52 protein-coding genes and 1 pseudogene (1 of these 53 running past the window's edge) are annotated in these 56,123 nt (G+C 70.8%); 34 read left to right on the top strand and 19 right to left on the bottom strand.

The genetic code is table 11. The annotated features are described in order from the left end of the window. Together folP and ACFYWI_RS31060 are read right to left on the bottom strand one after the other, a co-directional pair. Positions 1-408, bottom strand: partial view of a dihydropteroate synthase gene (gene folP, locus ACFYWI_RS31065; protein ID WP_389238913.1) — the beginning only. Its footprint begins 450 nt before the window's first position; the window shows 408 of its 858 coding nt (coding positions 1-408); the start codon lies at positions 406-408; its stop codon lies off the left edge, out of view. Positions 409-508: 100 nt separating this feature from the next. Further along, a complete protein-coding gene (locus tag ACFYWI_RS31060; protein WP_389238911.1) occupies positions 509-2,347 on the bottom strand; it encodes a phosphatidylglycerol lysyltransferase domain-containing protein in 1,839 nt (612 codons plus the stop codon). 146 nt (positions 2,348-2,493) lie between these two features. Here ACFYWI_RS31060 and ACFYWI_RS31055 point away from each other — a divergent pair, with 146 nt between their 5' ends. Continuing rightward, positions 2,494-3,606, top strand: a complete 1,113-nt coding sequence (locus ACFYWI_RS31055) for an alpha/beta hydrolase (protein WP_389238909.1) — start codon at positions 2,494-2,496, stop codon at positions 3,604-3,606. Here ACFYWI_RS31055 and ACFYWI_RS31050 read toward each other — a convergent pair. Then, positions 3,593-4,741: an ABC transporter ATP-binding protein gene (locus tag ACFYWI_RS31050; protein ID WP_389238907.1), complete on the bottom strand. Its 1,149-nt coding sequence runs from the start codon at positions 4,739-4,741 to the stop codon at positions 3,593-3,595. The genes ACFYWI_RS31055 and ACFYWI_RS31050 overlap by 14 nt on opposite strands. Before the next feature lie 143 nt (positions 4,742-4,884). Here ACFYWI_RS31050 and ACFYWI_RS31045 point away from each other — a divergent pair, with 143 nt between their 5' ends. From ACFYWI_RS31045 to ACFYWI_RS31030, 4 genes are all read left to right on the top strand, one after another. Continuing rightward, a complete protein-coding gene (locus ACFYWI_RS31045; protein ID WP_389238905.1) occupies positions 4,885-5,568 on the top strand; it encodes an ABC transporter permease in 684 nt (227 codons plus the stop codon). After that, positions 5,568-6,236, top strand: coding sequence for an ABC transporter permease (locus ACFYWI_RS31040; RefSeq protein ID WP_389238903.1), 669 nt, complete (start codon positions 5,568-5,570; stop codon positions 6,234-6,236). Before ACFYWI_RS31045 ends, ACFYWI_RS31040 begins: the two co-directional genes overlap by 1 nt. 28 nt (positions 6,237-6,264) lie before the next feature. Continuing rightward, positions 6,265-7,245 carry an ABC transporter substrate-binding protein gene (locus ACFYWI_RS31035; RefSeq protein WP_389238901.1) on the top strand — a complete coding sequence of 327 codons (981 nt, stop codon included), beginning with the start codon at positions 6,265-6,267 and terminating at the stop codon, positions 7,243-7,245. An 85-nt stretch (positions 7,246-7,330) separates the two neighbouring features. Beyond that, on the top strand, positions 7,331-8,320 hold the full coding sequence (locus tag ACFYWI_RS31030) for a hypothetical protein (RefSeq protein WP_389238897.1): 990 nt from the start codon (positions 7,331-7,333) through the stop codon (positions 8,318-8,320). Between the two features lie 57 nt (positions 8,321-8,377). Here the strand turns inward: ACFYWI_RS31030 and ACFYWI_RS31025 are convergent, their stop codons facing one another. Further along, the gene (locus tag ACFYWI_RS31025; RefSeq protein WP_389238895.1) at positions 8,378-9,520 is read right to left on the bottom strand and encodes an NADH-quinone oxidoreductase subunit D; all 1,143 of its coding nucleotides are present in this window, start codon (positions 9,518-9,520) and stop codon (positions 8,378-8,380) included. Positions 9,521-9,600: 80 nt separating this feature from the next. Further along, on the bottom strand, positions 9,601-10,626 hold the full coding sequence (locus ACFYWI_RS31020) for an SAM-dependent methyltransferase (RefSeq protein WP_389239027.1): 1,026 nt from the start codon (positions 10,624-10,626) through the stop codon (positions 9,601-9,603). Positions 10,627-10,724: 98 nt separating this feature from the next. On the opposite strand from ACFYWI_RS31020, the gene ACFYWI_RS31015 reads away from it, so the two are divergent. Genes ACFYWI_RS31015 through ACFYWI_RS31005 form a run of 3 tightly spaced genes read left to right on the top strand, consistent with a single transcriptional unit; the run spans position 10,725 to position 13,243 of the window. Then, a complete protein-coding gene (locus tag ACFYWI_RS31015; protein ID WP_389238893.1) occupies positions 10,725-11,924 on the top strand; it encodes a sensor histidine kinase in 1,200 nt (399 codons plus the stop codon). 33 nt (positions 11,925-11,957) lie between these two features. Beyond that, complete coding sequence (locus ACFYWI_RS31010; protein WP_389238891.1) at positions 11,958-12,632, top strand: response regulator; 675 nt, start codon at positions 11,958-11,960, stop codon at positions 12,630-12,632. Positions 12,633-12,637: 5 nt separating this feature from the next. Beyond that, the gene (locus ACFYWI_RS31005; protein ID WP_389238889.1) at positions 12,638-13,243 is read left to right on the top strand and encodes an AAA family ATPase; all 606 of its coding nucleotides are present in this window, start codon (positions 12,638-12,640) and stop codon (positions 13,241-13,243) included. 305 nt (positions 13,244-13,548) lie between these two features. On the opposite strand, the pseudogene ACFYWI_RS31000 reads toward ACFYWI_RS31005, so the two are convergent. After that, positions 13,549-14,681 (bottom strand): annotated as a pseudogene (locus ACFYWI_RS31000) (threonine aldolase family protein). 189 nt (positions 14,682-14,870) lie between these two features. On the opposite strand from ACFYWI_RS31000, the gene ACFYWI_RS30995 reads away from it, so the two are divergent. From ACFYWI_RS30995 to ACFYWI_RS30950, 10 genes are all read left to right on the top strand, one after another. Beyond that, positions 14,871-15,791 (top strand): Rossmann-like and DUF2520 domain-containing protein, encoded by a 921-nt coding sequence (locus tag ACFYWI_RS30995; protein ID WP_389238887.1) that lies wholly within the window; start codon positions 14,871-14,873, stop codon positions 15,789-15,791. Then, complete coding sequence (gene panC, locus ACFYWI_RS30990) at positions 15,788-16,816, top strand: pantoate--beta-alanine ligase (protein ID WP_389238885.1); 1,029 nt, start codon at positions 15,788-15,790, stop codon at positions 16,814-16,816. The genes ACFYWI_RS30995 and panC overlap by 4 nt, the downstream gene beginning before the upstream one ends. After that, positions 16,813-18,543, top strand: a complete 1,731-nt coding sequence (locus tag ACFYWI_RS30985) for an L-aspartate oxidase (protein WP_389238883.1) — start codon at positions 16,813-16,815, stop codon at positions 18,541-18,543. Before panC ends, ACFYWI_RS30985 begins: the two co-directional genes overlap by 4 nt. A 2-nt stretch (positions 18,544-18,545) precedes the next feature. Further along, positions 18,546-19,559, top strand: a complete 1,014-nt coding sequence (gene nadC / locus ACFYWI_RS30980; RefSeq protein WP_389238881.1) for a carboxylating nicotinate-nucleotide diphosphorylase — start codon at positions 18,546-18,548, stop codon at positions 19,557-19,559. Next, a complete protein-coding gene (locus ACFYWI_RS30975) occupies positions 19,559-20,356 on the top strand; it encodes a type III pantothenate kinase (protein WP_389238879.1) in 798 nt (265 codons plus the stop codon). Before nadC ends, ACFYWI_RS30975 begins: the two co-directional genes overlap by 1 nt. Positions 20,357-20,529: 173 nt before the next feature. Then, entirely contained in the window at positions 20,530-21,147 is a 618-nt protein-coding gene (locus tag ACFYWI_RS30970) for a hypothetical protein (RefSeq protein WP_389238877.1), read from the top strand. A 14-nt stretch (positions 21,148-21,161) separates the two neighbouring features. Continuing rightward, positions 21,162-21,335 carry a hypothetical protein gene (locus ACFYWI_RS30965; protein ID WP_389238875.1) on the top strand — a complete coding sequence of 58 codons (174 nt, stop codon included), beginning with the start codon at positions 21,162-21,164 and terminating at the stop codon, positions 21,333-21,335. 99 nt (positions 21,336-21,434) lie between these two features. Further along, positions 21,435-21,902: a BlaI/MecI/CopY family transcriptional regulator gene (locus tag ACFYWI_RS30960; RefSeq protein ID WP_389238873.1), complete on the top strand. Its 468-nt coding sequence runs from the start codon at positions 21,435-21,437 to the stop codon at positions 21,900-21,902. A gap of 9 nt (positions 21,903-21,911) precedes the next feature. Beyond that, positions 21,912-22,433: an amino-acid N-acetyltransferase gene (locus tag ACFYWI_RS30955; protein ID WP_389238871.1), complete on the top strand. Its 522-nt coding sequence runs from the start codon at positions 21,912-21,914 to the stop codon at positions 22,431-22,433. A gap of 144 nt (positions 22,434-22,577) precedes the next feature. Then, positions 22,578-22,913 carry an Lsr2 family protein gene (locus tag ACFYWI_RS30950; RefSeq protein ID WP_389238869.1) on the top strand — a complete coding sequence of 112 codons (336 nt, stop codon included), beginning with the start codon at positions 22,578-22,580 and terminating at the stop codon, positions 22,911-22,913. Here ACFYWI_RS30950 and ACFYWI_RS30945 read toward each other — a convergent pair. Next, positions 22,892-23,494, bottom strand: a complete 603-nt coding sequence (locus ACFYWI_RS30945) for an SCO3374 family protein (protein WP_389238867.1) — start codon at positions 23,492-23,494, stop codon at positions 22,892-22,894. The two genes, ACFYWI_RS30950 and ACFYWI_RS30945, sit on opposite strands and share 22 nt — an antisense overlap. Before the next feature lie 432 nt (positions 23,495-23,926). Here ACFYWI_RS30945 and ACFYWI_RS30940 point away from each other — a divergent pair, with 432 nt between their 5' ends. After that, positions 23,927-26,452, top strand: coding sequence for an ATP-dependent Clp protease ATP-binding subunit (locus tag ACFYWI_RS30940; protein WP_389238865.1), 2,526 nt, complete (start codon positions 23,927-23,929; stop codon positions 26,450-26,452). Between the two features lie 866 nt (positions 26,453-27,318). Continuing rightward, the gene (locus tag ACFYWI_RS30935) at positions 27,319-28,011 is read left to right on the top strand and encodes a M23 family metallopeptidase (RefSeq protein WP_389238863.1); all 693 of its coding nucleotides are present in this window, start codon (positions 27,319-27,321) and stop codon (positions 28,009-28,011) included. A 27-nt stretch (positions 28,012-28,038) separates the two neighbouring features. Here the strand turns inward: ACFYWI_RS30935 and ACFYWI_RS30930 are convergent, their stop codons facing one another. Next, entirely contained in the window at positions 28,039-28,611 is a 573-nt protein-coding gene (locus tag ACFYWI_RS30930; protein ID WP_389238861.1) for a TetR/AcrR family transcriptional regulator, read from the bottom strand. A 147-nt stretch (positions 28,612-28,758) separates the two neighbouring features. On the opposite strand from ACFYWI_RS30930, the gene ACFYWI_RS30925 reads away from it, so the two are divergent. Beyond that, complete coding sequence (locus ACFYWI_RS30925) at positions 28,759-30,324, top strand: MDR family MFS transporter (RefSeq protein ID WP_389238859.1); 1,566 nt, start codon at positions 28,759-28,761, stop codon at positions 30,322-30,324. A gap of 61 nt (positions 30,325-30,385) precedes the next feature. On the opposite strand, the gene cseC is transcribed toward ACFYWI_RS30925, so the two are convergent. The 5 genes from cseC to ACFYWI_RS30900 all read right to left on the bottom strand — a co-directional run bounded on the left by cseC (position 30,386) and on the right by ACFYWI_RS30900 (position 34,755). Further along, on the bottom strand, positions 30,386-31,705 hold the full coding sequence (cseC, locus tag ACFYWI_RS30920; RefSeq protein ID WP_389238857.1) for a two-component system sensor histidine kinase CseC: 1,320 nt from the start codon (positions 31,703-31,705) through the stop codon (positions 30,386-30,388). Between the two features lie 10 nt (positions 31,706-31,715). After that, complete coding sequence (gene cseB / locus ACFYWI_RS30915) at positions 31,716-32,420, bottom strand: two-component system response regulator CseB (protein WP_389238855.1); 705 nt, start codon at positions 32,418-32,420, stop codon at positions 31,716-31,718. Between the two features lie 10 nt (positions 32,421-32,430). Next, positions 32,431-33,105 (bottom strand): hypothetical protein, encoded by a 675-nt coding sequence (locus ACFYWI_RS30910; RefSeq protein WP_389238853.1) that lies wholly within the window; start codon positions 33,103-33,105, stop codon positions 32,431-32,433. Continuing rightward, positions 33,093-33,668, bottom strand: coding sequence for a SigE family RNA polymerase sigma factor (locus tag ACFYWI_RS30905; protein ID WP_389238851.1), 576 nt, complete (start codon positions 33,666-33,668; stop codon positions 33,093-33,095). Before ACFYWI_RS30905 ends, ACFYWI_RS30910 begins: the two co-directional genes overlap by 13 nt. A gap of 172 nt (positions 33,669-33,840) precedes the next feature. Beyond that, positions 33,841-34,755 (bottom strand): A/G-specific adenine glycosylase, encoded by a 915-nt coding sequence (locus ACFYWI_RS30900; protein ID WP_389238849.1) that lies wholly within the window; start codon positions 34,753-34,755, stop codon positions 33,841-33,843. A gap of 543 nt (positions 34,756-35,298) precedes the next feature. Between ACFYWI_RS30900 and ACFYWI_RS30895 the strand changes: the two genes are divergently transcribed. Continuing rightward, on the top strand, positions 35,299-36,108 hold the full coding sequence (locus ACFYWI_RS30895) for a hypothetical protein (protein ID WP_389238847.1): 810 nt from the start codon (positions 35,299-35,301) through the stop codon (positions 36,106-36,108). A 60-nt stretch (positions 36,109-36,168) separates the two neighbouring features. Here the strand turns inward: ACFYWI_RS30895 and disA are convergent, their stop codons facing one another. From disA to ACFYWI_RS30880, 3 genes are all read right to left on the bottom strand, one after another. Then, complete coding sequence (disA, locus tag ACFYWI_RS30890; RefSeq protein WP_389238845.1) at positions 36,169-37,293, bottom strand: DNA integrity scanning diadenylate cyclase DisA; 1,125 nt, start codon at positions 37,291-37,293, stop codon at positions 36,169-36,171. Positions 37,294-37,337: 44 nt separating this feature from the next. Continuing rightward, entirely contained in the window at positions 37,338-38,780 is a 1,443-nt protein-coding gene (radA, locus tag ACFYWI_RS30885; protein ID WP_389238843.1) for a DNA repair protein RadA, read from the bottom strand. A gap of 67 nt (positions 38,781-38,847) precedes the next feature. Continuing rightward, positions 38,848-39,429, bottom strand: coding sequence for a dihydrofolate reductase family protein (locus ACFYWI_RS30880; RefSeq protein WP_389238841.1), 582 nt, complete (start codon positions 39,427-39,429; stop codon positions 38,848-38,850). 163 nt (positions 39,430-39,592) lie between these two features. Here ACFYWI_RS30880 and ACFYWI_RS30875 point away from each other — a divergent pair, with 163 nt between their 5' ends. Next, complete coding sequence (locus tag ACFYWI_RS30875) at positions 39,593-41,290, top strand: hypothetical protein (RefSeq protein ID WP_389238839.1); 1,698 nt, start codon at positions 39,593-39,595, stop codon at positions 41,288-41,290. A 3-nt stretch (positions 41,291-41,293) separates the two neighbouring features. On the opposite strand, the gene ACFYWI_RS30870 is transcribed toward ACFYWI_RS30875, so the two are convergent. After that, positions 41,294-42,121, bottom strand: coding sequence for a hypothetical protein (locus tag ACFYWI_RS30870; protein WP_389238837.1), 828 nt, complete (start codon positions 42,119-42,121; stop codon positions 41,294-41,296). A gap of 40 nt (positions 42,122-42,161) precedes the next feature. On the opposite strand from ACFYWI_RS30870, the gene ACFYWI_RS30865 reads away from it, so the two are divergent. From ACFYWI_RS30865 to ACFYWI_RS30845, 5 genes are all read left to right on the top strand, one after another. After that, a complete protein-coding gene (locus ACFYWI_RS30865) occupies positions 42,162-43,094 on the top strand; it encodes a Ppx/GppA family phosphatase (RefSeq protein WP_389238835.1) in 933 nt (310 codons plus the stop codon). A 22-nt stretch (positions 43,095-43,116) separates the two neighbouring features. Further along, the gene (locus tag ACFYWI_RS30860) at positions 43,117-43,947 is read left to right on the top strand and encodes a sugar phosphate isomerase/epimerase family protein (protein ID WP_389238833.1); all 831 of its coding nucleotides are present in this window, start codon (positions 43,117-43,119) and stop codon (positions 43,945-43,947) included. A 13-nt stretch (positions 43,948-43,960) separates the two neighbouring features. Further along, on the top strand, positions 43,961-44,572 hold the full coding sequence (locus ACFYWI_RS30855; protein WP_389238831.1) for a TetR family transcriptional regulator: 612 nt from the start codon (positions 43,961-43,963) through the stop codon (positions 44,570-44,572). A 141-nt stretch (positions 44,573-44,713) separates the two neighbouring features. Beyond that, positions 44,714-46,564 (top strand): dihydroxy-acid dehydratase, encoded by a 1,851-nt coding sequence (gene ilvD / locus ACFYWI_RS30850; RefSeq protein ID WP_389238829.1) that lies wholly within the window; start codon positions 44,714-44,716, stop codon positions 46,562-46,564. Positions 46,565-46,791: 227 nt separating this feature from the next. After that, on the top strand, positions 46,792-47,244 hold the full coding sequence (locus tag ACFYWI_RS30845; RefSeq protein WP_389238827.1) for an acetyltransferase: 453 nt from the start codon (positions 46,792-46,794) through the stop codon (positions 47,242-47,244). A gap of 16 nt (positions 47,245-47,260) precedes the next feature. Here ACFYWI_RS30845 and ACFYWI_RS30840 read toward each other — a convergent pair whose 3' ends face one another. Then, positions 47,261-49,429, bottom strand: coding sequence for a serine/threonine-protein kinase (locus ACFYWI_RS30840; protein ID WP_389238825.1), 2,169 nt, complete (start codon positions 49,427-49,429; stop codon positions 47,261-47,263). A 129-nt stretch (positions 49,430-49,558) separates the two neighbouring features. Between ACFYWI_RS30840 and ACFYWI_RS30835 the strand changes: the two genes are divergently transcribed. The 6 genes from ACFYWI_RS30835 to proC all read left to right on the top strand — a co-directional run bounded on the left by ACFYWI_RS30835 (position 49,559) and on the right by proC (position 54,488). Further along, positions 49,559-49,891 carry a peptidase gene (locus ACFYWI_RS30835; protein WP_389238823.1) on the top strand — a complete coding sequence of 111 codons (333 nt, stop codon included), beginning with the start codon at positions 49,559-49,561 and terminating at the stop codon, positions 49,889-49,891. Between the two features lie 33 nt (positions 49,892-49,924). Next, a complete protein-coding gene (locus ACFYWI_RS30830; RefSeq protein ID WP_389238821.1) occupies positions 49,925-50,446 on the top strand; it encodes a hypothetical protein in 522 nt (173 codons plus the stop codon). 263 nt (positions 50,447-50,709) lie between these two features. Then, positions 50,710-51,612, top strand: coding sequence for an RNA polymerase sigma factor SigJ (gene sigJ, locus ACFYWI_RS30825; protein ID WP_389238819.1), 903 nt, complete (start codon positions 50,710-50,712; stop codon positions 51,610-51,612). Positions 51,613-51,913: 301 nt separating this feature from the next. After that, the gene (locus tag ACFYWI_RS30820; RefSeq protein ID WP_389238817.1) at positions 51,914-52,681 is read left to right on the top strand and encodes an ABC transporter ATP-binding protein; all 768 of its coding nucleotides are present in this window, start codon (positions 51,914-51,916) and stop codon (positions 52,679-52,681) included. Next, positions 52,678-53,469 (top strand): ABC transporter permease, encoded by a 792-nt coding sequence (locus ACFYWI_RS30815; RefSeq protein WP_389238815.1) that lies wholly within the window; start codon positions 52,678-52,680, stop codon positions 53,467-53,469. Before ACFYWI_RS30820 ends, ACFYWI_RS30815 begins: the two co-directional genes overlap by 4 nt. A gap of 209 nt (positions 53,470-53,678) precedes the next feature. Further along, positions 53,679-54,488, top strand: coding sequence for a pyrroline-5-carboxylate reductase (gene proC, locus ACFYWI_RS30810; RefSeq protein WP_389238813.1), 810 nt, complete (start codon positions 53,679-53,681; stop codon positions 54,486-54,488). Positions 54,489-54,587: 99 nt separating this feature from the next. On the opposite strand, the gene trpS is transcribed toward proC, so the two are convergent. After that, a complete protein-coding gene (gene trpS, locus ACFYWI_RS30805; RefSeq protein WP_389238811.1) occupies positions 54,588-55,583 on the bottom strand; it encodes a tryptophan--tRNA ligase in 996 nt (331 codons plus the stop codon). Positions 55,584-56,123: the final 540 nt, after the last annotated feature.

The following is a 56,123-nucleotide window of genomic DNA, read 5'->3' as shown; positions in this document are numbered from 1 at the left end:
GAGGGCGGCCACCGTGGGGACCATCCGTGGGTCGGCGAGACCGCCGCTGACGTCGTTGACGAGCACCGCACCGGCCGCGACGGCCTGCTCGGCGACGCCGGCGCGCATGGTGTCGACGGAGACGGTCACGCCCTCCGAGGCGAGACCCCGCACGACCGGGACGACCCGGCGCAGCTCCTCGTCCTCGTCGACGCGGGTGGCACCGGGCCTGGTCGACTCGCCGCCGACGTCGATCAGGTCGGCGCCCTGCACGACCAGGTCGAGGCCGCGCTTGACGGCGGCCGTGGTGTCGAACCAGTGGCCGCCGTCGGAGAAGGAGTCCGGTGTCACATTGACGACTCCCATGACCGCACAGCGGTCCCACTGGGGCAGGCCGTCCGCACTGCCACGTCCGCGCAACGTACTCATGTGCTCAGCCTAGGCCCGCATGGGCAGGGCCTGCGCCAGTCCCGCAGGTCCCGGCCCGGTCCGTGCGCGCGGCGCCCGCGCCGGTCCCGTACGGGCAGGCTCACGCGGCGCGGACCTCTCGCTGGTCCGTATGGCGGGCGAGGTGGGCGCAGGGGCGGGCCCGGCGGGCGGGGCGGCCGGCGAGGAGGCGGGGGAGCGCGATGTTCACGAAGCCCTCCGCCTGCATTGCGGCGAAGCCGATGCGCGGCAGGTCCCGGGTGCTGCGGAAGACGACGAATCGCGGTTCCCAGCGGGGCCGGAACTTGGCGTTGAACTTGTACAGCGATTCGATCTGGAACCACCGGGAGAGGAACACGAGCAGCCCGCGCCATATCCGCAGCACCGGGCCCGCTCCGATCTTCTCGCCGCGGGCCAGCGCCGAGCGGAACATCGCGAAGTTGAGGGAGACCCGCTCGACCTTCAGCGCGGGCGCCGCCTGCAGGGCGGCGACGATGAGCAGTTCGTTCATCCCGGGGTCGGCCGAGCGGTCGCGCCGCATCAGTTCCAGGGACATGCCGTCGGTGCCCCACGGTACGAAGTGGATGATCGCCTTCAGGTCGCCGTAGGCGGAGTCCGGCGCATCTCGGTCGGCCTTGTGCGCGGTGGCGATGACGGCGTCCCCGTCCGCCGGGTCGCCTATGCGTCCCAGCGCCATGGAGAACCCGCGCTCGGTGTCGGTGCCGCGCCAGGCGGCCGCGGCGCGCCGGATGTGCTCAAGTTCGGCCTCGGAGAGATCACGGGCGCGCCGTACGCGGGTCTCATAGCCATTGCGTTCGATCCGCTTCACCATCTGGCGTACGTTCCGCATCGTGCGCCCGGTCAGGGAGAAATCCGCGACGTCCACCACCGCCTCGTCCCCCAGTTCCAGCGCGTCCAGGCCGGTCTCCCGGGTCCAGACCTCGCCGCCGGTCTCGGAGCAGCCCATCACCGCCGGGGTCCAGGAGTGCGCCTTGGCCTCGTCCATGAAGCGTTCGATGGCGCCGGGCCAGGCCTCGACGTCGCCGATCGGGTCGCCGCTGGCGAGCATCACCCCGGAGACGACGCGGTAGCAGACGGCCGCCTTGCCGCTGGGCGAGAAGACAACGCCCTTGTCGCGGCGCAGTGCGAAGTGGCCGAGTGAGTCCCGGCCGCCGTGCACGGAGAGCAGGTCGCGCAGCCGGCGCTCGTCGTCCTCGGTGAGGCGGGCCGCCGGGTGTTCGGGCCGGAAGGCGAGGTAGATGGTGGTGACGGCGGTCAGCAGACCGAGTGCGCCGAGCGAGTAGCCGACGGTCCAGGAGACCCGGTCCGCGTAGTCGATGGGGCCCTCGAAGCCGAAGAGTCCGTAGATGACGTGCTCGAGGCGGTCGGTGAGGCTGGGGCTGCCGACGACTTCGCTCGGGTGCGCGCTGACGATCACCAGGCCGAGCCCGAGGGAACCCGCGCTCATGAGGACGAAGTTGGCAAGGGCCCGCCAGCGGCTGCGCGGGTCGGGCAGTGCGGCGAACTCGCCCCGGTGGCGCAGCAGCAGGGCCAGCAGCGTGAGCGAGATCAGTGCGCCGATGACGGAGTGCCGGTAGGCGAACTGGGCCGCTGCTCCGGCCGGCAGCAGGATGACCGCGGCCCGCCAGGCGCGGCGCTTGTGGCGCTTGATTCCATGGGCGAGGAGCAGCAGCAGGACGCCGGCGCCGAGCGACAGGGCCGCGGCGAACGGGCCCGTGGCGCCGGGCAGTACCTCGACGAGCGAGTGCATGCGGCTGTGCCGGAACCGGGGGAAGACCCCGGCGGCGATGTCGATCAGGCCGACGAAGGTGCAGGCGGTGCCCACCATCGCGGGCACCGTCTCCGGCCGGGGGCCACGCAGGGCGCGGCGTACCCAATCCGGAACCAATCCAGATTTGTCCCCATCTACCGTTGCAGACATCGCTTCCCGTGACTCCGCGAGAGATCTTGCGTCCAAGGGCCTCAGGTCACATGGCCCCGGACGATTTGCGCTCTCTAGGACGGGAGTTAGGGGAGGCGGGTTCACTCGCCCCGCGAAATTCTCCCCGCAGAAGGCACGTGCGACTCATGGGTCTGACCAGCAACAAAGTCCTGGCCTTGACTGTTCTGGCGGCGCTGACGCTGTTCATGGCCACCATCTGGCTGTGGCCGCGGCTGGCGCGCGGCGGTGTGCGTGCGGTGGCCGGACGGGTCGCTCTGCTGCTCGTCACCCAGCTCGTCGTGTTCGCCGCGGTCGGTCTCGCGGCCAACAAGTCCTTTCTCTTCTACGGTTCCTGGGCGGATCTCTTCGGTCAGGAGCAGGATCTCGGCGTGGTCGTGGACCATTCGGCCGGCCGGTCGCACATCACGGTCGTCGAGAAGCAGCAGCCTCGGGTGCCGGGAGGTGCGCGGCCCGCTTCGGGCGGGCAGATCCACAAGGTCGTCGTCGCCGGGGAGAAGTCGGGGATCGACAGCCCGGCCTATGTGTATCTGCCGCCGGAGTACTTCCAGACGAAACACCGGAAAAGCACCTTTCCGGCGGTCGTGGTCCTGACGGGATACCCGGGGACCGCGGAGAATCTGCTCACGGGGCTGACATACCCGAGGACCGCGTTGGGGCTCGCCGAGGAGGGCCGGGCGCAGCCGATGGTGCTGGTGATGCTGCGCCCGACCGTGGAGCCGCCGCGGGACACCGAGTGCGTGGACGTTCCCGGCGGGCCGCAGGCCGAGACGTTCTTCGCGAGGGATCTGCCGAAGGCGGTCTCCGGGACCTACCGGGTCGGGTCCGCGGCGCGGAACTGGGGACTCATCGGCAACTCCACCGGCGGTTACTGCGCTTTGAAGATCGCGTTGCACCACCCGGAGCAGTTCGCGGCGGGTGCGGGTCTTTCCGCGCACTACCGGGCGGCCGAGGACCCGACGACCGGAGACCTCTTCCACGGCAGCGACCGGGCGCGCAAGCGGGCGGATCTGCTGTGGAGCCTGGACCATCTGCCGCAGGGCGATTCGTCCTTCTTGGTCACCAGCTCGCGGCAGGGTGAGGGCAACCTCAGGGGGACGCTGGACTTCATCGCGAAGGTGAAGGCGCCCGCGCGGGTCTCGTCGATCATGCTGGACAGCGGCGGGCACAACTTCAACACCTGGCGGCGGGAGATCCCGCCGGCGCTGGAGTGGATCAGCGGCAGGCTCAGCGCCGGCTGACCGTGTCCAGTTCCACGTCGGTACGGGGGATGTCCTGCGCGTCCGCGTCGATGGAGCGGCGCAGTGCCTCGTGCAGGCGGGCCGGCGTCAGGACACCGAGGAACCGGCCCGTCTCCTCCCGGTCGATGACCGCGATCCAGCCGGCGTCGTGCTGCAGCATGGTCGAGAAGGCCTGCTTGAGCGAGGCGCCCACGGGCAGCCAGGCGTTCATGCGGCGCGCGTGTTCGCGTACGGATCCCTTGCCGGACGAGGCCTGTTCGGCGGAGATCCAGCCGTGCAGATTGTCCTCGGCATCCAGCACGACGGCCCAGCGCGAACCGAGGTCGCGGGGCAGCGCGTCGTCGAGATGGACGACGGGCGGCTGCTCCAGATCGCCCTCCTCGATAGGGGTCACCGAGAGCCGCTTGAGGCCTCGGTCGGCGCCGACGAAGTCCGCGACGTATGCGGTGGCGGGAGCTCCCAGGACGGCGGCCGGTGCGTCGAACTGCTCGATCCGCCCGTCGCCGTAGACGGCGATACGGTCGCCCAGCCGTACGGCCTCCTCGATGTCATGGGTGACGAAGAGGACGGTCTTGCGCATCTGGGACTGGAGCTTGAGGAACTCGTTCTGCAGATGCTCGCGCACCACCGGGTCGACCGCGCCGAACGGCTCGTCCATCAGCAGCACGGGCGGATCGGCCGCCAGCGCCCGGGCCACGCCGACGCGCTGACGCTGGCCTCCGGAGAGCTGCTCGGGGTAGCGGTCGCCGTAGACGGACGGGTCCAGTCCCACCAGGTCCAGGAGCTCGGCGGCGCGCTCGCGGCCCTTTCCGCGTTTCCAGCCCAGCAGATGGGGCACGGTCGCGGTGTTCTCCAGGACCGTCTTGTGGGGGAAGAGGCCGACCTGCTGGATCACATAGCCGATACGGCGGCGCAGTTCGACCGGATCGAGGGCCGAGATGTCCTGCCCGTCCAGGAATATCCGGCCACTGCTCGGTTCGATGAGGCGGTTGACCATCTTCATGGTGGTCGTCTTGCCGCAGCCGGACGGTCCGACGAGCGTGACCAGTTCGCCCGCGGTGACCTCGAAGGAGAGATCGTCGACGGCGGTGGTGCCGTCCGGGTAGCGCTTGGTGACGTGCTCGAATCGGATCATGGTTCCCCATTGTGGCGGGTGGTGCCGGGTGTCGTGTGAAGGGCGTGTTGCCGGAATGCGAAGCTCCTCGGCGATTGTCGGTGGCGGGGGTTAGGGTCGGTTGCCGGTCGAAGAAGTCGAATACCGGATGGGGGGTGGAGGCAATGGCCGGTCGGAACTGTCTGGTCGCCAACGACTGGATCTGCGGTGAGTATCTCCGCTCCCGCAGCGGGGAGCTGATCGATGCGACGGTCCAGCATGTCTGGATCACGGCGGTCTCGGTCCTGATCGGACTGGTCGTGGCCTTCCCCCTGGCGCTGCTCGCCCGCAGCCGCCCGCGGTTCGCCGGTCCGGTCCTGGGGCTGACGACCGTGCTCTACACGGTTCCGTCGCTCGCGATGTTCTCGCTGCTGCTGCCCGTGTTCGGGCTCTCGGCCGCACTGGTGATCACGGGTCTGGTGCTGTATTCGCTGACGATCCTCGTGAGGAACATCCTTGCGGGCCTGGAGGCCGTCCCGGACGAGGCGCGGGAGGCGGCCCGCGGGATGGGGTACGGCCCGGGCCGGCTGCTCTGGGAGGTCGAGCTTCCGCTGGCCCTGCCCGCGCTGATGGCGGGCCTGCGGATCGCCACGGTCTCGACGGTCGCGCTCACCACGATCGGCTCGATCGTCGGCCGCGGCGGCCTCGGCAATCTCATCGACGACGCGCTGCCCAGTTTCTTCAAGGCGCAGGTACTGACCGCGTCCGTCCTCTGCGTGCTGCTGGCCGTCGCGGCCGACCTGCTGCTGCTCGCGGTGCAGCGGCTGCTGACGCCCTGGACCCGGATACGGACGCGGGGGGCCCACTGATGGGAGTGGTGGCCGATGCCTGGACCTGGCTGACCACGGGTGCCAACTGGTCGGGGGAGAGCGGTGCCTGGCACCGGCTCGCCGAGCACGTGTACGTCAGCGGGGTCGCGCTCGCGCTCGCGTGCGCGATCGCCCTGCCCCTCGCGCTGTATCTGGGGCACATCGGACGCGGCGGCGCCCTCGCCGTCAACATCTCCAACGTGGGCCGCGCCGTCCCGGTCTTCGCGGTGCTCGCCCTGTTCATGGTGTCGCCGTTGCGCAGTGCCGGATATGTCCCGACCATCACCGCGCTGGTGCTGTTCGCCGTGCCCCCGCTGCTGACCAACGCCTATGTGGGGATGCGGGAAGTGGACCGCGCGGTGGTGGAGGCCGCGCGGGGCATGGGGATGTCCGGCGGGCAGCTCTTCCTCCGGGTCGAACTGCCCCTCGCGTACCCGATGATCATGACCGGGCTGCGGTCGGCCGCCGTGCAGGTCGTCGCGACCGCGACGATCGCCGCGATGGTCGGACAGGGCGGCCTCGGCAGGATCATCACGGCCGGGTTCAACACGTACAACACTCCGCAAGTGGTCGCGGGCGCCCTGCTCGTGGCCGTGCTCGCCCTCCTGGTGGAGGCCGTGCTGGTGGTGGTGGACCGCATATGCAGTCCCCTCCGGAAAACAGTGTGACGACTCACTCCCTTGGATGGTGAACCTGATGAGCAAGACCTCGCGCATGGCGGGTGCGGTGATCGGTGTGGTGGCCCTGACGGGTTCCCTCGCCGCGTGCGGCGGCGACAGCCTGGAGCAGGAGAGAAGCGGCGGTTCGGCATCGGCCTCAGGGTCCGGGAAGAAGGGCACGCTCGTCGTGGGCGCCGCCGCGTTCACCGAGTCCAAGGTGCTCGCCGAGCTGTACGCGCAACTGCTGGGCGACGCGGGCTACCGGACGTCGATCACCACGGTGAAGAACCGCGAGCTGTACGAACCGTCCTTGGAGAAGGGCGAGATCGACATCGTCCCGGAATATGCCGCAACCGTCGCCGAATTCCTCAATGCGAAGGCGAACGGGCCGAAGGCGCCCGAGGAGAAGCCGGTCGCCTCGGGCGATGTCGCCGCCACCGTGGCCGCACTGACCGAGCTCGCGGAGCCGCGCGGACTCAAGGTGCTGCCAGCCGGTGAGGCCGTCGACCAGAACGCCTTCGCGGTCTCCAAGGAATTCGCCGAGAAGAACAACCTGAAGACCCTCTCCGATCTCGGCGCCTCCAAGCTGAAGGTGAAGATCGCGGCAGGCGACGAGTGCGAGGTGCGGCCCTTCTGTGCGCCGGGTCTGAAGAAGACGTACGGCATCGATGTGTCGGGCATCGACCCCAAGGGCGTCGGAACCCCGCAGGCAAAGCAGGCGGTCAAGGACGGTACGGACCAGCTGGTGCTGACCACGACCACCGACGCGACGCTCGACAGCTTCGGCCTGGTGCTGCTGGAGGACGACAAGAAGCTCCAGAACGCGGACAACGTCCTTCCCCTGGTCAATGCCAAGGACGCCGGCGACAAGGCGATAGCCGATGTGCTCGACAGGCTCACCAAGGTGCTCACCACTGAGGATCTTGCCGAGTTGAACCGCACGGTGGACGCGGAGCGCGCGAAGCCCGAGGATGCGGCGAAGGCTTATCTGGAGTCCAAGGGACTGCTCAAGAAGTAGCGAAAGGGACGGCCCGGCGTTCTCGATCCAGAGATTTGCCGGGCCGACACCCCATTCGGCGTCCACGCACTGTAAATTTCGGGCCATGCCACGTGGACGCCACCGCCATTCCCCGCCCCTGCACAAGCTGCTGCCGCCCTCGGCAGTCGCCGGAGCGTCGGTTCTGTGTGCCGCCGGCGCGTGGTTCGTCGGGGATGCCGTCGTGCTCCGGATGATGGTTGCCGCCGCGGCCGCCTCGGCCCTCACCGGCGCTGTCCTGATGCGCAGTTGGGACCGCAGCGCGGGCCGCCGGGTGGCGGAACTGACGCGCGGGCGCGCCGCCGACGCATGGCAGACCGAGGAACGCATCGCCGAGCTCGAGGCGGACATCGAGGAGTCCCGCGAACTGCGCGTCAAGCTCGACGCGAAGCTGCGCGCCAAGCGGGTCGAACTCGCCGGACTGCGCGGCGAACATGCGGCGCTGCTGCGGCGGTACGCGAACGCCGAGACGGAGCGGGCCAGCGCACTCGAGGGCCGCAGGCAGCTGGCCCTGGAGGCGGCCGCCCCGGCCAAGGCGCTCCCGCCGGCCGGCAGCACGCCCACGCCCTCCACGTATCTGCGTGCGGCCAAGGCGCTGGAGGACCTGTCGCGCAACGCCGCGGCGCAGGAGGCCAAACGCACCGTCGAGGAGGCCCGGCACCGCGATCTGGAAGAACGGGCCCGGGAGGCGGACGAGCCGCAGGGGAAGCACGCGGCGGGCGCCGGGGGCGAACATCAGGCCCGCACGTCGTCCGCCCTCCCCGCCAGGCGTCGCGTCCCGGCCGCATCCGCGATCGTGCCGTACGGACAGCGCCCGCGCGTCAAGCGCCCCGAGGGCGGCTTCGACTTCTTCGGCACGGGCGCCGGCGCCGGCGCCCAGAAGGCGATCGAGGCCGTGCAGAACGAGGATCTCGCCGATGTGGTCGGCGAGGAGGCCCTCGCGGCCGCACAGCCCGCCGCCGGCTCGCGCGCGGTCGGCAAGGTCATCGACCTGACCGCCCACGACGAGACCGAACAGCTGGACGTCGTCGACCTGCGCAAGGCGGTCAGCTCCTGAGGCAGGCCGGCACGTCGGCGGGTCCCGGTCCGGCGGGACCCCTCCGGCTGAACCGGCTTACTTGTCGATGTCGCCGACCACGAAGAACAGCGAGCCCAGGATCGCGACCATGTCGGCGACCAGCGTCCCGGGCAGGAGCTCGGTGAGCGCCTGGATGTTGTTGTACGACGCCGAGCGGAGCTTCAGGCGGTACGGGGTCTTCTCGCCCCTGGAGACCAGGTAGTACCCGTTGATGCCGAGCGGGTTCTCGGTCCAGGCGTAGGTGTGGCCCTCGGGAGCCTTCAGAACCTTGGGCAGCCGCTGGTTGATCGGCCCCGGCGGCAGCTGCGCCATCCGGTCGAGGCAGGCGTCCGCGAGGTCCAGCGCGATGTGCGTCTGCTCCAGCAGCACCTCGAAGCGGGCCAGGCAGTCGCCGCTGGTGCGCGTGACGACCTTGAGGGTGTCCTGCAGCTCCCCGTACGCCAGATACGGCTCGTCGCGCCGCAGGTCGAAGTCGACGCCGGAGGCGCGCGCGATCGGCCCGCTGACGCCGTACGCGTGCACGGCCTCGGCCGACAGCGCCCCCACACCACGGGTACGGGCGCGGAAGATCTCGTTGCCGAGTACCAGGTGGTCGTACACGTCCATCCGCGAGCGGACGTCGGCGACGGCGTGCCGGGCGCGGCCGAGCCAGCCGGCCGGGAGGTCCTCCTTGAGGCCGCCGACGCGGTTGAACATGTAGTGCATACGGCCGCCGGAGATTTCCTCCATGACGTGCTGGAGCTCTTCGCGTTCGCGGAAGGCATGGAACACCGGGGTGATTCCACCCAGTTCGAGGGGGTACGACCCCAGGAACATCAGGTGGTTGAGGACCCGGTTCAGTTCGGCGAGGAGCGTACGGACCCACACCGCGCGCTCCGGTACCTCCATGCCGAGCATCCGCTCGACGGCCATCACGACTCCGAGCTCGTTCGAGAACGCGGACAGCCAGTCGTGCCGGTTGGCCAGCATCACGATCTGCCGGTAGTCGCGCGCCTCGAAGAGCTTCTCGGCTCCGCGGTGCATGTAGCCGATGACCGGTTCGGCGTGCTGGATGCGCTCGCCGTCCAGGACGAGACGAAGGCGCAGAACACCGTGGGTGGAGGGGTGCTGGGGCCCGATGTTGAGCACCATGTCGGTGGTCTCCGCCGCGCCGCCGATGCCGACCGTCGTCTCCGTCATGCGCCCAGTGTCTCAGAGGCCCTGCGGCCCCGGACGTCCTGGACCGGCTCCGGTATCAGGGGCCGCGGCGGGCTCCCGCGTCAGGCCTGCCGATGGCCGCCCCGAGCCGGACCGGCCGCCCCGGGCCCCGGGGCGACCCGCGGCGGCCGGTCCGGCTCGATCGGCTGCATGAGCCAGGTGAAGTCGCCCAGGCCGCCCCTTGCCGTGAGCTCGGCCGCCTCGCCCGCTGCCGCGAGAGCGCGGACGTACGCCGCCGGGTCGGACGACGCCAGCGACAGCGGGGGCCGTTGGGCGCTCACGCCCAGCCCGCGCAGCGCCTCGCGCTGACCGATCAGTTCCGCGCCCGGCAGCGCGCACGCGTCCAGCGCCACATGCGCCGTGATGTCGCAGCTGCCGTCCGGGACGGGACGCACCTCGCGGCCGCCGCGGAAGCCGGTGAGTGTGCCGAACGGGGGCCGGCTGTCCCTGGTGTGCGCGTAGTCGACGGCGACCGCGAGGCCCGCGTCCAGTGTGGAGACGGCCCGCGCCCACGCCAGGTCCCGGGGCCGCCCGATCTCTGCGCGGGTACCCGGCTCGGTCAGCGGCCACCAGCGGGCCAGCCACTCGGCGTCCGCGCCGGTGACCGGCTCGCCCAGTCGTTCCTCACCCGCGCGGTCCACCATCACCTGGCGCGCCACCCCGTCCGCGTCCGCCTCGGCGACGTCCACCGGCACGTTGTCGAGCCACTCGTTCGCGAACAGCAGCCCGCGCACACGGGCCGGGGGCGTGTCCGTCCACTCGATACGCGGGTCGAGGCCCGCGGGGCGGGCCGCGCGCTCGACCGCGTACGCCCGCACCGGAAAGCCGGGCGGCAGGGCGGCCAGCACACCCGTCAGCAGTTCGCCGCGGCCCGCCCCCACGTCCACGAGTGCCGGCTCGTCCAGCGACATCGACCCGGCCGTGGTGACCAGCAGCCGGGCGATCGCTGCGGCGAACCGGGGCGAGGCGTGTACGGACGTGCGGAAGTGGCCGGCGGGGCCCTCGGGCCGCAGATAGAAGCCGCCGGGCCCGTACAGCGCGGCCTGAGCCGCCTCCCGCCACCCGACCTGCTGATCCGTCTCGTACATCACGGGCCCAGTCTCCACCTTGCGGAGTACGCACCGGCGGTCCGGATCGCCCCTCCGGTTGACCCCTGCACCGATCTTCTTTCCCTACTCTGGGTTACGTGCAGCGCCTCTATGACTTCATCCGCAGACACCCGACGGGCGTCGACAGCTTCTGGGCCGTCATGCTCTTCGGCTTCTCCATGCTGTGGGTGATGGAGGTGCCGACCGGGCTCTGGCCCACGATCTCGGCGTCCGTCATCGTCCTGCTGCTGAGTCTGGTCGTGGCCCTGCGCCGCCGGATGCCGGAGCAGATGCTGGTCCTCGCGGCCGTACTGGGCGTCGCCCAGCTCGTGCTGGACGTCGAGGTCAACCCCGCCGACTTCGCGATGCTGGTGATCATCTACACGGTCGCGGCGCACGACGGGGCGCGTTGGGCGTCCCGGCTGGCTCTGATCGGCGGGCCCTGTGCCGCGTCGCTGGCCCAGATCCGCTGGCCCGAGGAGGACACGGGCACGCTCGGCCGGGTGTTCCTCACGGTGATCATGAGCCTGCCGTTCGCGTTCGCCTGGGTGCTCGGCGACTCGATACGCACGCGGCGCGCGTACTTCGCCCAGCTCGAGGAGCGTGCCGCCCGGATGGAGGACGAGCGCGCGGCGCAGGCGAAGGTCGCCGTCGCCGCCGAACGCGCTCGTATCGCCCGTGAGCTCCACGATGTGGTCGCGCACAACGTCTCGGTGATGGTCGTCCAGGCCGACGGCGCCGCCTATGTGCTGGATGCCGCCCCCGACCAGGCCAAGCAGGCGCTGGAGACCATCTCGAGCACCGGCCGCCAGGCACTCGCGGAGATGCGCAGGCTGCTCGGCGTCCTGCGCACCGGGGACGGCCCGCCGAGCGGCGAGTACGTTCCGCAGCCCGATGTGGAGCAGATCGAGGAACTGGTCGAGCAGGTTCGCAGCGCGGGCCTGACCGTCGACTTCAAGATCGAGGGGACGCCGCGGCCGTTGCCCAGCGGCGTCGAGCTCACCGCGTACCGCATCGTGCAGGAAGCGCTGACCAACACCCGCAAGCACGGTGGCCCGGAGGTCGGTGCGAGTGTGCGCCTGGTGTATTTCGACGACGGGCTCGGGCTGCTCGTCGAGGACGACGGCCGCGGCTCGTCGCACGAGCTGTACGAGGACGGTGGCGCGGACGGCCGCGGCCACGGTCTGATCGGCATGCGCGAGCGCGTCGGTATGGTCGGCGGCACCCTGGACGCGGGGCCGCGGCCCGGCGGAGGCTTCCGGATCAGTGCGTTGCTCCCCCTCAAGCCCGCGCATTAGGCCGCCCACTAGAGATCGAGGACAACAACTGTCATGTCCATCCGAGTGATGCTCGTCGACGACCAGGTGCTGCTGCGCACCGGATTCCGCATGGTGCTCGCCGCCCAGCCGGACATGGAGGTCGTCGCCGAGGCGGGCGACGGCGCGGAGGCGATCGACAATCTGCGCTCCACGGCCGTGGACGTCGTGCTGATGGATGTGCGTATGCCGAGGCTGGACGGCGTCGAGGCGACCCGGCGCATCTGCGCCGAGCCGGATGCGCCGAAGGTGCTGATCCTGACCACGTTCGACCTCGACGAGTACGCCTTCTCGGGGCTGAAGGCAGGCGCCAGCGGCTTCCTGCTCAAGGATGTGCCGCCCGGGGAACTCCTCGGCGCGATCCGCTCGGTGCACAGCGGCGACGCTGTCGTCGCGCCGTCCACCACACGGCGGCTGCTGGACCGCTTCTCACCGATGCTGCCCAGCTCCGGCCACGAACCGCGGCACAAGGAGCTGGAGAGGCTCACCGAGCGCGAGCGCGAAGTGATGATGCTGGTCGCGCAGGGCATGTCGAACGGTGAGATCGCGGCGCGGCTGGTGCTGTCCGAGGCCACGGTCAAGACCCATGTGGGCCGCATCCTCACGAAGTTGGGCCTGCGGGACCGGGTGCAGGTGGTGGTGCTGGCGTACGAGACGGGGCTGGTGCGGGCCGGCGGGGGGACGTTCTGAGCGCGATGCTGCTGTGGATCAACGGCCCCTTCGGCGGCGGGAAGACGCAGACGGCGTCCGAGATCCGGCGGCGCCTGCCGGGCAGTGTCGTGTGCGACCCGGAGCATGTGGGCTTCGGGCTGCACCGGATGCTGCCGCCCGCACTGCGGGGTGACTTCCAGGATCTCGCCGCCTGGCGCCAGGGCGTGTACGAGGTGCTCGACGTGACCCTGCGGACGCACGAAGGCGTGGTGATCGCCCCCATGACCCTGGTCGAGCCGGCCTACTTCGACCAGATCGTGGGCCGGTTGCGGGACGAGGCCGGACACGAGGTGCATCACTTCGCGCTGCTCGCCGAGCGGGAGACGGTACTGCGGCGGCTGACGGAACGGGGGCTGGGCCGCGGGCTGAAGCGCGAGAGCTTCGCCGTACAGAAACTGGACCACTGTCTGGAGCGGCTGCGGGCCCCGCTGTTCGGGGAGCACATCCACACCGACCGGGTGGGAGTGCCGCAGGTGGCGGACCTGATTGCCGAGGCCGCGGGGCTGCGCCTCGCGCCGAACACGGACGGGCCGCTCAGGCACCGGCTGCGCACGGCGTGGACGGGGATCAGGCACATCCGCTTCGACTAGGCCATGCCCGGGCGAAGCGCCGTTTCGAGGAAGCCCCGGACCACCACCGCTTCCAGGCGGTGGTCACGCAACGTCCCCTCCCGTGACCGCGACCGCCCCGGCCCGTCTGCCGCGCACGGGCCGCGCCACGGGCCTTGCGCTGCCGCCCCGCCGTGATGCCGGGGCCGGCACGTCAGCGCACGCGGATCCGGTGCACTGCCGCTCGCGCCGGGAAACAGCCGTCTCGGGAGACGTGGGGGACCCCGCCTGACGTCCGTCAAGCGGCTGGGCGCCCCGGTTTCAAGGGGGCAACCCCGTCTCCCGGCTCACCCCAGCCGCTCCACGAACCCCGCCACCGCCGCCCGCACGTCGTCCGCCGACCACTCCAGGCCGTCCGCGGCCACCGTCACCTCGGTGACCGCGACGCCCGGCGGGCAGCCCTGCGAGAACCAGCGGCGGAACAGCGTCACTCCCGTCTCCTCCGACTGGGCCAGCGCCGCCTCGTTCAGTACGTCCGCGTCGTGCGGCAGCCACACGTGGAACTGGTGCGTGTGCGGCTGCTCGGGGTGGACGCGGAACCACGGCACGGCCGCCTGTGCGAACCCCTCGCGCAGCGCCCGCGCCACGACCTTCGCGTGGGCCACGTACGACGGCAGCCGTGGCAGCTCCCGCTCCAGACCGATCAGCGCCGACAGCGCGGCCGGGTACTGCTGGAAGAGCTGGCCGCCGTACCGGTGGCGCCAGGCGCGGGCCTCCTCGGCCAGCGACACGGGCCCCGCCAGCACCGCGCCCGACATGCCGCCCAGCGACTTGTAGAACGACACGTACACGCTGTCGGCGAGGGCGGCGATCTCCTCCAGGGGGCGGTCGAAGTGCGGGGTGCACTCCCACAGACGGGCGCCGTCGAAGTGCACCACCGCGTCCCGGTCGCGCGCGGCTGCCACCACCGTCACCAGCTCGTCCCACGACGGCAGAACGAAACCGGCGTCCCGCAGGGGCAGTTCGAGCATCAACGCGCCGAACGGCTCGTCGCACTCGCGCACCTCGTCGGCCGTCGGCAGCCGCGGTTCGGTGGTCGGTGGATCGTGCGCAGGCCGCTCAGCGCCGCGAAGGCGGAGCGTTCGTGCACCTCGGGATGGGCCTGCGGATGGAGGGCGACCGTGCTGTTGCCGGTGCGGCCCGCCCAGCAGCGCAGCGCCACCTGCTGGGCCATCGTCCCGGTGGGGAAGTACACCGCCGCCGGGAGCCCGAGCAGCGCCGCCGTCCGCCGCTCCAGCTCCCCCACGACTCCGTCGCCGTAGAGGTCGACCGGCTCGTCGAGGTCGTAGACGGTCGCCGCATCCGCGGTCAGTCCCGCCAGGCATTCCCCGACGGGGTACTCGGCGGAACTGCGCCACAGCACCCGCTTCGACGCACGCCATGCGGCGAGCCTTCGCCGCCGCGCGTCCTGCTCGTCCATGTCCGTCGTCGTGTCGGTCGGGTCGGTCGTGGTGTGGAGCACCGGCGTGCCCGGCGCGGTCGAATGCGTCACCGTCCGATCATCACCCACAGCCTGTGGACAACTGCGGGGGTGCGGGAAACGCTGGCGTAGCATCGTGCTCGAGAATCGTCCGGTACCCCCGCGGACTGGAACGGAAGGCACCGCCGCGTGAATGCCACAGCACCACAGGAACCGCTCGACCCGCGGGACCGCCCTGCCAGGCTGTCCGTCGGCGTGGTCGGAGCGGGCCGGGTAGGCCCGGCCCTGGCCGCATCGCTCCAGCTCGCCGGGCACCGTCCGGTCGCCGTGTCCGGTGTCTCCGACGACTCCGTGCGCCGGGCGGCCGCGCTGCTGCCCGACGTTCCCCTGGTGCCGCCCGCCGAGGTGCTCGCCCGCGCCGAGCTGGTCCTGCTGACCGTCCCCGACGACGCCCTGCCCGGACTGGTCGAAGGGCTCGTCGACACGGGTGCCGTACGGCCCGGGCAGCTGCTGGTGCACACCTCGGGCAGGTTCGGCGCCAAGGTGCTGGACCCGGCGACCCGCGCCGGTGCGCTGCCCCTCGCACTGCACCCCGCGATGACGTTCACCGGGACTGCCGTGGACGTGCAGCGGCTCGCCGGCTGCTCGTTCGGGGTCACCGCTCCCGAGGAACTGCGGCTGGCCGCCGAGGCCCTGGTCATCGAGATGGGCGGCGAGCCCGAGTGGATCGAGGAGGACGCCCGCCCGCTCTACCACGCGGCACTCGCCCTCGGTGCGAACCACCTCGTCACGCTGGTCGCCCAGTCGATGGAGCTGCTGCGTACCGCCGGGGTCGCCGCCCCGGACCGGATGCTCGGCCCCCTGCTCGGTGCCGCGCTCGACAACGCGCTGCGTTCCGGGGACGCCGCCCTGACCGGCCCGGTGGCCCGCGGCGACGCGGGCACGGTCGCCGCGCACGTCGCCGAGCTGCGCAAGCACGCGCCGGGCGCCGTCGCCGGGTATCTGGCGATGGCCCGCTCGACCGCCGACCGGGCGCTCGCTCACGGCATGCTCAAGCCGGAACTCGCCGAGGACCTGTTGGGCGTCCTCGCGGAGGGGGACCTGCGATGAGCGCCAGGACGAGCCGCAAGGACTTCCGTCTCGTACCGACCCGGGACGATCTGAGTGATGTCCTCGACCACCGCGGCGTGTCCGGCCGCACCGCCGTCGTCATGACGATGGGCGCGTTGCACGAAGGCCACGCCACGTTGATCCGGACGGCCCGCGAACACGTGGGGGTCGAGGGCTTCGTCATCGTCACGGTCTTCGTCAACCCGCTCCAGTTCGGGGCGGGTGAGGACCTCGAGCGCTATCCGCGCACCCTGGAAGCCGATCTGAAGACGGCCGAACACGCGGGCGCGGACGTGGTGTTCGCCCCCGCCGTGGACGAGGTGTACGAGGGCGGCGAGCCGCAGGTCCGCATCACCGCGGGCCCGATGGGCGAACGGCTCGAAGGCGCCTTCCGGCCCGGCCACTTCGACGGCGTGCTCACCGTCGTCGCCAAGCTGCTGCACCTCACACGGCCCGATGTGGCGCTGTTCGGGCAGAAGGACGCCCAGCAGCTGGCGCTGATCCGCCGGATGGCCCGCGACCTGAACTTCCCGGTGGAGATCATCGGCGTGCCGACCGTCCGTGAGGACGACGGCCTCGCGCTCTCCAGCCGCAACCGCTACCTGTCGCCGGCCGAGCGAGGCACCGCACTCGCCCTGTCCCGGGCCCTGTTCGCTGCCCGCGACCGGCTCACCGCCCAGCATGCCCTGCACGCCCGCGCCGAGTCCCTGCCCGCCTCGCAGTCCCGCGCCGCCGCGCTCTCCGCCCTCGGCGAGGCCCGCGCCGCGGCCGACGCCCACGCGGTCGCCACGGCCGGGCCGGCGGGCGGTGCCGATGCCGTACGGGCCGCCGCCCGCGCCGTCCTGGACGAGGCGGCGAAGGCGCAGCCGCCGCTGGTGCTGGACTATCTGGCGCTCGTCGACCCGGCCACCTTCACCGACGTGCCCGACGACCACACCGGGGAGGCGGTCCTGGCCGTTGCCGCGAAGGTCGGCCCGACCCGCCTGATCGACAACATCCACCTGACCTTCGGAGCCCAGAAGTGACCGGAATACGGTTGAACGCCCCCGCCCCGGGCTGGGCCATCGAGGCCGACGTCGTCGTGGTCGGCTCCGGAGTCGCCGGCCTCACCGCGGCGCTGCGCTGCGCCGCCGCCGGACTGAGCACGGTCGTGGTCACCAAGGCCCGTCTGGACGACGGCTCCACCCGCTGGGCCCAGGGCGGCATCGCCGCGGCGCTCGGCGAGGGCGACACCCCCGAGCAGCATCTGGACGACACCCTGGTCGCGGGGGCGGGCCTGTGCGACGAGGAGGCCGTGCGCACCCTGGTCACCGAAGGGCCCGACGCCGTACGCCGGCTGATCGCCACCGGAGCGCTGTTCGACACCGACCCGGACTCCGGCGAGATAGAGCTCACCCGCGAGGGCGGCCACCACCGCCGCCGTATCGCGCACGCGGGCGGTGACGCGACGGGCGCGGAGATCTCTCGTGCTCTGGTCGACGCGGTACGGGACGCGGGCCTGCGCACCATCGAGAACGCACTGGTCCTGGATCTGCTGACTGATGCAGAAGGCCGTACGGCCGGCATCACCCTCCACGTGATGGGCGAGGGTCAGCACGACGGCGTCGGCGCGGTCCACGCCCCCACCGTGGTGCTGGCCACCGGCGGCATGGGCCAGGTCTTCTCGGCGACCACCAATCCCGCGGTCTCCACCGGTGACGGCGTGGCGCTCGCGCTGCGCGCCGGGGCGGAGGTCTCGGACATCGAGTTCGTGCAGTTCCACCCGACCGTGCTGTTCCTCGGCCCGGACAGCGAGGGCCAGCAGCCGCTGGTCTCCGAGGCGGTACGGGGCGAGGGCGCCCACCTCGTGGACGCGTCGGGCACCCGCTTCATGCTCGGGCAGCACGAGCTGGCCGAGCTGGCGCCGCGGGACATCGTCGCCAAGGGCATCATGCGCCGCATGCAGGAACAGGGCGCCGCGCACATGTACCTGGACGCACGCCACTTCGGTGCCGAGATGTGGGAGCAGCGCTTCCCGACCATCCTGGCGGCCTGCCGTGCCCATGGCATCGACCCGGTGACCGAGCCGATCCCCGTCGCCCCGGCCGCGCACTACGCCTCCGGCGGCGTACGCACCGACCTGCGCGGCCGCACCACTGTGCCGGGCCTGTACGCGTGCGGCGAGGTCGCCTGCACCGGCGTGCACGGCGCGAACAGGCTGGCCTCCAACTCGCTCCTCGAAGGTCTGGTCTTCGCCGAGCGCATCGCCGCCGACATCGCCGCCGGCGCACCCCGCCCGGCCGGACCGTCCGCGTCGGCGGGGACCTCGCTGCTGCCGCTGATCGCGCCCGAGGCGCGGGCCGAGATCCAGCGGATCATGTCCGAGGGCGCGGGTGTGCTGCGCTCAGCCAGGAGCCTGGCCGCCGCATCTACCGCGCTCGAAGCGGTGCACGTGAACGCGGTGCGTGAACAGGAGGGCTCCGGCAAGACGACCGAGCCGGGCGTGGAGTCCTGGGAGACCTCGAACCTGCTGTGCGTCGCGAGGGTGCTGGTCCGCGCCGCGCTGGAGCGCGAGGAGACCCGCGGCTGCCACTGGCGCGAGGACCGGCCGGAGCGCGACGACACCGGCTGGCGCCGCCATCTCGTCGTACGGATCACGCCCGAGCGCCGGCTCGTCGTCCGGCCCACAGAGGACACCGCCTTCCCCCCGACCCTTCTCACCGTCCCCGAGACCATCGCCTCGACCGTCCCCGACGCCCCCAGGGAGCCGTAACCGTGAGCACGCCCGATGAACGTCCGCGCCCCGTGGACGTACCGCTGATCCAGATCGGCACCCCTGCCGCGGGCGGCGGCTGCGGGGACTCCTGCGGCTGCACGGAGGGCGAGGAGGCGTACGAGTGCGGTCTCGACCCCGCGCTCGCCGCGCTGCTGGCCGACGCCGGCCTCGACCCCGTACAGGTCGAGGACATCGCCCATCTCGCCCTCGAGGAGGACCTCGACGGCGGTGTGGACGTCACCACCGTGGCGACCGTTCCGCAGGACGCCGTCGCCACCGCCGACTTCACCGCCCGCGAGGCAGGTACGGTCGCGGGCCTGCGGGTCGCCGAGGCCATTCTGTCGATCGTCTGCACCACCGAGTTCGAGGTGGAGCGGCACGTCGAGGACGGCGCGCGCGTCGTGGCCGGGCAGAAGCTGCTCTCGGTCACCGCGAACACCCGCGACCTGCTCACCGGCGAACGCAGCGCGCTCAACATCCTGTGCCGCCTCTCCGGCATCGCCACCGCGACCCGCGCCTGGGCCGATGTGCTCGAGGGCACGGGGGCCAGGGTCCGCGACACCCGCAAGACCACGCCCGGCCTGCGCGCCCTGGAGAAGTACGCGGTGCGCTGCGGCGGCGGCGTCAACCACCGGATGTCGCTGTCCGACGCGGCGCTCGTGAAGGACAACCACGTGGTGGCCGCGGGCGGCGTCGCGGAGGCGTTCAAGGCCGTGAGGGACCGTTTTCCGGACCTGGCGATCGAGGTCGAGGTGGACACGCTGCACCAGGTCCGCGAGGTTCTGGACGCGGGCGCCGACCTGATCCTGCTGGACAACTTCAGCCCGGCCGGGACCAGGGACGCCGTCACGCTCGTCGCGGGCCGCGCCCTCCTGGAGTCCTCCGGCCGGCTCACGCTCGACACGGCCCGCTCCTACGCCGAGACGGGCGTCGACTACCTCGCGGTCGGCGGGCTGACGCACTCCTCCCCGATCCTCGACATCGGCCTCGACCTGCGAGAGGTCCAGGGCTGATGCTGCTCACCATCGATGTCGGCAACACCCACACGGTGCTGGGGCTCTTCGACGGCGAGGAGATCGTCGAGCACTGGCGGATCTCCACCGACGCCCGGCGCACCGCCGACGAACTGGCGGTCCTGCTGCAGGGCCTGATGGGCATGCACCCGCTGCTCGGCGAGGAGCTGGGCGACGGCATCGACGGCATCGCGATCTGCTCCACGGTCCCGTCCGTGCTCCACGAGCTGCGCGAGGTGACCCGCCGCTACTACGGCGATGTCCCGGCGGTTCTGGTCGAGCCCGGCATCAAGACCGGCGTGCCCATCCTGATGGACAACCCCAAGGAGGTCGGCGCGGACCGCATCATCAACGCGGTCGCGGCGGTCGATCTGTACGGGGGCCCGGCGATCGTCGTCGACTTCGGCACGGCGACGACGTTCGACGCCGTGAGCACCCGTGGCGAGTACGCGGGCGGCGTGATCGCCCCCGGCATCGAGATCTCGGTCGAGGCCCTCGGTGTGAAGGGCGCCCAGCTCCGCAAGATCGAGCTGGCCCGTCCGCGCAGCGTGATCGGAAAGAACACGGTCGAGGCGATGCAGTCGGGGATCGTGTACGGCTTCGCGGGCCAGGTCGACGGCGTCGTCCAGCGGATGAAGCGCGAGCTGGCCGAGGACCCGGACGAAGTGACGGTGATCGCGACGGGGGGTCTGGCGCCGATGGTGCTGGGCGAGGCGTCGATGATCGACGAGCACGAGCCGTGGCTGACGCTGATCGGCCTGCGTCTCGTCTACGAGCGCAACGTCTCCCGCCTCTGACGTCACCCGGGCGCCGGCCTGCCGTACCGGCCCCGGTTCCTGGGCGGTGGGCCGGTACGCGTGCCTTCCCCGCTGAGCCGTCCCGCTCGGGCGGGCATGCGCCGGGCAGGACGCGCCGCGCCGGGAATCGGGCGTTAAGCCGATTTTGTCCATGTAGCACGTATGGTCGGGCCATGCCCACGCCATACGGACCCCGTGGCGGCATGGCGTTCGGCGCAGACGAGCTGCGTGTGCTCCGACGTGCCCTCGCGGCCGCCCTTCATCCCGTTCCTCTGGCCGACGAGGACGTCAGGGAATGCCTGCGCCTTGCCGACTCCGTCGACGAGGCCGCCCGCGAGGCCGGCCGGCAGCGTTCGTTCCTGCTCGCCGACCTGGCCCGCTACCGCGCAGCCCTGCCCGGATCGGCCCCCGGCTACCTGGAGCTGCTCCAGGACGCCCTGGCGGCCGGCTACGACCCCCGTCCGGAGGATCTCGCGGCGCTGCGCACCCTGCGCGGCAGACCGGCCGCCGCCGTGCTGCGCCGCTGTCAGAGCCTCGCGGAGGAGTCGGTGCGGGCCCGGCTCGCGCGCTGCGCACCAGTGACCCCGACGCCCGCCCGGACGCCCGCCCGCGCGCGGCTCCACGCGCTCCCCGGCGGCCGCGCCGCCGAGGAGCCCAAGCCGAGGCCCGCGCCCGCCCCCAAGCCGGCCCAGGAACCGCAGCCCAAGCCGCCGCCGGTGCCGAAGCCCTCCGAGGTCTTCCCGCCCCGGCGAAAGCCCGTGCCCCCGCCGGAGCAGCTCGCCGTCGGATAGCTACTCTGGGAGCCATGGACTATGTAGCCGCGCTCGTGCCCCCGGTGGTGATGGCCGCCTTCTTCATCGGTCTCGTCGTGACGATCGTCAAGAGCCAGGGCGGCCCGAACAAGGCCAAGGAGGACGCGGCGGTGGACGCGGCGCTGGCCGGCGCTCGGTCCACCCGGCAGGCCGGCCGCGACGACTGACGCACAGGCACCCGAGGACGTACGGCAGACCGTCTGCCGTACGTCCTTTTTGTTACGTCAATAGCTGGTCATTGCGAGATCTCCCACTATGGTGGCGATGTGCCCCGCCAATTGGGAGAGCTCGAAGACGCCGTCATGACACGGGTCTGGCAATGGAACCGGCCGGTCACGGTCAGGGAAGTCCTGGAAGACCTTCAGCAGGAGCGCTCCATCGCCTACACCACCGTCATGACGGTAATGGACAATCTCCATCAGAAGGGCTGGGTGCGCAGGGAAGTCGAGGGCCGCGCCTATCGCTATACCGCGGTCTCCACCCGGGCCGCCTACGCGGCCGCACTGATGAACGAAGCCTGGTCGCAGAGCGACAACCCGGCGGCCGCACTTGTCGCCTTCTTCGGCATGATGTCCCCGGAACAGCGGGAGTCCCTGCAAGCGGCCGTGCGTATCGCTCAGGCCGGCATCGCCGACGATCCCGATGCCGGTGCGCCGGGTCCTGTTCCCGGCCCTGTTCAGGATGGCGGTGAGCAGGCCCGGGGCGCCGAGGGCGGGGAGGACGCGGAGCGATAGCGTCGAGCCATGCCTTATGACGCAGCAAATGCCATCACCGTGCGGCGGGCCAGGACCAGCGATGTGCCGGCGGTCCGCCGGCTCGTCGACCCGTACGTGACTGAAGGCATCCTGCTCGACAAAGCGACGGTCACGCTTTACGAAGCCATCCAGGAGTTCTGGGTCGCGGAACGCGACGAGGATGCCCGCGTTGTCGGCTGCGGCGCTCTGCACGTGATGTGGGACGACCTCGCCGAAGTGCGCACTCTCGCCGTCGATCCGTCCTTCAAGGGCACAGGCGTCGGCCATGAGGTGCTCGACAAGCTGCTGCGTACCGCCCGCTGGCTCGGAGTCCGCAAGGTTTTCTGCCTCACCTTCGAAGTCGACTTCTTCGGCAAGCACGGCTTCGTGGAGATCGGTGAGACGCCGGTCGACACAGATGTATACAGTGAGCTGCTGCGTTCCTATGACGAGGGTGTCGCCGAGTTCCTCGGGCTCGAACGAGTGAAGCCGAACACCTTGGGCAACAGCCGGATGCTTCTGCACCTGTGATCACCGCGAGATCCGGGAACCCTATGTCCGAATCGCGTACGTTTCCCGCGTTCTCGAGGTTCTGAACCTCTGCCAAGGGTTTGTGTTTTCCAGGGAAAAGCGGTTTCCTTTCCGCGTACTGCATTTTCGATGAAAGGAAATCCGGTGGCGCAGAAGGTTCAGGTCCTTCTTGTCGATGACCTCGACGGTGGCGAGGCGGACGAGACAGTGACGTTCGCACTGGACGGCAAGACCTACGAGATCGACCTCACCACCGCCAATGCGGACAAGCTTCGTACCCTGCTCGAGCCGTACGCGAAGAGCGGCCGGCGTACCGGTGGCCGTGCCGCTGCCGGTCGTGGCAAGGGTCGCGCGGCTGCGGGCGGCAACAAGGACACCGCCGAAATCCGCGCGTGGGCCAAGGCGAACGGTTACAGCGTGAACGACCGCGGTCGCGTTCCCGCGGAGATCCGCGAGGCTTACGAGAAGGCCAACGGCTGAGTTTTCGTCCGTCGCGTATTCGTACGCTTCGAACGCAGCAATCGGGCCCGGTGGCACTCCGTCGCCGCCGCGTCCACCAGCTGTACGAGACCGGGGGCACCCCCAATGTCCCCGAGTCCGGTGAGAGCCGGAAGCTGTGCCTCCCGCCCCGGCACGGGGGGGCGCAGCCATACGGCGGCCCCGCGGGCGCAGGGCCGCCCGGGCGGCGGCGGGGCGGCGATCCGCCCGCCCGCGCCGATGGCGGTGAGATCGAGATCGATTCCGCCCCACTCGAGCCAGTCGAGCAGGCCCGGCAGCTCCTCGGCACTCCCGGCGGCCACCAGCAGGCGCATGGCCGGCCCCATGAGGGCGACGGGCCCTGCGCCGTCCGCGGACACATCCGGACGGCGCAGAAGGGCGGATCCGGCGTCGGCGGGCAGCTCCAGGACGTCGAATCGCAGCCCGGTCAGCAGCTGGACGGGGGTCTCCTCCGTCACCGGCCAGCCGAGTTCGCTCGCGTACCACTGCGCGGTTCCGCTCCCGCTGTCGCTCGTGCCTGCGCTCTCGAGCGGCGTGCGGGGAACGGGGACGGTGAAGGCCATACCCCCGGGAACTCCGAAGCCGCGCCGATGGTTACGCAGAGTGGGAGCTCGGGTGCGCAGAGTGTCCGAAGTGGGGGCGCGCAAGCGCATTCGACGGCGCAAGGTTGTTCGCCCTTAGCTGAGGGAACCGGTGCGCGCGGCATGGAGTGTCCGTGCTTACGGGTAAGACATTCCTAGTGGGGAGGGGCGACACGCTCGCGGGACCGTCTCACGTTCGCCATCGGCGTACTCATTGCGGGGGTAACTGCCTGGCCTGCGGGAACATCGTCTCGCACCATCGGGTTGGAGCAGTTGTCGGCGTTCAGGGCTCAGGAGGCCACAGACGGGTGTCGGCAGTTGGAATGAGCGGTCCCCGCTTGCGGGACTAAGCTGCGGAAGGACAGGGAGGGGACCGACCCCTTACTGCCTGACCGCTCTGAGGAGCGATTAACGATGTTCGAGAGGTTCACCGACCGCGCGCGGCGGGTTGTCGTCCTGGCTCAGGAAGAAGCCCGGATGCTCAACCACAACTACATCGGCACCGAGCACATCCTCCTGGGCCTTATCCATGAGGGTGAGGGTGTCGCCGCTAAGGCCCTGGAGAGCCTCGGGATTTCGCTCGAGGCGGTCCGCCAGCAGGTGGAGGAGATCATCGGTCAGGGCCAGCAGGCCCCGTCCGGGCACATCCCCTTCACGCCCCGTGCCAAGAAGGTCCTGGAGCTGTCGCTCCGGGAGGCTCTTCAGCTGGGCCACAACTACATCGGCACCGAGCACATCCTGCTCGGCCTGATCCGCGAGGGCGAGGGCGTCGCCGCCCAGGTCCTCGTGAAGCTGGGCGCCGATCTCAACCGGGTGCGGCAGCAGGTCATCCAGCTGCTCTCCGGATACCAGGGCAAGGAGGCCGCCACGGCAGGCGGCCCGGCCGAGGGCACGCCCTCGACCTCCCTCGTCCTGGACCAGTTCGGCCGGAATCTCACCCAGGCCGCTCGTGAATCCAAGCTCGACCCGGTCATCGGGCGCGAGAAGGAGATCGAGCGGGTCATGCAGGTGCTGTCCCGCCGGACCAAGAACAACCCGGTCCTCATCGGCGAGCCCGGTGTCGGCAAGACGGCGGTCGTCGAAGGCCTGGCGCAGGCCATCGTCAAGGGCGAGGTGCCCGAGACCCTCAAGGACAAGCACCTCTACACCCTGGACCTCGGTGCGCTGGTCGCCGGCTCCCGCTACCGCGGTGATTTCGAGGAGCGCCTGAAGAAGGTCCTCAAGGAGATCCGCACCCGCGGCGACATCATCCTGTTCATCGACGAGCTCCACACCCTGGTGGGTGCGGGCGCCGCCGAGGGCGCGATCGACGCCGCCTCGATCCTCAAGCCGATGCTGGCGCGAGGTGAGCTGCAGACCATCGGCGCCACCACGCTGGACGAGTACCGCAAGCACCTGGAGAAGGACGCCGCGCTCGAGCGCCGCTTCCAGCCCATCCAGGTCGCGGAGCCGTCGCTGCCGCACACCATCGAGATCCTCAAGGGTCTGCGGGACCGTTACGAGGCCCACCACCGCGTCTCCATCACGGACGAGGCCCTGGTCCAGGCCGCGACCCTGGCCGACCGGTACATCTCGGACCGCTTCCTGCCGGACAAGGCGATCGACCTGATCGACGAGGCCGGTTCCCGGATGCGCATCCGCCGGATGACCGCGCCGCCGGACCTTCGCGAGTTCGACGAGAAGATCGCCGGCGTCCGCCGCGACAAGGAGTCCGCGATCGACTCGCAGGACTTCGAGAAGGCAGCCTCGCTCCGCGACAAGGAGAAGCAGCTGCTGGCCGCGAAGACCAAGCGCGAGAAGGAGTGGAAGGCCGGCGACATGGACGTCGTGGCCGAGGTCGACGGCGAGCTGATCGCCGAGGTCCTCGCGACCGCCACCGGCATTCCGGTCTTCAAGCTGACCGAGGAGGAGTCCTCGCGTCTGCTGCGCATGGAGGACGAGCTCCACAAGCGCGTCATCGGCCAGAAGGACGCCATCAAGGCCCTCTCGCAGGCGATCCGCCGTACGCGAGCCGGTCTGAAGGACCCCAAGCGCCCCGGTGGCTCGTTCATCTTCGCCGGCCCGTCCGGTGTCGGTAAGACCGAGCTCTCCAAGACGCTCGCCGAATTCCTCTTCGGCGACGAGGACGCACTGATCTCCCTCGACATGTCGGAGTTCAGCGAGAAGCACACGGTTTCCCGTCTCTTCGGTTCGCCCCCCGGATACGTGGGTTACGAAGAGGGCGGCCAGCTCACCGAGAAGGTGCGCCGCAAGCCGTTCTCCGTCGTCCTCTTCGACGAGGTCGAGAAGGCCCACCCCGATATCTTCAATTCCCTTCTGCAGATCCTGGAGGACGGTCGCCTGACCGACTCCCAGGGCCGCGTCGTGGACTTCAAGAACACGGTCATCATCATGACGACCAACCTCGGGACCCGGGACATCTCCAAGGGCTTCAACCTGGGCTTCGCCGCCCAGGGCGACGTCAAGTCGAACTACGACCGGATGAAGGTCAAGGTCAACGAAGAGCTCAAGCAGCACTTCCGGCCCGAATTCCTCAACCGTGTCGACGACACGGTCGTCTTCCACCAGCTCACCGAGGAAGACATCATCCAGATCGTCGACCTGATGATCGCCAAGGTGGACGAGCGGCTCAAGGACCGCGACATGGGCATCGAGCTCAGCTCGACCGCCAAGTCGCTGCTCGCCAAGAAGGGCTACGACCCCGTCCTGGGCGCCCGGCCCCTGCGCCGGACGATCCAGCGCGAGATCGAGGACATCCTGTCGGAGAAGATCCTCTTCGGCGAGCTGCGCCCCGGTCACATCGTGGTCGTGGACACCGAGGGCGAGGGTGAGCAGAAGAAGTTCACCTTCCGCGGCGAGGAGAAGTCGGCGCTGCCGGACGTCCCGCCGATCGAGCAGGCGGCCGGTGGCACCGGTCCGAACCTGTCGAAGGACGCGTAGGCGCCCGGAGGCCTGAAGGGGCTGCCCCGGCCCGTACGGAGACGTACGGGCCGGGGCAGCCCCTTTTCCGTGTCCGGCCGAGGGCGAGGGGGCAGGAGGCGGCTGCTGAAGCCCCTGGCCGCCCGGGGGCCGGGTCGGGGTGGTGTCCCTGCCGGTGCGCTGCGGCCCCTTGCCTGGCCCTACTCGCCGGGTGTGCCTCTCCCGGGCCCAGTGCCTGCCAGGGGCAGGACGGTGCCGGTGTCCTGGCCTCCGCCGCCGGTCTCCGGCCCACGCACCCCTGGGGCTCGGGGAAACCGGCGATCCGGCCGGCCCGCGTCCGGCAGTGACGGGCGCCCCTGGTGACGGTTGTGGAACGGAGCGTGGCGATCCCCGCGCCGACGTGACCTGGGTCATGCGCCTGTCGGCCCCGCCGGCCTGCGCGGTCGGGTGATCTGGTGCACATCCGAAGGCCGTGATCTGGTGACCTGCTGCACAACCGGAACGGCCCGCCCGTGACAAGGCGCACAGGGGTATCGGGGCCTACTAGCCGGGATAGTGCGTGTTCCGCGTGCCCGGCGGGACCTGTCGGCGGCCGTGCGCCGGGGGTTTCGGTCCGCTGCCGTCCGACCCGCGCCCGGCCGGGCCCTCCCACGCCCGGCCGCCGTTTGGATGAGGGGTTAAACCACCGCGAGTGCATATTTTCCGACCTCTTTCTGAAGTCGGACAAAAGGGATTTATAGGGAGTCAAGAGGATGATTCCAGGACATCTCGCTACGACGAGATGTCGTAGATGGGGGGTTTGAGTCGAGTTGGGGGTGCGGGTTACCAATGTGTGGCCAGCCCGGTGTGAGTGCGCCGGGTCCATTCATGCCCGGAGGTTCTCCCGAATGTCGAAGCGCACCGTGATCAACCGTCTCCGCCCGTCCGTCTTCCGTACCCGTGGTGCCGTCGTTGCCGCCGGCATGGGCGCCGTGATGGTCGTCGGAGCCGGCGCGGGTGTCGCCTCCGCAGACGCGGGTACGGCGGCCACCGTGACTCCGGCCGCCGCCGTGGCCGCCCAGGCCAAGGCTCAGGCCGAGGCCGCGGACGCCGCCGCCAAGCAGGCCGCCGTGAAGAAGGCGGCCACCAAGGCCAAGAAGGCCAAGGCCGCCAAGAAGGCCGCGGCCTGGGTGAAGCCGGTCACCAAGTACACCCTGACCGCGAGCTACAACCAGGGTGGCGCCATGTGGTCCCAGAAGCACTCCGGCCAGGACTTCGCCGTCCCGGTCGGCACCGCGGTCAAGGCCGCCGGCGCCGGCACCGTGGTGAAGGCCGGCCCGAACGGTGGCGGCGACGGCCCCGCGTACGGCAACGCCGTCGTGATCAAGCACAACAACGGCAAGTACTCGCAGTACGCGCACCTGTCGAAGATCGACGTCGGCGTCGGCTCGACGGTGAAGCCCGGCCAGGTCATAGCCAAGTCCGGCAACACCGGCAACTCGTCCGGCCCGCACCTGCACTTCGAGATCCGTACGACCCCGAACTACGGCTCGGCGCTCAACCCGATGGCGTTCCTGCGCTCCGCCGGCGTCCAGGTGTGACGTACGCGGTGGCGGGCGCCTGAGCGATCAGGCGTGATGGGCCTGGGTGATCAGGTCCAGGGCGACTTCGAGGACGGCTTCACTCTTCTCCTCGGGGTCGCCCTCGACGTCCTTCAGGGCGAACATCGCGGCGTGCAGCGTGAACAGCCCCGAGAAGCAGCGGACCTGGTCCACCAGGTCCGCGTCGGGCTCCCGGAAGAGCGCGAGCATGGCGATCATGCGGTCCTTGAACGTCTCGCCGATGCTGAGCTCGCGCAGCGTCGCCTGGTTCTCCTGCATGAAGCGGAAGAGCGGGGCGGCGTCGGTCAGCGCCGCGTTGTAGCGGCGCAGCACGTCCTTCTTGGTCTCCAGGGTGCGCGGCTGTCCCTGTGCCCACTCGATCAGTTCGTCGATCGGCCTGGTCAAATCCTCGAAGAGGCTGATCAGGATGTCTTCCTTGGTCTTGAAGTGGTAGTACAGCGCGGCCTTGGTGACGTCGAGGGCCTCGGCGATCTCGCGCAGTGACGTCTTCTCGTAGCCCTGCTCGGCGAACAGCTCCAGTGCTACGTCCTGGATGCGCTGGCGGGTGTTGCCCCGCCGTGGCTGCGATGTGCTGGCCATGCTGCTCACTCCCGGTTCCCGGAATACTTACTTGACGCCCGGCTAGTTACCCGTCTACCGTCCCCAGTCTAGTGAACTAGCCGGTCGGCAAGTAAGTGTGGGGGAGTGGAGACGATGGCGGGTAGAGCAAGAAGCCGGAAAAAGCCCATGGCGGACGCCGACAGCGGCCCGGGCGCGCAGCCGCAGGCGCGCAGCGTGCGTGTCGTCATCCTCGCACTCATGATCGCCATGCTGCTCGCGATGCTCGACAACATGATCATCGGCACTGCCATGCCGACCATCGTCGGCGAGCTCGGCGGTCTCGAGCATCTGTCCTGGGTCGTCACCGCCTACACCCTGGCCACCGCCGCCTCCACCCCGATCTGGGGCAAGCTCGGCGACATGTACGGCCGCAAGGGCGTCTTCCTCATCTCCATCGTGATCTTCCTGATCGGCTCGGTGCTCAGCGGCATGGCCCAGGACATGGGGCAGCTCATCGGCTTCCGCGCCGTGCAGGGACTGGGCGCCGGCGGCCTGATGGTCGGAGTGATGGCGATCATCGGCGACCTGGTGCCGCCGCGCGAGCGCGGCAGGTACCAGGGCATGATGGCCGCCGTCATGGCCGTCGCCATGATCGGCGGACCGCTGGCCGGCGGCACCATCACCGACCACTGGGGCTGGCGCTGGAGCTTCTACATCAACCTGCCGCTCGGCGCCGTCGCCCTCGCCATGATCACGATCGTCCTGCATCTGCGCAGGAAGGACCGGTCCGCCGGGCGCGGGCGTATCGACTACTTCGGCGCCGCCCTGCTGACCGTGGGTATCACGGCGATCGTGCTGGTCACCACGTGGGGCGGTACGGAGTACGCCTGGGACTCCGCCGTCATCATGGAGCTGATCGCCATCGGCGTCGCGTCGCTCACCGGCTTCCTGTTCGTCGAGCGGCGGGCGGCCGAGCCACTGATGCCGCTGCACATCTTCCGCAGCCGCAACTTCACGCTCATGTCCGTGATCGGCTTCCTGACCGGCTTCGTGATGTTCGGCGCCGTGCTCTTCCTGCCGCTGTTCCAGCAGTCCGTGCAGGGTGCCTCGGCCACCAACTCCGGGCTGCTCCTGCTGCCCATGCTGATGTCGATGCTCGTCGTGTCGATGATCGCGGGCCGGGTCACCACCAGCACCGGCAAGTACCGGATCTTCCCCATCGTGGGCGGCGGCCTGATGGTGGCCGGGCTGTTCCTGCTCGCGCAGATGGACACCGGGACCTCCCGGCTGACCTCCGCGGTCTACATGGCGGTCCTCGGTGCGGGCATGGGCTTCCTGATGCAGATCACCATGCTCGTGGCACAGAACAGCGTCGAGCTCAAGGACATGGGTGTCGCCTCCTCGGCCGCCACCCTCTTCCGTACGCTCGGCAGCTCCTTCGGCGTCGCCATCATGGGTGCGCTGTTCACCGGGCGGGTGCAGGACGAGATGGCCGCCCGGGGCGGGAGCAAGGCCACCGCGGGCTCCGCGCAGCTGGACGCCGCGAGTCTGGCGAAGCTGCCGGTGCCGGTCAGGGAGGCCTACGAGTTCGCCGTCTCCTCCGGTACGCACGCCGCGTTCATGCTCGGCGGGGCGGTCGCGGTGATCGGCTTCGTGGCCGCCTTCTTCGTCAAGGAGGTGCCGCTGCGCGGGGCCGGACCGGCGCCCACCGCGGACAGGCCGGTGGCGGAGAAGGTCGCCGAGACCGTCTGACCGGCGGCACGCAGGAACGGCGCGCAGGAACGGCGGCCGGGTCTTCGGATCCCGCCGCCGTTCAGTCCGCCGGCGGCATCATCGGAAAGCTGCCCGTGTTGGTGGGCGCGTGCTCCGGCAGCCACAGCACCGCGATCGCGCCCCCGGACGCCCCCAGCGGTGTCGTCCCCGTCGGCGCGGCATTGCGGAAGGTCAGCCGCGCCCCGAGCACCCGCGCCTGCCCTGCCGCGATCGTGAGCCCGAGTCCGTGCCCCGTCCCGGCCCGGTCGCTGGCCCCCGTACGGAACCGGCTCGGCCCCTCGCGCAGCAGCGCCTCCGGGAACCCGGGCCCGTGGTCCCTTACCCGCACCACACGACCCTCGACGGTGACCTGGACCGGCGGCTTGCCGTACTTGGCGGCGTTGGTCAGCAGATTCAGGAGGATCCGCTCCAGCCGCCGCGGATCCGTGCTCACCCAGGACTCGTGCACGACCTGCACGGACACCGCGGAGTCCAGTACGGCGACCCGGCGGCGGACGAAGTGCCCGAGCTGGATCTCCTGCAGCTCGGCCCGCTCCGAGGCGCTGTCGAGCCTGGCCACCTCCAGCACGTCCTCGACCAGCGTGCGCATCGCCTGCGCCCGGTCCCTCACCAGCTCGCTGGGCCGGCCGGGCGGCAGCAGCTCGGCCGCCGTGAGCAGCCCTGTCACCGGGGTGCGCAGCTCGTGCGCGATGTCCGCGGTGACCCGCCGCTCCGCCTCGATCCGCTCGTTCAGTGCATCGGTGAGCGCGTCGACGGCGCGGGCCAGATCGTCGGTCTCGTCGCGTACGACCCCGCTGATGGCGTCCCTGACCCGTACCTCGGTGTTGCCCTGGGCGACCTTGCCGGCCGCCGCCGCGGCCTGGCGCAGCCGCCGCGAGAGCTGCCCGCCGATCAGCACGCCGAGCGCTGAGCCGCCGAGCACCACCGAGAGGGAACCGACGATCAGGGCCCGGTCGAGGTCCTTCATCACGGTGGCGCTGCGGCCCGCGAAACGGGTGTGAAGCGAGAGCACATTGCCGTCGGCCAGCGGTACGGCCGCCCAGATCTCGGGGGCTTCGCCGTGGCCCTCGTCCACATACGTGCCGCGCCGGTTCTCCCGCGTCAGCCTCTGGAGCTCCTTGGGCACCGCGGGGTCGTCGACCTTGCTGCCGAAGCGGGGGTCCTTGTTCTTGGAGGTCTCGTACCAGCGCTGGGCGAGCAGCACCCGGTCCATCTGCACGTCACGGGCGTTGTCGAGCATCGAGACACGGGCCGCGTTGTGTACGACCAGGCTCAACGTCATGGCGATCAGGGCACCCACGGCCGCGATCGCGATGCTGATCTTCCATCTGACGCCGGTGCGCAGGGCGAGGCGTCTCATGCGCGGCGCCTCATGCCTTGAGCTTGTAGCCGAAGCCACGCACGGTTTCGATCCGGTCCTGGCCGATCTTGGTCCGCAGGCGCTGGACATGGACGTCCACGACCCGGGTGTCGCCGCCCCAGCCGTAGTCCCAGACCCGCTCGAGCAGCTTGTCGCGGGAGAGCACCGTGCCTGGCGCCGACGAGAACTCCAGCAGCAGCCGCATCTCGGTCGGAGTCAGCGCCACCGGCTCACCGGCCCTGCGTACCTCCATGCCGTCGGTGTCGATCTCCAGATCGCCGAAGGTCAGTTCACCGCTCGGCTGGTCCTGTCCACCGCGGGCCGCGTCGCCGGCACGTCCACCAGCGTGTCCGAAGCGGCGCAGCACGGCGCGGATCCGGGCGACGAGCACGGCGCCGTCGAAGGGCTTGGTGACGTAGTCGTCGGCGCCCGCCTCGAGGCCCAGCACGACGTCGATCGAGTCGGCGCGCGCGGACAACATGATCACGGGCACGGTCGACTCGTCACGGATACGGCGGCACAGGCTCACGCCGTCCAGACCCGGCACCATCACATCGAGCAGCGCGATGTCGGGCCGGTTCGCCCGGAACGCCTCCAGGCCCCGGAGCCCGTCGGGCATGGCGGTCACGACGAAGCCGTCGCGTTCCAGCGCCAGTTGGGTCGCCTCCCGGATGACATCGTCGTCCTCGACGAACAGGACATGGGTCTCGGCCATGCGGCTGCTCTCAGTTCTCACTCGGTTCGGGGGCGTCGGTGGGGAGTACCTCTCCCTCGCCCACCGCTCTGCTGAATTCGTTGCGCACCCAGAACTGTTGGGTGAACTTGCCGGCGGACCAGCGGTACGTGGTCACTTCCTGGCCGGACGGCTCGTTCACCGGGTCGCCCTTGGCGTACACCTGCTTGGTCACCACCAGGTCGCCCCGGTCGATCGCCGCGTACACGGACGGCTGCTCGACGGCGAAGACGTTCTTGTACGTCTTGCCTGTCCCGCGATACACGTACGTCCCCATGCCGACCGCGTCGCTGCAGGTCATGACGTTGATGACGACATCGGGTGTGGAGCTGCCGGTGAGCACCCCGTACGAGGTGTCCACGGGGTAGTGGTTCTCGGAGCACGGCCGCAGATCGGCCTTGACGCGGGCACTGACCTTCGGGTCGCTCTTGAGCAGCTGCACGGGGTCGACCGTGTTGGTGTACCGGCCCTCGTCGGCGGAGGGCGGCACGGGCGAAGGCACCTTCGACGCGGCCTCGGAGGGCGCGGCGCCCTCGTCCTGCACACCGGTCCCCCCGGTGGAACAGCCGGCCGCGAACAGGGCTGCGGCGACGAGCCCGGCCGTTGCCGCGCCGCTCGTCGCCAGAGTTCTGCCGCTGCTGCCGGCTCTGCCAGTCAGGCCGCGCACCGCTCCCGCCCCCGTTCTCCGCCCTGCCCCTGCCGCCGCCCGCGCTCCCCGCGCTCAAGGGCGTGGGCGTCCAGGTCCCGGCTCTCCAGCTCCTGACGGAGCCGGGCCAGTGCCCGGTGCAGCGTGCTCTTCACCGTACCGGCCGACATGCCCAGTGCGGCGGCGGTCTCCTCGGTGCTCATCTGCTCCCAGTGTCGCAGTACGACCACGCTGCGCTGCTTGGGGGCGAGCACCTTCAGCACGTCCATCAGCAGGGCGCGGTCGGCGCGCTGCTCGCTGCCGTCCTCGACGCTGGCGTCCGGCAGTTGCTCGGTCGGCACCTCTTCGAGTTTGCGGGCACGCCACCACTCGGTGCGCGTATTGATCATCACGCGCCGAAGGTACGCGTCCGCGAGCGACTTGTCCGCGATTCCGTCCCAGCGGCCGTAGGTGCGCACCAGAGCGGTCTGCAGCAGGTCCTGCGCGTCGACCGGATCGGGGACGAGACGCCGGGCGCTGCGCAGCAGCGCCTCCTGCCGGGTGCGTACGTACTCCTCGAATTCGAGCACCTCGCCGTGCGCCATTCCAACCGCCTCCACCCCGTGACCAAGCTCTGCAATTTCCCTGCGGGGCAAGAAGCTACGGAGGCGTTGTCACGGCACTGTGCGAAGCAGCCGTCGGAGGGCGCACGGCCATCCATCGGTTGTGTAACAACAGAGGTTTTAGATGTGGTTGTTCCGGGGTAGGAGTGACGATTCAACTGTGCGGGAGGCGGTACAGACCGCCTTCCAGCGGCTCGACCAGACCATCCGCGACGAGCCCGTCCAGTGCGCGCGCCCGCTGCACCGGCTCGTGCCAGACCGCGTCCAGGGCCGACTGCGGCACCGGCGTCACCGCCTCGCGCAGCACCGCCAGCAGCTTGCCGCGCACCTGGCGATCCGTGCCCGCGTACGTCTGGCCGCGTCGCGCCGGACCGTCGTGCGCGGGCTTTCCGGCAAGCCGCCAGGCGCAGGACGACGAGATGGGGCAGCGCGCGCAGTCCTCGTTCTTCGCGGTGCACACCAGCGCCCCGAGCTCCATGGAGGCGGCCGCCCAGCGCGCGGCAGTCGCCTCGTCCTCGGGGAGCAGCGCGCGGGCCAGCTTGCGCTCGGCGGCCGTCGTCGCGTTCGGCGGGTACTGGATACCGGCTGCGGCACGGGCGAAGACCCGCCGGACATTGGTGTCCAGGACCGCGTGCCGCTGCCCGTACGCGAAGGAGGCCACCGCCGCCGCCGTGTACTCGCCGATGCCGGGCAGGGCGAGCAGCTGTGCGTGATCACTGGGCACATCGCCTCCGTGCCGCTCCGTTATCGCCTGCGCGGCGCCGTGCAGGCGCAGCGCGCGGCGTGGGTAGCCGAGCCGGCCCCAGGCGCGGACGGCCTCGCCGGGAGCCTCACCGGCGAGGTCCGCGGGGCGCGGCCAGCGGGCCAGCCACTGTTCGTAGACGGGGAGCACCCGGCTGACCGGGGTCTGCTGCAGCATGAACTCGCTGACCATCACGCCCCAGGCGCCGGCCTCGGGGCGCCGCCAGGGCAGATCGCGTGCGTGCTGGTCGAACCACGCGATGACAGGTCTGTGGAGGGAGGCCGGTTCGAGGGCGTCGGGCGTCTGTGATGTGTGAGTAGCAGTCATGGCACATCGATCCTGGCACGTCCCGGCGACAGGGTGGTGCATACGCTCCTCGCCCGGGGTGGCCCCGGCCCGCGGGGATCAGCCGCGGCAGGGTCCGGCGAACCGGACGACCACGGCCCGTACGGCTTGTTCGCATCGTTCTCGGCAGCGCACACGCCGGCCTGATCGGCACCCCTCACGAAGACGGCGGCGACGGCGGAGTCCACGGACACCGGGCCCGCCGGCACGCGGGGCACAGCGATCCACGGCCGTGCGTGCGCGGGGGCGACGGCGGCCGCACCGGCGATCGCCGGACGGTTGCCGGGCAAGGACCGGTCGCCGGCCGACGGACACGGCACCAGGGATGCGGCCGCGTCCCGCACGGTGCGGCACCGACGCTCCTCCTCCACAACGGACTTGAGCGACTCCTCGGCGGCATGGCCGCCTGTAAGCGCCATGATGAGCGACTGCCGGTGATCGTTCCGGGATGATGATCCGCAGAACTTGCGAGTCGGGCGGCGGGTGGGGCGGGAGTTGGCCCGGTTCTCTCGTAGAGTTCGCTCCGTGGGATCTCTGCGCAATCCGATCGGGCCGCTCCCCTCCTCCATCTACTGGCGACGGAGGGCAGTCGCGGCGTCGTTGATCGCGCTGCTCGCCGCGCTGATCACCTGGGCCGTCAGTTCCGGCGGGGGCAGCGGGAGCACGAACGGCAAGTCCGGCGATCGCGGACCGAAGCCCGCGCCCACCATCACGCCGGGCCCCGACCAGTCCGGGCCCGCGATCAGTGAACAGCCCGGCGGACGGGATGAGTCCGGCGATTCGGACGGTTCGAACGGCGACGACGGCAGCGGTGGTACGGACGCGGGAACGGGCGGCGACACCGGCGGCGGCGACGGCAAGAACGGCGACGACGGCACCGGTGGTGCCTCCAGCGGCGGTTCGGGCGGCCAGCAGGTTCCGGCCGGGTCCAGCCTCCCCGACTGCGCCCCGGGCGCACTGAAATTGACACTGCGCAGTGTCAAGGTCTCGTACGCCCCCGACGAGAAGCCCGCGTTCCAGCTCGTCGTCTCCAACTCGTCGGCCACCACGTGCAAGGCGGACTTCGGGCCGAAGGCCGCCGTCTTCACGGTCAGCGACAGCGAGGACGACGGCGTCTGGTCCTCCAAGGACTGCCCGCGTACGGCTCCCAGCCGGTTGCTGCGGGTCCCCGCGAAGGAAACGATCACGCACACGGTGGAGTGGGACCGCAAGCGGACTGTGCCGCAGTGCGCGACCCCGCCGACCGGGACCGCGGGGCCGGGCACCTATCTGGTGGAGGCGACGTTCCCGGGCGCGACGGTGCTGCCGGCCTCGTTCCGCCTGGAGAAGGACTGACGGGAAACGCGCGGCGGGCCTCATGACCTGGTCATGAGGCCCGCCGCGGGCAGCTGTCCCTCAGACGTACCGCTCCAGGATCGACGACTCCGCGAGCCGCGACAAACCTTCCCGTACGCTGCGGGCCCGTGCCTCGCCGACGCCGTCCACCGCCTGCAGATCGTCCACGCTGGCCGCGAGCAGCTTCTGCAGCCCGCCGAAGTGCTCCACCAGTCGCTCGATGATCGCGCCCGGCAGCCGAGGCACCTTGGCCAGCAGCCGGTAGCCACGCGGCGATACGGCGGAGTCGAGCGTCTCCGGAGAGCCGCTGTACCCCAGCGCCCTTGCCACTATGGGAAGTTCGAGCAGCTCGGTGTGAGTGAGCGCATCCAGCTCGGCGAGCGCCTCACCGACCGTGCGCGAGCGCTTCGCAGTCGGCTCCGGTACGTAGTCGCGCACCACCAGCTCGCGCTCCGGTTCCACGCCCGCGATCAACTCGTCCAGCTGGAGCGAGAGGAGGCGACCGTCGGTGCCCAACTCCACCACGTACTCGGCGATCTCGGTGGCGATACGGCGCACCATTTCCAGGCGCTGCGCCACGGCGGTGACGTCGCGGACGGTCACCAGGTCCTCGATCTCCAGCGCGGAGAGCGTGCCCGCGACCTCGTCGAGGCGGAGCTTGTAGCGCTCCAGGGTGGCCAGCGCCTGATTGGCGCGGGACAGGATCGCGGCCGACTCCTCCAGAACCCGCCGCTCCCCGTCCACGTACAGCGCGATCAGCCGCATCGACTGCGACACCGAGACGACGGGGAAGCCGCACTGGCGCGAGACCCGGTCCGCGGTGCGGTGACGGGTGCCGGTCTCCTCGGTGGGGATGGACGCGTCCGGGACCAGCTGCACGCCGGCCCGGAGGATCTTGGAGATGTCCTTGTCGAGGATGAGCGCACCGTCCAGCTTGCACAGCTCGCGCAGGCGGGTCGCGGTGAACTCCACGTCCAGGACGAATCCCCCGGTGCACATCGATTCGACCGTCTTGTCCATGCCGAGGACGATCAGGCCTCCGGTGTTTCCCCGGAGGATGCGCTCCAGGCCGTCGCGCAGAGCGGTGCCCGGGGCGACCGCGCTCAGGGCGGCGCGGATCAGCGCTTCGTTGCCCGTGCCTGCGCCGGACTTTCCGGGTGCTGATGCCCCGTCCTTGGCTGCCACTGCACTCCTCCGGCTCGTACGGGTGGGCGAGACCAGGGCAAAGTCTACCGGCGTGCCTCGTCCTCCCGTGGGGCCTCTGCCCGCTCTCTGCGGCCGGCGCCCCCCGAGCTCCCCTGACGACCGCGCGGGAGCACTCGCAGAGCATCCCCCATGTCGGCGACTTCTGTGACCTTCATACCGGGAGGGACCCTGCCCGGATCGGACGGGACGAGGGCCTGCGTGAAGCCGAGCCGGTGCGCCTCGGCCAGCCTGCGCTGGACGCCTGTGACCCGTCTGACCTCGCCCGCGAGGCCCACCTCGCCGATCGCGACCAGGTTCTTCGGCAGAGGTGTGTCGCTGGCCGCCGACGCCAGGGCGAGCGCGATCGCGAGGTCGGCCGCGGGCTCGGAGAGCTTCACCCCGCCGACCGTCGCGCTGTAGATGTCGCGCTTGCCGAGCGCGGTGATCCGCCCGCGCTGTTCCAGCACGGCGAGCATCATCGAGACCCGGGAGGTCTCCAGACCGGAGGTGGTGCGCCGCGGAGAGGGGATCTGGGAGTCGACCGTCAGTGCCTGCACCTCGGCGACGAGAGGGCGGCGGCCTTCCAGGGTGACCGTCAGGCAGGTGCCGGGGACCGGCTCGTCGCGGCGGGTGAGGAAGAGTCCGGACGGGTCGGCGAGACCGGTGATCCCCTCGTCGTGCAGCTCGAAGCAGCCGACCTCGTCCGTCGCCCCGTAGCGGTTCTTGACGCCGCGCACCAGCCGCAGGCGGGCGTGCCGGTCGCCCTCGAAGGAGAGCACCACGTCCACCAGGTGCTCCAGCAGCCGCGGTCCGGCGATCGCGCCGTCCTTGGTGACATGGCCGACCAACAGCGTGGACATGCCACGCTCCTTGGAGACGCGGATCAGTGCGCCGGCGACCTCGCGGACCTGTGCCATGCCGCCGGGGGCGCCGTCGATCTCGGGAGATGCCACGGTCTGCACGGAGTCGAGGATCAGCAGCGAAGGCTTGACCGCGTCCAGGTGGCCGAGCACGGCGGACAGGTCGGTCTCGGCGGCGAGGTAGAGGTGGTCGTGCAGAGCCCTGATCCGGTCGGCCCGCATCCTGACCTGGCTCGCGGACTCCTCGCCGGTCACATACAGAGTGCGGTGCTCGTCGCTCGCCGCCTTGGCCGCCACGTCGAGCAGCAGCGTGGACTTGCCGACGCCCGGCTCGCCCGCGAGCAGCACGACGGCGCCGGGCACCAGGCCGCCGCCGAGCACCCGGTCCAGCTCGTCCACACCGGTGGACCGGGCGGTCGCCTGCCGTCCGTCGACCTGGCCGATGGGCACCGCGGCGGTGGAGACCCGGCCGGCGGCGGTGGTGCGGACGGCGGGTGCGCCGTACTCCTCGACCGTCCCCCAGGCCTGGCACTCGGGGCAGCGGCCGAGCCACTTGGCGGTCGTCCAGCCGCATTCGGTGCAGCGGTAGGACGGCCGGTCCTTCGCGGATTTCGTACGGGCAGCCATGCGCAAACCGTAGCGGTGCCCACCGACAACGCCGCCGCCCGGCCAGGAATGCAGTCCGGAGAGGCTTCTAGCGCAGGACCACGAAGCGCAGGTGCGTGACGTCGGCCGACTGCACCGACCAGATACGGCGCAGCTCTACGGGCCCCTCGACCCCGTCGAACAGCCGTTTTCCGGAGCCGAGCAGGACCGGGACCAAAGTGGTGTGGATCTCGTCCAGGAGGCCCGCGTTCAGCGCCTGCCGGGCGACGGTCGCGCCGTGCACCCCGACATCCAGATCGCCCGCGGCCTCCTTCGCCCGCTCGATCGCCGCCTCGACGCCGTCGGTGACGAAGGTGAACACATCCGGCGCGGCCACGCCCCGGGGGTCCGGCGGATGGTGGGTGAGGACGAAACAGGGCACCTTGCCGAGCGGCCCGCCGTCGCCCCAGCCGCCCTCCCCCTCGCACACGTCGTACGAATGCCGGCCCATCACGACGGCCCCGACATTGCGCGTCATGTCGCCGAGCACCTGCGCGTCGGTGTCCGTCATGTCGTGCAGCCACCGGTGCAGCCGCTCGCCGCCCACGCCCAGGGGATGCGCACGCGAGTCGTCCGGCCCGGTGATGAATCCGTCCAGCGACATCGACATTCCTGAAATGACGTTGGTCATGAGGGGCTGACCTCCCGTTGCCCGAGAACTCATCGGAACGGATGGTTCCCCTCACGTCGGGGTTCCACGTTCCTGTCCCCCTTCGGAGGAAACGTTCACCCGTAGGGAGTAAAAGTGTTCAAGGGGTGCGAACGGGGTGCGGCCCTGCGCCTACGGTCACCGAGTGACGAGCAGCAGGCTGGAACCCCCTACGCACACCACCGGCGCACACCGGGCGCACCGGCGCACCTCCCGCACGGCCGGGGAGCGCCCGCCCGCGCGCTACGAGCCGTACCTGGACGGCCTGTTCACCTACTGCCTCTCCGTCCTGTGCGACCACGACGCGGCCACCGCGGTCCTCGGCGATGTGCTCGCCATCGCCGAACGGCAGCACGGCCGCTGCCCGAAGGGGGAGGCGGAGCGCAAGGCCTGGCTGTACGCCCTCGCGCGCTGGGCCTGCCGGCGCCGGATGGCCGAACAGCGCCGCGGACGGCAGGGCGCGCACAGCGGCCGCCCCGCGGCCCCGGCCTCCGACGAGAGCCGGCCCCCGGTCCCCCCGCGCACCGCCGAGCGCCGCCGAGCCGAGCTGGCCCAGCTCGCCTGGCCCGAGGCGGCCGGCACCACCCCCGAACAGCGCGAGGCACTCGAACTGGCCGTGCGCCACGGCCTCGGCCCCGGCGAGGTCGCATCGGTCCTCGGCCTGGACGTGGCAGCGGCGCGCGATCTGCTGGCCGGCGCGGCCTGCGAGGTGGAGCGCACCCGGGCCGCCCTCGCCGTCGTCGAGACCGGCAACTGCCCGGCCGTCGCCCGGCTCACCGGCGACCAGCATGTGCTGCTGTCCGCGGTGCTGCGCCGGGAGCTCGTACGCCATGTCGACGACTGCCCGCGCTGTCGCCGCGCCGCCGAGCGCGCCGGAGCGGGCGGACCCTGGCCGGGTTCGGCCGTCTCCCCGGCCACGCTGCCCCTGGTCGAGGCCGGCCGGGCCGCCGCGTACATGGCGATGCTTCATGTGCCGCGAGCCCGCTCGGGCGGGCCGCGCTTCGGGCCCGGCGGGTTTCCCCTCGACCCCAAGGACCATGCGGCCCGGCGCGACCGGCTGCGGGCCCGCGCGGTGACCACCACCGTCGTGGCGACGGTCGTGGCGGCTCCGGTCCTCGCGCTGTGGGCCGCGTACCGGGGTGCGCCGCAGACCGGCGAAGGGCACGGCGGCTCCTCGGTCATCGCCGGCGGGACGGACACCGCGGGCGGCATGGAGAACGATCCGTACGACCGCTACGAGAACGCGGGGAACGCCAGCGCGACGCCGGACGCCTGGTTCACGCCTGGCCGGCGCCCGTCGGACGTCTCGGTCGAGGTGATCAGCGCCGGGACGCCCCCGCCGCCGGCCCGCCCCGGACAGCCCGGCCCGGGCAGGCTCACCGTCGAGGCGGAGCCGGCCGGCGACAGCACCCGCATCACACTCATCGCGTCCGGCGGCTCGGCGGTCAGCTGGTCGGCCTGGACGGACGCGCCCTGGCTCCGGCCGAGCCGCTCCCGCGGAACGCTGGACCCAGGCGAAACGATCACGCTCTACGTGACCGTGGACCACAGCCGCGAGCCGTCGGGCCCATGGCACGCACGGTTCGGTGTGGACCCGTCCGGAGCGATCGTCGCGATCCGCGGCCACGGCGCGACGAACGAGCCGCCGAGTTCGCCCGACCCGGACCCGACCCCGCCGTCGAGCCCGCCGCCGTCCTCACCGGAACCGGAGCCGACCCCGCCGTCCGGTCCGCCGTCGAGCCCGCCGCCGTCCTCGCCCGACCCGGGCCCCTCGGACCCGGGCACCGGCGCGCCGTCCGGGCCCGAGATGTCCGGCCCGGCCACGCCGCCGCCCGCGAACTGACGCCTACTGCTCCACCGGGTCCGCGGGATGCGGCGCCACCAGCGGCAGCGTGGAGGCCAGCCGCGCCTCGCACAGCTCCACCAGCACGTCGTACGCCTCCTTGCCCATCAGCTCCGTCAGCTCGGGGCGGTAGGTCACGTAGACCGGGTCCCCGGCGCCGTGTGCCGAGGTAGCCGAGGTGCACCACCAGTGCAGATCATGGCCACCGGGGCCCCAGCCCCGGCGGTCGTACTCACCGATCGAGACCTGGAGCACCCGGGTGTCGTCGGGCCGGTCGATCCAGTCGTACGTACGGCGCACCGGCAGCTGCCAGCACACGTCGGGCTTGGTCTCCAGCGGCTCACGGCCCTCCCGCAGTGCCAGGATGTGCAGCGAACAGCCCGCGCCCGCCTCGAACCCCGGACGGTTCAGGAAGATGCACGCGCCATCCCAGCGGCGGGTCTGCCGCTCACCGTCGTCGTCCTTCTGCACCCATCCGGTCCGCGTGCCCTCGTCGTGGAACTGCCACACCTCCGGAGTCAGACGCGCGACATGCCCGGCGACCCGCTTCTCGTCCTCCTCGTCCGAGAAGTGCGCCCCGAGCGTGCAGCAGCCGTCGTCCGCACGCCCGGCCTGGATCCCCTGGCAGCCGCTGCCGAAGATGCACGTCCAGCGCGAGGTCAGCCAGGTCAGATCGCAGCGGAAGACCTGTTCGTCGTCGGCCGGGTCGGGGAACTCCACCCACGCCCGCGCGAAATCCAGGCCCTTTTCGTCATCGGAGCCCTGGTTACCGCGCTTGATCGTCTGGGGGGCCTTGGCTTTGCCCGGCTTCGTCTTTTTCGTCTTAGGCACGCCACCAGCGTATGCGCGCGGCCGCAGTAGCGTTCGGTCCATGAGACTCGGAGTCCTCGATGTCGGTTCGAACACAGTTCATCTGCTGGTGGTGGATGCCCACCCCGGCGCCCGACCGCTGCCTGCCCATTCCCACAAGGCCGAGCTGCGCCTCGCCGAACTTCTCGACGAGAGCGGAGCCATCGGCCCGCACGGTGTGGACCGGCTGATCCACACCATCCTCGACGCGTTGCAGGCGGCCGAGGACAAGGGCTGCGAGGAGGTGCTGCCGTTCGCGACCTCAGCGGTGCGCGAGGCCACCAACGCGGATGTTGTGCTGGCCAGGGTGAAGGCCGAGACCGGGGTCGATCTGGCCGTGGTGACCGGGGCGGAGGAGGCCCGGCTGACCTTCCTCGCCGCCCGTCGCTGGTTCGGCTGGTCGGCCGGGAGACTGCTGGTCCTCGACATCGGCGGCGGCTCGCTGGAGATCGCCTATGGCGTCGACGAGGAGCCCGACGCGGCCGTGTCGCTGCCGCTCGGGGCCGGCCGGCTGACCGCGGCCATGCTGCCCGGCGACCCGCCCGACCCGACCCACGTGAAGTCCCTGCGCCGCCATGTGCGGACCGAAATCGCCCGTACGGTCGGCGAGTTCACCCGGTTCGGCAGCCCGGACCACATCGTCGGCACCTCCAAGACCTTCAAGCAACTGGCCCGGATCGCGGGAGCGGCCCGCTCCGCCGAGGGGCTGTACGTGGAGCGCTACCTGAGTCGTTCGTCACTCGCGGAGTGGGTGCCCAAGCTCGCCGGCATGACCGCCGGGCAGCGCGCCGCACTGCCCGGTGTCTCCGCGGGCCGGGCCCGTCAGCTGCTGGCAGGAGCCCTGGTCGCGGAGGGTGCGATGGACCTTTTCGGGGCGGAGGAGCTCGAGATCTGTCCCTGGGCGCTGCGCGAAGGGGTCATCCTGCGGCGGCTCGACCACCTGCCGACGTCCTAGCACGGGCCCTTAGGCTGTCTCCGTGGCAGAACCAGTGGTGCGCATCCCGGATGCGAAGGTTGTCCTGTCGACGGCTTCCGTCTATCCGGAGTCGACGGCGACGGCCTTCGAGATTGCCGCGCGCCTCGGCTATGACGGCGTCGAGGTCATGGTGTGGACGGATCCCGTCAGCCAGGACATCGAGGCGCTGCGCCGGCTCTCCGACTACCACCAGGTGCCGATCCACGCCGTCCATGCGCCCTGCCTGCTGATCACCCAGCGGGTCTGGTCCACCGATCCGTGGACCAAGCTCCAGCGGGCGCAGGCGGCCGCGGAGAAGCTGGGGGCGTCGACCGTCGTCGTGCATCCGCCGTTCCGGTGGCAGCGGCAGTACGCGCGCGACTTCGTCACCGGCATCTGGCGCATGGCCGACGAGACGGACGTCCGGTTCGCCGTGGAGAACATGTACCCATGGCGCTACCGGGACCGCGAGATGCTCGCGTACGCCCCCGGCTGGGATGTCACCAAGGACGACTACCGCCACTTCACGATCGACCTGTCGCACACGGCGACCGCGCGCACGGACACCATGGCCATGGTCGACCGGATGGGCGACCGCCTCGGGCATGTCCATCTCGCGGACGGCAAGGGGTCCGCGAAGGACGAGCACCTGGTGCCGGGCCGGGGCGACCAGCCGTGCGCCGAACTGCTGGAACGGCTGGCCCGTACGGGGTTCGACGGCCATGTCGTCATCGAGGTCAACACCCGGCGGGCGATGTCCGCCGCCGAACGCGAGGCCGACCTCGCCGAGGCGCTGGCCTTCACCCGGTTGCACCTGGCGTCGGCGGCCTCCTCCCACATCCGCGGCTCATGACCGAGGCGGCGCCATGAGCGGCACGGCTCCGCGGCGGCGTGGCCGGCCGGCCCGTACGGCGGCGGGGGAGGGGCCCGGGGCCCGGGAGCGGATCCTCGAGGCGGCCCGTACCGAGTTCGCCGAGCGCGGCTACGAGAAGACGACCGTGCGCGGTATCGCCAGGGCGGCCGGCGTCGACGCGGCCCTGGTCCACCACTACTTCGGTACGAAGGACGCGGTCTTCGCGGCGGCCATCGAGGTCTCCTTCGAGCCGGCACTGGTCGTCCCGCAGATCCTGGGCCAGGGCAAGGAAGGGATCGGCGAGCGGCTCGCGCGCTTCTTCATCGGGGTGTGGGAGAACCCGGCGACCCGGGCTCCGGTCCTCGCCATCATCCGCTCCGCGCTCACCCACGAAGCGGCGGCGAAGGTGCTGCGCGGCTTCGTGCTGCGGCGGCTGCTGGAGCAGGTGGCGGCGGAGCTGGACGTACCGGATCCGCAGTTCAGGGCCGAACTGGCCGCCTCGCACATGGTGGGCATCGCGATCCTGCGGTATCTGATCCAGGTGGAGCCGCTGGCGTCGGCGGACCCCGAGGAGATCGTGGCGATGGTGGCGCCGACGCTCCAGCGGTATCTGACCGAGGGCTGAGGGTCCGGGCGGTGCGGACGGAAGGGGCGCCGCCTCTGACCGAGGACTGAGCCACCCGTCCCGCATTCCGGACGCAGTGTCCAGATCTTGGAGACGCGGCGTAGGCTCGACACAGACCCATCTGTCTAAGGAGCGAGCACGATGCCCGAGCTGAGGTCCCGCACCGTCACCCACGGCCGCAACATGGCGGGCGCCCGCGCCCTTATGCGGGCATCGGGCGTAGCGAGCGCGGACATCGGCAAGCCGATCGTCGCGGTCGCCAACTCCTTCACCGAGTTCGTGCCGGGCCACACCCACCTCGCGCCGGTCGGCCGGATCGTCTCCGAGGCGATCCAGGCGGCGGGCGCGGTGCCGCGCGAGTTCAACACCATCGCGGTCGACGACGGCATCGCGATGGGCCACGGCGGAATGCTGTACTCGCTGCCCTCGCGCGACCTGATCGCCGACTCGGTCGAGTACATGGTGGAGGCGCACTGCGCGGACGCGCTGATCTGCATCTCCAACTGCGACAAGATCACTCCGGGCATGCTGATGGCCGCGATGCGCCTGAACATCCCGACGGTCTTCGTCTCCGGCGGTCCCATGGAGGCCGGCCAGGCCACCCTGGTCGACGGCACGGTCCGCAAGCTCGACCTGATCAACGCCATCGCGGATGCGGTCAACGAGAACGTGTCGGACGAGGACATCCTCCGTATCGAGGAGAACGCCTGCCCGACCTGCGGCTCCTGTTCCGGCATGTTCACCGCCAACTCGATGAACTGCCTGACCGAGGCGATCGGTCTGTCCCTGCCGGGCAACGGTTCGGTGCTGGCCACTCACACCGCCCGCCGCGGCCTGTACGAGGACGCGGCCCGCACGGTCGTGGACATCACCAAGCGCTACTACGAGGGCGGCGACGAGACCGTCCTTCCGCGCAGCATCGCCACCCGCGCCGCGTTCGAGAACGCCATGGCCCTCGACATCGCCATGGGCGGTTCGACCAACACGATCCTGCACCTGCTCGCCGCCGCCCAGGAGGCCGAGCTCGACTACGGCCTGGCGGACATGGACGCGGTCTCGCGCCGCGTCCCCTGCCTGGCCAAGGTGGCTCCGAACGTGGCCCCCGGCGGCACGTACTACATGGAGGACGTGCACCGGGCCGGTGGCATCCCCGCCATCCTCGGCGAGCTCTACCGCGCGGGACTGCTGAACGAGGACGTCCACACCGTCCACTCGCCCGGGATCAAGGAATGGCTCGGCGCCTGGGACGTGCGCGGCGGCTCGCCGTCCGAGGAGGCTGTCGAGCTGTGGCACGCGGCACCCGGCTGCAAGCGCTCGGCCGAGGCGTTCTCGCAGTCCGAGCGCTGGGAGTCGCTGGACGTGGACGCGGCCGGCGGCTGCATCCGCGACTTCGAGCACGCCTACTCCAAGGACGGCGGTCTCGCCGTGCTGAAGGGCAACCTCGCCGAGGACGGCTGTGTCGTGAAGACCGCCGGTGTCGACGAGTCGATCTGGACCTTCGAGGGCCCGGCCGTCGTCTGCGAGTCGCAGGACGAGGCCGTCGACAAGATCCTCCGCAAGGAGATCAAGGAGGGCGACGTCGTCGTCATCCGTTACGAGGGTCCGCGCGGCGGCCCCGGTATGCAGGAGATGCTCTACCCGACGTCCTTCCTCAAGGGCCGCGGCCTCGGCAAGGCCTGCGCACTGGTGACGGACGGGCGCTTCTCCGGCGGTACTTCGGGCCTGTCGATCGGCCACGCCTCTCCGGAGGCGGCCTCGGGCGGCACCATCGCGCTTGTCGAGGACGGCGACCGGATCCGCATCGACATCCCGAACCGCAGCATCGAACTGCTCGTCCCGGACGGCGAGCTGGCGACACGGCGCGAGGCGCTGGGCGGCGTGTACGCGCCGAAGGCGCGGGAGCGCAAGGTCTCGGCCGCGCTGCGCGCGTACGCGGCGATGGCGACCAGTGCCGACAAGGGCGCGGTCCGGGACGTCTCCAAGCTGGGCTGACCACCCACCAGTTGTCGTGCCCGCCGCCCGCGAGGGGGGCGGGCATTCCTGGTTCCTCTCCGGGCCGGCATCCAGGGGTTGAGCCCCGGGCTTTGGGGGCTCCTTGAAACGCGGGGCTCGAATCCCCCGGGCTTGATCTGCTCACTCCGCGCAGTCGCGCGAATGCGCTACGATTCCGGATCGTACCTGTCATGATCATGATGGTCCGATGTCCGAGTGGGGTGCCCATGCGTACGTCTGCACAGCGGTTCACGGTGATCACGACGGCGGCGGGCGCGCTGATGGCGCTCACGGCGTTCGGAGCGGCACCTGCCGGGGCGGCGGCCACCGCGGTGACTCCCGAGAGCGTGTGCGGATCGGGCTACAGCCGGGTCGACTCCCACGTCTTCCGCAAGAGCCCGACCGTCGAACTGGCCCGCGTCCACCTGCTCTACAACGCCTCCAGCGGCTCCAACTGCGTCGTCACCCTGCACAGTTCGACGACCGCCGGCCAGGCGATGAAGACCGGCACCTGGATCACCGCGAGCGGCGGCAGCCAGAAGAAGGACCAGGACATCTACTCCTCCTACGCCGGGCCGGTGAGGGCGCCGGGCGCCGGCCGCTGTGTGAAGTGGGGCGGCATGATCGAGGCGGGCGTGGCGACCTACACGTACACCAGTCCCTGGGAGCACTGCGGCTGACGCGGCCCGCGGGCGGTTACCAGCGGGCCGGTTCGCCGGCGCCGACCGCGAAGACCGAACCGTCAGGTGCGGTGGCGACGACCTGGCCGCCTGCGACGACGGGAGCGGGCAGCGTGGACGCGAAGGTGTAACGCCCGCCGTCCATACGGGGGTCGGTCTGTCCCACGAGCCTGCCGCCCACCGCGTCCACGGCGAGCAGCCGTCCGTCCCCGGCGGACACGAACACCGCACCGCCGGCCGCGGTCGGACGCGAAAGATGCGTGACCGCGGTCTCCAGCCGCCAGAGCTGGGCGTTCTTCGTCCGGGTGGTGTCCACAGCGAGGAGGGAGCCCCCGTAGCCGCTGATGTGGACGATGGCCCCGGTCACCGTCGCCTGGGGCTGGTCGACCGGAGCGGGCAGCGCAATCCGGCGCACCGCACGGTCCGCGTCGAGGCGTACGACGGCATTCGTGTAGCCGTCCTTCCCGGTGGCGAGCAGATACAGCGAGCCGTTCGTGAGCCCCACCGGGTTCAGCGTCCCTGGCAGCCGCTTCTGCCACAGCGTGTCACCGCTCGCCGGGTCGACGGCGCTCACCAGCGTGGTCGACCCGTCGTCGGAGGGCGTGGAGGCCAGGACAGGACCCTTGGCGCCGGGCTCCGACACCCACTCGGTGCCCATGCCGCCGCGCTGCCGGCTCCACCGCTGCTCACCCGTGGCGGCGTCGACGGCGCGCACCACCCCGCGTTCCGTCACCAGCAGGACGGTGTCTCCCGCGTGCCGGACCGTGGCATACGCGGAGATGTCGAGGCTCCAGCGCACCTCACCCGACTCCGGGTCGAGCGCTTCCAGCCGGTCGCCGCCAGGGGGCACCACGTGCAGCAGACCCCCCGCGAGGACCGGCGTCATGCCCTCGTCGGTCTGGGCCGCGGTTCCGGCGGCCGCCGACCAGAGCGTCCTGCCGTCCGCCGGGTTCAGCCGGGCGGCCTTGATCCCGGGCGCCGTGCAGTACAGCGCCGGGCCGGCCAGGGTGCAGACCGGCGTCCGGTTCTCGTCGTCGGCGCTGTGCAGCGCGACGCTCCACGGACGGAACTCGACCACCTTCGGTGACCCGGGCTCGGCCCTGGGGGTGGCGTCGCCGGCGGCCGTGGTGCGCACAGCGACGATTCCGGCCGTGACCAGCACCGTCAGGGCCGCCGCGGCGGCCGCCCAGCGCAGCCGCCTGCGGCTCAGCCGGCCGGGTTCCGGCTGCTCGGGGGCGGATGCTTCCGAGGCCGACGAATCCGGCGCGGGCCCGCCGGCTGCCGACTGTGCCGCGCTCTCGCCCGGATCCGGCATCCGAGGCACGACCATATAGGCCTGGGTGTCGTACGACGTCGAGGGCGAGCAAGCCCGCAGCGCGACCATCAACTCGTCCGGTGTCGGCCGGTCCGCCGGGTCCTTGGCCAGGCACTGCCGCAGCAGCGGTACGAGATCGGCGGGGACACCCGCCAGATCCGGCTCGTTGTGAACCACCTGGTACGCCACGATGTACGGGCTGTCCGAGTCGAACGGGCCTCGCCCGGTCGCCGCGTGCACCAGCACCGCGCCCAGCGCGAACACATCGGCCGCGGGCCCGACTTCGCGCGGGCGCTGGAACTGCTCGGGCGCCATGAACGGCGGCGTACCGATCAGCTTCCCGGTCTCCGTCCGCAGATCGCTGTCCGAGGGGCGGGAGATGCCGAAGTCGATGACCTTGGGCCCGTCGGGCGCCAGCAGTACATTGCTCGGCTTGAGATCGCGGTGCACCACGCCGGCGCGGTGGATGTCGCGCAGCGCCTCGGCCAGCCCCGCGCCCGCCCGTCGCAGCTCCTGCCCGCTCAGCGGGCCGTTCCGCTTCACCCGCTCGGCGAGTGTGGGGCCGTCTATGAACAGGGTGGCCATCCATGGCCGTTCGGCATCGGGGTCGGCGTCGACGACCGGCGCGGTGAACGCGCCGCTGACGCGGCGGGCCGCCGCGACCTCCTGGCGGAAACGTGCCCTGAACTCCGGGTCCGAGGCATGCTCGGCATGAATGACCTTGACCGCGAGCCGCAGTCCCGAGGCGGAGGCGGCCAGATGCACGATGCCCATGCCTCCGGTTCCCAGGCATGCCTCAAGACGGTACTGCCCGGCATACTCCGGATGCTCCGCTTCCGGGAACGGTCCGGTACTGCGCAGCGGCGGCATCTCCCCACCCCCGTTTGATGGTGCGCACGCGCGACGCTCGGAGCCTAGTCGATGATGCGTGCTATCCCGCCGGGGCTTGCTAGCCTGCGCGGCGAACGCCACACACTCAACACAACGGGGGAGATTTCGATGGCTGTTGAAGAGGTGCACACCGCTGCCGAGGGCGTGGGGACTGCCGCCGAGGGCACCGAGGCCGCGGCCGAGTCGCTGGGGTCGAAGCGCTACCCGGTCGCGCCGGGTGTCCGGCTGAACGTCCGCAGCGGCCCCGGCACCAACTACCGGCTCATCAAGGTGCTGCCGCTCGGCGCGTCGGTGCCGATCAACTGCCAGAAGCCGGGCGAGACCATCACCGGCCCGTACGGCACCACCAACATCTGGGACAACATCGCGAACGGCCAGTTCGTCTCGGACGCGTTCGTGCAGACCGGCAGTGACGGCTACGTCACCATCCGCTGTTCGTGACCGGACCGCGGTGCCACGGGGATAATCGACCCCGTGAACGAGCGCGACACCACACCTGACGAGCTGCGCGGCGGCGGCCCGGAGCCCGAGCCCATCCGTTTCTTCGGCACGACCTGGGTCGACCACGACGGGGGCTACGGGCTGCGCCGGGCCGGCGTCGCCGTCGGCTCGCTGGCCGCCGCGTTCGCCGGCGCCTTCGTGCTGCGCTTCTCCTACGAGGGGCTTGCACTCGCCGCGGTCGGCGGCTTCGTGAACGCGCTCGTCGTCGTCACGTTCGCGATCTGCAGCGCCATCGCCTTCCGCAAGACCTGGGAGAGCTTCACCCGCCGCCCCTCGGGCTCCGCCGCCGAGGACTCGCTGCGCAGCCTCAAGGCGATCGGCTTCATCGGTTCCCTCATCGCCTACTTCCTGCGCTCGCTCGCGGAGGCCCCGGGCGAGAAGCTGCGCCGCGAGGAGTACGAAAGCGCCCGCGTCCAGTTCGAGAAGCGCCGCGGCGCCCGCACCAAGAACCCGGCCGCCCGCACGGCGAAGAAGGCAAAGTCCAAGCGCAAGTAGCCACGTCCCGGTGAGGATGGGGCGCATGACGGATCATCGGACCGCGCATCCGGGTGGGCCCCGCACCGTTTCCGGCGATGCCCATGCGCGCCGCGCACTCTCCTTCGACGGGGCGACGGCCCGGTACGACCCGTTCCGCCCCGGCTACCCGCCCGCCTCTTCGAGGCCGTCGAGGAGATCACCGGGCATCCGCTCACAGACAGACACGGAGTGACGGCGGAGAGCCGGGCGGAGAAACGGAGCAGAGCGGAGAGGGGCCGAACATGGCCGAGCCGGCCGTATTCGAGAAGCAGCGCAACCGGCTGTGGGGCATCGCCTACCGCATCACCGGCTCGGTCGCGGACGCCGAGGACGCGGTGCAGGAGAGCCGGCTGCGCTGGCAGTCGCTGCCCGACGGTGAGGTCGAGGACTCCGGCGCGTATCTGACGACCGTGGTCAGCCGTATCTGCTACGACCAGCTGGGCTCGGCCCGCGCGCGGCGGGAGTCGTACACCGGCACCTGGCTGCCGGAACCGGTGATCACCGGGGTCATGGGCGGTGGTGGCCCGCAGGATCCCGAGGACCGGGTCACGCTCGACGAGTCCGTCGGAGTCGCGCTGCTCACCGTGCTGGAACGGCTCACCCCCGCCGAACGTACCGCGTTCATCCTGCACGACGTCTTCTCGGTGCCGTTCCCTCAGATCGCCGAGGTGGTCGACCGCACGCCCGACTCCGTGCGCCAGCTCGCCTCCCGCGCCCGCCGCCGTGTACGGACCGAGGCCCCGCGCCGCTCGGTGGACCGCGAGGAGCATCGCAGGACGGTCGAGGCGTGTCTCACGGCGGTGAGGGGCGGGGACTTCGACGGACTGCTGGAGCTCCTCGACCCGGATGTCGTGTGGCGCTCGGACGGCGGCGGCATGGTCGGCGTGGCCCGCCTGCCGGTGCTCGGCGACGAGAAGGTCGCACGGTTCACGCAGCGGATCACCCGCGGCTTCGACCCGGAGACGATGCGGGTGGTCGTACGGGACGTCAACGGCGCCCCGGGCCTGGTCTTCGTGGATCCGGCGAGCGCACAGGCCGTCGTCTTCGCGTTCACCGTGCACGAGGGGCGGATCACGGAGATCGACGCCGTCGTCAATCCGGACAAGCTGCGCCACCTCGACCTCGAGAACCTGCTGAGCACGTGAGCACGTGAGCCGATGGCCACGACGGACCCCACCGTCACACGTGGCCCCAGGCGCCATCCCCTTGCGTGACGACATCGCCCCATCACGAGAGAGGCCGGCTCATCGTCCTCGGGCACCACGCATGCGGCGGCGTTCACGATCCGCTTCCTATGGCATGCCGCTGGCATGCCGCCCCCTTCGCTCGGCCAGGCCGCTGACCGGGACCGGGTCCCCCCAGCCGCGGACCGGGACGCTCCAGGACCCGCTGGGACCCACCGACCGAGTCTTGACGGCTCATCGCACGCGGCGCATTATTCATCACATGATGAATTCTTCTGGCGTAGCCGTCCTGGCCCGCGGCCTCACCGTCGTGCGAGGAGACCGCACCGTTCTGCGTGACCTCGATTTCACCGTCCTCCCCGGCCGCATCACCGGCCTCCTCGGACCCTCCGGCTGCGGCAAGTCGACCCTGATGCGCTCGATCGTCGGCACCCAGGCCAACGTCACCGGCACCTTGGAGATCCTCGGGCTCCCCGCGGGCGACGCCGCGCTGCGCTCCCGCATCGGTTATGTCACCCAGGCCCCGTCCGTCTACGACGACCTCACCGTCCGACAGAACCTGGACTACTTCGCCTCGGTCCTTCTCCCCGGCAGCCGCGGCCGCGACATCCGCCGCGACCATGTCACCCGGGCCATCGCCGACGTCGACCTCGGCTCCCACGCGGACGTACTCGCCGGCCGGCTCTCCGGCGGCCAGCGCAGCCGCGTCTCGCTCGCCGTCGCCCTGCTCGGCACCCCCGAAGTGCTCGTCCTCGACGAGCCGACCGTCGGCCTCGATCCCGTGCTGCGCCGCGATCTGTGGAACCTTTTCCACCGCCTCGCCGACGAACGCGGCGCCACCATCCTCGTCTCCTCCCACGTCATGGACGAGGCCGAACGCTGCCACCGGCTGATCCTCATGCGGGACGGCGAGATCCTCGCCGAGGACAGCCCGGACGACCTGCGCAGCCGCACCCGTTCCGAGACCGTCGAAGCAGCCTTCCTCCACCTGGTCGACGAGGCCAACGCCCTTCAGGAGAACGCCCGATGAGCGCCCACCACCCGTCTCCCAGCACCACCCTTCCCCTGCCGCGCTTCGCGCCTTTCCTGTCCCGCACTCTCGCCACCGCTGCCCGCGTGCTGCGCCAGCTGCGCCACGACCGGCGGTCCATCGCCCTGATGCTCCTCGTGCCGTGCCTGATGCTCTTCCTGCTCCGCTATGTGTTCGACGGCAGCCCGCAGACCTTCGACTCCATCGGCGCCTCGCTCCTCGGCATCTTTCCGCTCATCACGATGTTCCTCGTCACCTCCATCGCCACCCTGCGCGAACGCACCTCCGGAACCCTGGAACGACTTCTCGCCATGCCGCTCGGCAAGGCCGACCTCATCGCCGGCTACGCCCTGGCCTTCGGACTCGTCGCCGTCGTCCAGTCCTTCCTCGCCACCGGCCTCGCGCTGTGGGCCCTGGGCCTCGACGTCATCGGCTCGCCCTGGCTGCTGCTTCTCGTCGCACTTCTCGACGCCCTGCTCGGCACGGCCCTCGGCCTGTTCGTCTCCGCCTTCGCCGCCTCCGAGTTCCAGGCGGTCCAGTTCATGCCGGCCGTGATCTTCCCGCAGCTGCTGCTCTGCGGCCTGTTCACCCCCCGCGACCAGATGCAGCCCGTACTCGAAGCGATCTCGAACGTCCTGCCCATGTCGTATGCCGTGGGCGCCATGAACGAGGTCCTCCGCAACTCCGACGCCACCGCCGAGTTCTTCCGCGACGTCCTGGTCGTCGCGGGCTGTGCGGTCCTCGTGCTCGCCCTCGGTGCGGCCACCCTGCGCCGCCGCACCGCGTGACCCAAGCCCTCCCCTGCGCCTCCCTTCTTCCCGTCCCTGTGTCACGAGGACGCCGTCCCCGACCTTGGGCCGGCCGTAGAGCCACTCCGCGTCCGGCGACTGTTCCGACCCGCCCACTGCGTACCGCCCCTCGGACGCCCCCGGCGCGACCATGTCCCCGATGCGAGGATGTGAGCGCACGTATCCCCACCGGCGAGGTGAACAGAGCCATGACCCAGACAGTCGCAGTCCTCGGTACGGGCAAGATCGGCGAAGCCCTGCTCAGTGGCATGATCCGCGCCGGCTGGCGCCCTGCCGACCTCCTGGTGACCACGCGCCGGACCGACCGCGCCGAAGAGCTCCGCACCCGCTACGGCGTCGAGCCCGTCTCCAACGCCGAGGCCGCCAAGCGCGCCGACACCCTGATCCTGGCCGTGAAGCCCCAGGACATGGGCAAGCTCCTCGACGAACTCGCCCCGCACCTCACCGCTGACCGTCTCGTCGTCAGCGCCGCGGCCGGCATCACCACCTCCTTCATCGAGGAGCGCCTGGCCGCAGGCACCCCCGTCGTCCGCGTCATGCCCAACACCCCCGTCCTCGTCGACGAAGGCATGTCCGTCATCTCCGCCGGCAGCCACGCCACCAACGAGCACATCGAGCACACGGAGGAGATCTTCGGTGGCGTCGGCAAGACGCTCCGTGTCCCCGAGTCCCAGCAGGACGCGGCCACCGCCCTGTCCGGGTCGGGCCCGGCCTACTTCTACTTCCTCGTCGAGGCGATGACCGACGCCGGTATCCTCCTCGGCCTGCCGCGTGCGCAGGCACACGACCTGATCGTCCAGGCCGCCATCGGCGCCGCCGTCATGCTCCGCGACAGCGGCGAGCACCCCGTAAAACTCCGTGAAGCAGTCACCTCCCCAGCGGGCACCACGATCAGCGCCATCCGTGAACTCGAGAACCACGGCGTACGGGCCGCCCTCATCGCCGCTCTGGAAGCCGCCCGCGACCGCAGTCGCGAGCTGGCATCCGGCAACGGGTGAGTCGAGGGGCCGGAAAGGAAGAGGCGCCCCGCCGCCGCGCGCTCCTGCGGCGGGACAGCCCCTCACCTCTCCACCCCGTCGTCTCTTCCCCCGTCCGGGTCAGGCCGGCAGCAGGCCGATCGCCCTGTAGGCGGCATCGACCGTCGGCCGCGCCACCGACCTGGCCCGCTCTGCTCCCTGTCCGAGCACCTTGTCGACGTACCCCGGATCGGCTGCGAGCTCTGCGTGCCGCTCCCTGACCGGCCTCAGCAGCTCCACCACCGCCTCGGCCGTGTCCTTCTTCAACGCCCCGTACGACTCGTATACACCGGCCAGGTCGTCCGGGTTCCCTCCCTGACAGCCGGCCAGGATCTCCATCAGATTCGCGAGGCCAGGCCTGGTCGCACGGTCGTACTCGACCTCCCGGCCGCTGTCGGTGACCGCCCGCATGATCTTCTTGCGCACCACGTCCGCCTCGTCGAGCAGACAGACGATCCCGGCCCCCGAGTCATGCGACTTACCCATCTTCGAGGTCGGGTCCTGCAGATCCATGACCCGTGCCGCCACCGGCGGATGCGTCGCCCGCGGCACAGTGAACGTGTGCCCGTACCGCTGGTTGAACCGCACCGCCAGATCCCGGGTCAGTTCCACATGCTGCGTCTGATCTTCACCGACCGGGACCTCGTCGGCCCCGTAGGCCAGGATGTCCGCGGCCATCAGCACGGGATACGTCAGGAGCGACAACCGCACGCTCTGCCCGGCCGCACGCGCCTGCGTCCCCTTCTCCCTGTACTGGATCATGCGCCGCACCTCGCCGTCCGTGGCCGTGCATTCCAGGAGACAGGACAGGCGAGCGTGCTCGTCCACATGACTCTGGACGAAGATGGTGCACAGTTCCGGGTCCAGTCCGGCCGCCAGCAGCAGCGTTGCGGCCTGCCGGCTGAGTCTGCGCACCCGCGCCGGATCGTGCTCGACGGTCAGTGCATGACGATCGACAACGCTGAACAGCGCGTCCGCCTGATGCTGATCGACCTCGACCCACCGGCGCAGCGCCCCGAGGTAGTTGCCCAGGGTCAGATGCCCCGTCGGCTTGATCCCGCTGAAGATCCGTGTCATCCCGCTCTCCGTCTCCTGATTCGGAGCCGCCGCTCCCGGCGGCCGGACTCCCGGAGGGGAGATACGCGAACGGCCGCCGAGGCGGCGGCCGTTGAGTGCATGCGAAGCGCCGGCCGCCGTCAGGCGGCCCACCACTGAAGGAAGCACGTACGCGTAGTCACGCGCTCAGGCTACTGCCCCGAGGCCCCGAGTTGACATCGGATACGGCCATCCGTAGTGTTCTCCGAGTTGTTCGACGTGAGCACCGACTACGGCCGGTCCCCGGACAGCCATTCCGCAAGACCCACTTCAAGCGAACGACAGCGTCTTTGTGCCTGTCACGCGTCTTTCCGTGCGTCTTTGCGAAATGAGGAATCCGCGTTCGAAGGAACGCACCTCGATTAGCGTCGGGGGCGAGGATTCCGCTAAAGTCTCACTCGTCGGAACGGCCCAACAGCCGGAAAGACACCTCCCGCTGACCGGGAATCAGGCCCGAAAGGATCTGATAGAGTCGGAACCGCCGGAAGGGAAACGCGAAAGCGGGAACCGGAAAGCACCGAG

The sequence above is a fragment of the Streptomyces sp. NPDC002889 genome (assembly GCF_042888425.1).
Taxonomy (GTDB): domain Bacteria; phylum Actinomycetota; class Actinomycetes; order Streptomycetales; family Streptomycetaceae; genus Streptomyces.
This window is presented reverse-complemented; position numbering and strand designations above follow the sequence as displayed.

Bases quoted from the DNA above. Each gene is read 5' to 3' on its own strand.
- ACFYWI_RS31040 (WP_389238903.1), top strand. From the start codon at position 5,568: ATGGGAGTGGTGGCCGATGCCTGGACCTGGCTGACCACGGGTGCCAAC.
- ACFYWI_RS30855 (WP_389238831.1), top strand. From the start codon at position 43,961: ATGAGCGGCACGGCTCCGCGGCGGCGTGGCCGGCCGGCCCGTACGGCG.
- sigJ (WP_389238819.1), top strand. From the start codon at position 50,710: ATGGCCGAGCCGGCCGTATTCGAGAAGCAGCGCAACCGGCTGTGGGGC.
- cseB (WP_389238855.1), bottom strand. From the start codon at position 32,420: ATGGCCGAGACCCATGTCCTGTTCGTCGAGGACGACGATGTCATCCGG.
- ACFYWI_RS30905 (WP_389238851.1), bottom strand. From the start codon at position 33,668: ATGGCGCACGGCGAGGTGCTCGAATTCGAGGAGTACGTACGCACCCGG.
- ACFYWI_RS30865 (WP_389238835.1), top strand. From the start codon at position 42,162: ATGAGACTCGGAGTCCTCGATGTCGGTTCGAACACAGTTCATCTGCTG.
- ACFYWI_RS30940 (WP_389238865.1), top strand. From the start codon at position 23,927: ATGTTCGAGAGGTTCACCGACCGCGCGCGGCGGGTTGTCGTCCTGGCT.
- trpS (WP_389238811.1), bottom strand. From the start codon at position 55,583: ATGACACGGATCTTCAGCGGGATCAAGCCGACGGGGCATCTGACCCTG.
- cseC (WP_389238857.1), bottom strand. From the start codon at position 31,705: ATGAGACGCCTCGCCCTGCGCACCGGCGTCAGATGGAAGATCAGCATC.
- ACFYWI_RS30965 (WP_389238875.1), top strand. From the start codon at position 21,162: ATGGACTATGTAGCCGCGCTCGTGCCCCCGGTGGTGATGGCCGCCTTC.
- radA (WP_389238843.1), bottom strand. From the start codon at position 38,780: ATGGCTGCCCGTACGAAATCCGCGAAGGACCGGCCGTCCTACCGCTGC.
- ACFYWI_RS31005 (WP_389238889.1), top strand. From the start codon at position 12,638: ATGCTGCTGTGGATCAACGGCCCCTTCGGCGGCGGGAAGACGCAGACG.
- ACFYWI_RS30840 (WP_389238825.1), bottom strand. From the start codon at position 49,429: ATGCCGCCGCTGCGCAGTACCGGACCGTTCCCGGAAGCGGAGCATCCG.
- ilvD (WP_389238829.1), top strand. From the start codon at position 44,714: ATGCCCGAGCTGAGGTCCCGCACCGTCACCCACGGCCGCAACATGGCG.
- ACFYWI_RS31010 (WP_389238891.1), top strand. From the start codon at position 11,958: ATGTCCATCCGAGTGATGCTCGTCGACGACCAGGTGCTGCTGCGCACC.
- ACFYWI_RS31025 (WP_389238895.1), bottom strand. From the start codon at position 9,520: ATGACGGAGACGACGGTCGGCATCGGCGGCGCGGCGGAGACCACCGAC.
- ACFYWI_RS30820 (WP_389238817.1), top strand. From the start codon at position 51,914: ATGATGAATTCTTCTGGCGTAGCCGTCCTGGCCCGCGGCCTCACCGTC.
- ACFYWI_RS31035 (WP_389238901.1), top strand. From the start codon at position 6,265: ATGAGCAAGACCTCGCGCATGGCGGGTGCGGTGATCGGTGTGGTGGCC.
- ACFYWI_RS30975 (WP_389238879.1), top strand. From the start codon at position 19,559: ATGCTGCTCACCATCGATGTCGGCAACACCCACACGGTGCTGGGGCTC.
- ACFYWI_RS30955 (WP_389238871.1), top strand. From the start codon at position 21,912: ATGCCTTATGACGCAGCAAATGCCATCACCGTGCGGCGGGCCAGGACC.
- ACFYWI_RS31055 (WP_389238909.1), top strand. From the start codon at position 2,494: ATGGGTCTGACCAGCAACAAAGTCCTGGCCTTGACTGTTCTGGCGGCG.
- proC (WP_389238813.1), top strand. From the start codon at position 53,679: ATGACCCAGACAGTCGCAGTCCTCGGTACGGGCAAGATCGGCGAAGCC.
- ACFYWI_RS31060 (WP_389238911.1), bottom strand. From the start codon at position 2,347: ATGTCTGCAACGGTAGATGGGGACAAATCTGGATTGGTTCCGGATTGG.
- ACFYWI_RS30945 (WP_389238867.1), bottom strand. From the start codon at position 23,494: ATGGCCTTCACCGTCCCCGTTCCCCGCACGCCGCTCGAGAGCGCAGGC.
- ACFYWI_RS31020 (WP_389239027.1), bottom strand. From the start codon at position 10,626: ATGTACGAGACGGATCAGCAGGTCGGGTGGCGGGAGGCGGCTCAGGCC.
- ACFYWI_RS30845 (WP_389238827.1), top strand. From the start codon at position 46,792: ATGCGTACGTCTGCACAGCGGTTCACGGTGATCACGACGGCGGCGGGC.
- ACFYWI_RS30900 (WP_389238849.1), bottom strand. From the start codon at position 34,755: ATGACTGCTACTCACACATCACAGACGCCCGACGCCCTCGAACCGGCC.
- ACFYWI_RS31030 (WP_389238897.1), top strand. From the start codon at position 7,331: ATGCCACGTGGACGCCACCGCCATTCCCCGCCCCTGCACAAGCTGCTG.
- ACFYWI_RS30815 (WP_389238815.1), top strand. From the start codon at position 52,678: ATGAGCGCCCACCACCCGTCTCCCAGCACCACCCTTCCCCTGCCGCGC.
- panC (WP_389238885.1), top strand. From the start codon at position 15,788: ATGAGCGCCAGGACGAGCCGCAAGGACTTCCGTCTCGTACCGACCCGG.
- ACFYWI_RS31045 (WP_389238905.1), top strand. From the start codon at position 4,885: ATGGCCGGTCGGAACTGTCTGGTCGCCAACGACTGGATCTGCGGTGAG.
- ACFYWI_RS30935 (WP_389238863.1), top strand. From the start codon at position 27,319: ATGTCGAAGCGCACCGTGATCAACCGTCTCCGCCCGTCCGTCTTCCGT.
- ACFYWI_RS30835 (WP_389238823.1), top strand. From the start codon at position 49,559: ATGGCTGTTGAAGAGGTGCACACCGCTGCCGAGGGCGTGGGGACTGCC.
- ACFYWI_RS31050 (WP_389238907.1), bottom strand. From the start codon at position 4,741: ATGATCCGATTCGAGCACGTCACCAAGCGCTACCCGGACGGCACCACC.
- ACFYWI_RS30880 (WP_389238841.1), bottom strand. From the start codon at position 39,429: ATGACCAACGTCATTTCAGGAATGTCGATGTCGCTGGACGGATTCATC.
- ACFYWI_RS30930 (WP_389238861.1), bottom strand. From the start codon at position 28,611: ATGGCCAGCACATCGCAGCCACGGCGGGGCAACACCCGCCAGCGCATC.
- ACFYWI_RS30925 (WP_389238859.1), top strand. From the start codon at position 28,759: ATGGCGGACGCCGACAGCGGCCCGGGCGCGCAGCCGCAGGCGCGCAGC.
- ACFYWI_RS30970 (WP_389238877.1), top strand. From the start codon at position 20,530: ATGCCCACGCCATACGGACCCCGTGGCGGCATGGCGTTCGGCGCAGAC.